A 55,578-nucleotide genomic window follows, 5' to 3' on the forward strand; every position below is an offset into this window, starting at 1 on the left:
CTTTCATAAAGAATCGAATCCACGGTATCTGAATATCTGCCACGATCGCCCATGCGGCGCACCACTTCAGCGTAAACACTTATGTTATCGGCGGGATTGTTCCGAGCGTAGCCAATGGGGTTGGTGAAGAAATCAACAAGAATCCCGGTGGCGTCCCGTGCTGTCGAGGGGCCATAAAGCGGCAGTTCTACATAGGCGCCTTCGCCGACACCCCAAACCGCAAGCGTTTTGCCAAAGTCGGTATCCACCTCGGCGAAGCCAAAATCAGAAGCGGGGTTGGCCAAGCCAAGGAAACCAATTGTGCTGTTCAATGCAAAGCGGGTCAGCGCCTGACCGGCGAGTTTGGGATTGCCCTGCAACAGGGCATTGACCATTTGCCCGGGCATCGACAGGTTCTCGGCAAAGGACGAAAAGCTGGTGACCATGGGTTCCGGAACAATCGAGACATAGCCTTTGGATGCGGGGCGAAAGGCGTAGCGGTCTACCGTCAGATTAAAGCTGTGAACACCGCGATTGGTGTTTTCATAGGGGTCAAAGACCTCGCCCGCAGCTTTGGCTTCTGGGCTTTGTGTGGCGCAGCCTGCCAGTGATAAAGCCAACGCAAATGCAGCAAAAACAAATCGAGACCTGGAGATAATTCGCATTCGAGTTGTGACCCATTTAATTCGCTGTTTAAGAAACACGAGCACCCTAGTTAGGGGCAATCCGGCGGATTCCCACTTTCTACTGCAATTTGTTTGCACGTTTGTGGCAGATTCGGAACAGGTTTCCCAAGAGTTGTCGTTGGCGCAGGGTCTAATATGTCGCGACCCGTTTGAACAGGTAGAGCATAGTCAATATGACAAATAAATCATTTAAGCCCGGCTATGAAGAGCTGACCGCCTGTCGTCGCAAAAGCCGTAGCCTCTATTGGGCCGTTGGAATCTTTAGTGTTTTTGTGAACCTGCTGATGCTCACAGGCCCGCTTTACATGATGCAGGTCTATGATCGGGTGCTTGGCAGCGGCTCTGAGGCCACCCTAGTGGCGCTTTCGCTGCTGGTGCTGTTTCTCTATGGCATGATGGGCATATTGGACTATGTGCGGGGCCGTGTGCTGGCGCGAATCGGAGCCCGGTTTCAGGCGCAATTGGACAAGCGGGTGTTTGACGCCATGGTGCGCCGCTCGGCAGTGACGCAGGATCCCGTTGCTCAGACTGGAACCAGTGATCTGGAGGCCATTCAGCGCTTGATGTCCTCTCCGGTTTTGGGGGCCGCTTTTGACCTGCCCTGGACTCCCCTCTTCCTGGCCGGGATTGCTCTGTTCCACCCTTGGCTGGGGCTGTTGGCCCTGGGCGGTGGCGCGGTTCTTGTGGTGGTTGCACTACTTAACCAGGTGTTCAGCCGTGTGCCGTTGCAAAAAGCCGCGGCTTCCTCGCATCGGGCCAATCTCTCCTCCGAGGAAATTCGCGGCGAGGCGGAGATGATCCAGGCCATGGGAATGCGCGGGGCCGCGTTCCAGCGTTGGCAGAAAACTCGCAGAGCCTCCCTGAAGGACACGCTGACCGCCAATGATACCGGCGGCGGCTTTACCACTCTGACCAAGACGCTGCGGCTGTTTTTGCAATCTGCAATGCTGGGGCTGGGCGCCTATCTGGCGCTTAAGGGCGAAGTCTCACCCGGGGCAATGATTGCGGGCTCTGTACTGATGGGGCGGGCCTTGGCCCCGATCGAGCTGGGGCTGGGGCAATGGGCTATGGTGCAACGGGCCATCAAAGGCTGGCACGCCCTCGCCGAACTGCTCACCAAAGTACCACCCGAGGCGGAGCGCATGGCGCTGCCCCAGCCCAAAGCGCGACTGGAGGTGCAGGCGCTGGCCGTGGTGCCACCGGGGGATAGCCGGGCGCAGCTGCGCGGGGTCAGTTTTAGGGTGGAACCTGGTCAGGCAATTGGGGTGATCGGTCCTTCAGGTTCAGGCAAGTCCACCCTGGCCAAGGCGCTGACCGGGGCCTGGCGTCCAGCCGCCGGAACTGTGCGTCTGGATGGGGCTGCCCTGGATCAATACGATCCGGACGTATTGGGGAGGCATTTTGGCTATCTGCCGCAGCGGGTGCAGTTGTTTGACGGCACTATTGCGCAGAACATCGCCCGCCTGGCGGAAGAACCCGATGCTGAAAAGGTGGTGGAGGCGGCCAAGAAGGCCGCCGCCCATGAGATGATCGTCAACCTGCCGGATGGCTATGACACCCGTGTTTCTGCCGGGGGGGGACGTTTGTCTGGCGGGCAGATGCAACGGGTGGCTCTGGCCCGCGCGCTTTATGATGCGCCGGTGATTGTGATCCTGGATGAGCCCAACTCGAACCTCGATAACGAAGGCTCAGTGGCCCTCAATCAGGCGATCAAATCGCTCAAGGCGGCTGGTCAGTCTGTCCTCATTATGGCCCATCGCCCGGCGGCGATTCAGGAATGCGAGATGCTCCTGGTGATTGATCAGGGGGTGCAAACGGCCTTTGGTCCCAAGGAAAAGGTGCTACAGGAAATGGTGGCCAACCATCAATCCATCCGCAAGACCACTGGAACAGGAGGGGTGCAATGAGCCAAGATACTGAATGGTCTGCCCGCCGCCCGCTGCTGATCGGCACTTTGAGCCTGCTGATCCTCCTTGGTGGCTTTGGAACCTGGGCGGTCATGTCCTCGATTGCAGGGGCGATTGTCGCTTCTGGCCGGATCGAAGTGGATCGCAACCGCCAGGTGGTACAGCATCTGGATGGCGGCATTGTTGCAGAAATTCTGGTGGATGACGGGGATAGCGTCGCGCGCGGCGAGATGCTGCTGCGTCTGGACGCCAAGGAGCTGCGCTCGCAATTGGCCATCACCGAGGGGCAACTGTTTGAAATGATGGCGCGTCGCGCGCGGCTGGAGGCAGAGCGCGACAGTGCCACAGAGGTGACTTTTGATGGGGATCTGCTTGCTCTCGCTGCGGATCGCTCGGCAGTGATGGATTTGGTTGAGGGGCAACGCCGCCTCTTTGGTGCTCGTGAGGAGTCTATCTCACGCGAAATAGAACAGCTGAATAAGCGAAGCTCTCAAACACGAGATCAGATCACCGGGATCAAAGCGCAGCAGGACTCCTTGGCGCTGCAGTTGGAACTGATCGCCGAAGAGCTGAGAAACCAGACGATCCTGCTGGAGCGCGGCTTGGCGCAGGCGGGCACTGTTCTCAACCTGCGCCGCACCGAGGCCGATCTGAGCGGTCGCTTGGGCGAGCTGGTCGCAACCGAAGCCCAGGCCCTGGGGCGGATCACCGAGACCGAGATCGAGATCCTGAAACTGGGATCGACCCGGCGCGAAGAGGCGATCACGCAGCTGCGCGATCTGCGCTATCAGGAGCTGGAACTCGGAGAGAACCGCCGCACGCTGCTGGAACGGTTGGACCGGCTGGACATAACCGCGCCTGTTTCAGGCATAGTCTATGACATGCAGGTACATACGCCGCGCTCGGTTATTCGGTCGGCGGATCCGGTGCTGTTCCTGGTGCCGCAGGATCGCCCACTGGTGATCGCAGCACAGGTTTCCCCCACAGATATCGAACAAATCTTTGTAGGCCAGGATGTGACACTGAAGTTCTCGTCTTTGGATCAACGCAATACGCCGGATCTTTTTGGCAAGGTCACGCTGGTCTCGGCGGATGCTTTTGAGGATCAAAATACCGGGGCGTCCTATTACCGGGCTGAGATCGAGCTCAACGCAGATGAGGCGCAGCGCCTGCCCGAAGGGACGGTGTTGATCCCAGGTATGCCGGTCGAGAGCTACATCCGTACTCAGGACCGTTCACCGCTGGCCTATCTGGTGAAGCCGTTGGCAGATTACTTCGTCAAAGCCTTCCGCGAGGATTGATGGCAAGATCGGGGTGAAGGTTGTCGCTTTTTGCCCTTTCCGAGGCGGGTCATCAGCGCTAGCGTCGCCGCGAAACATCGGCGTTGAAGGAGCGAGTCAATGAGCATCGAAGCCAAACTGAAAGATCTGGGTGTCACCCTGCCAGAGGCGCCCGCGCCGGCGGCAAACTATGTGCCTTTTGTCGTGGCAGGTGACATGGTCTATGTCTCCGGGCAGATCTCTTCGGATGAAAACGGTCTGATCACCGGGACCCTGGGCGCGGATATGGATGTGGATGCCGGTCAGGCCGCCGCCAAACGCTGCGCCATTGCCTTGCTGGCACAGCTCAAAGCCGCCTGTGATGGCGATCTGGAGCGCCTGGTGCGGGTTGTGAAGCTGGGCGCCTTTGTCAATTCCACCGCTGATTTCACCCAACAGCCGCAGGTAGTGAACGGCGCCTCTGACTTCCTGGTTGAAGCCCTGGGCGATGCGGGCCGTCATGCGCGTTCGGCCGTTAGCGCGCCCTCGTTGCCCCTGGGTGTCGCCGTTGAAATCGACGCGGTGTTCCAGATCAAATGATCCCAAAACTACCTGCCGAGTTTCTGTCGCAGCCGGTGGCGCATCGGGCGCTGCATGATGTGACAGATGGGCGACCCGAAAACAGCCGCGCGGCCATCCGCGCGGCAATTGCTGCGGGCTATGCGATCGAAATTGATCTGCAGCGCTCCAGCGATGGCTGCCCGATGGTGTTTCACGACTACATGCTGGATCGCCTTGCGGAGGCGCGCGGCGGGATCATGGCACGCAGTCAGGCGGAGCTTACCCAGATCCCGCTAAAAGGCGGAGATGGTGAATGCATACCCACCCTGGCCGAAGTATTGGATCTGGTTGCCGGGCAGGTACCATTGCTGATTGAGATCAAGGATCAGGACGGCAATCTGGGTCCCAATGTCGGCGCCCTGGAAGAAGCCACCGCCAAAGAACTGCAGGGCTATACCGGGACGGTCGCCCTGATGTCGTTCAATCCGCATGCAACAGCGGCGCTGGCGCGTTATGCACCTGATATTGCGCGGGGGTTGGTGACCAGCTCTTATGACCCCGAGGACTGGGTTCCGGTCCCAGCTGAGACCTGCAATCGCCTGCGGGATATTCCCGATTTTGACAGCAGCCAGTCGAGCTTTATCAGCCATGAGGTTGGCGATCTGGATCGTTCTCGGGTGCAGGACCTGCGGGCCGCCGGGGTGCCGATACTCTGCTGGACGGTGACCTCCCACGCGGCCGAGGCCGAGGCGCGCAAATGGGTCGATAATGTCACCTTCGAGCAGTATCTTTCGCCACTCCCGGCTTGATCACAGCGCAAGGCTGCTCAAATAGTGTCAGGGGCAGGGAGAGCTGATGGATCAGAAACCAGTTGAAATACGCGTGCTTGGCAGCCTGTCGCAGATTGCGGCTGAGGAATGGGATGGCTGTGCCTGCCCCGAGGCCTCTGATGGGGGGCGGCCAAGGGACCCCTTTACCACCTATCGCTTTCTCAGCGCATTGGAGCAAAGCGGATCGGTGGGGCCGGGTACAGGCTGGCAGCCGCAGTATCTGACGGCCTATCTTGAGGATAGGCTGATCGCCTGCGCGCCGCTCTATGCCAAATCCCACAGCCAGGGTGAATACATCTTTGACCACAATTGGGCCCATGCCTATGAGCAGGCCGGCGGGCGCTATTATCCTAAATTGCAGGTCGCAGTGCCCTTTACCCCCGCCACCGGGCGGCGCCTTTTGGTACGTCCTGGCTATGAAGGCATCGGCCAATCGGCACTGGTGCAGGGGGCGGTGCAGCTTGCCGCTGACAATCAGGTCTCCTCGTTGCATCTGACCTTTTGTACGCCTGAGGAAGCCGAGATCGGCACTGAAATGGGGCTGATGCCGCGGGTCAGTCAGCAGTTTCACTGGCTGAACGACGACTATGCCGATTTTGACGGGTTTCTGGCCGCCCTGTCGTCACGCAAGCGTAAGAACATCCGCAAGGAACGCACCCAGGCGCAGGGCTTTGGCGGTACGGTCCAGAGTTACACCGGAGATCAGATCCGCCCTGAACACTGGGACGCCTTTTGGGCTTTTTATCAGGATACCGGATCGCGCAAATGGGGCAGGCCCTATCTCACGCGTGAATTCTTTTCGATCATCCATGAGACCATGGCGGATGATCTGCATCTCATTCTGGCTGAGCGGGAAGGCACTCCGGTTGCGGGTGCCCTAAATTTCATCGGTCGCGATACGCTCTATGGGCGGTATTGGGGTTGCCTGGAACATCACCCCTGTTTGCATTTTGAAATGTGCTACTATCAGGCGATTGATTTTGCCATAGCCAACCATTTGGGCCGGGTCGAGGCCGGGGCGCAGGGGGAACACAAACTGGCGCGGGGCTACCTGCCGGTGGAAACCCACAGCCTGCACTGGTTGGGCGACGCGGGCTTCGCCGAGGCCGTTGGCCGTTACCTCGAGGCCGAGCGTGCCGCAGTGGCAGAGGAGGTCGAGGTGTTGACCAGCTATGGGCCGTTTCGCAACGCAGATGTGGAGGAACAGGAATGACCGAGAGATTATCCGAGGCCACACGCGGGCCGCTACTGGATCCGCTGTTTGCAAGCGGCTGGGAGATGGTCGAGGGGCGTGATGCCTTGACCAAGACCTTCAAATTTGGCGGTTTTGTCGAGGCCTTTGGCTGGATGACCCGCGCGGCCATCTGGGCCGAAAAATGGAACCATCACCCGGAGTGGAGCAATATCTACAACCGGGTAACCGTTGTTCTGACCACCCATGATGTCGAAGGGCTCTCGGCGCTGGATGCGAAACTGGCACGCAAATTGGACAGCCTGATCTAGCGAGGTGGGAGAACGGATTGGGCCGCGCCATGATCTGTGGCGCAGCCCAATTGGCTTAACCCATGGAATCGAGCAGGCCTTCGCCAGCGGAGAGTTCGCACTGGCCGGGGTTTTCTTCGCGGTTCAGAATGGTGACAACGCCATCCTCCACCAACATCGCATAGCGCAGCGAACGGCCGATCAAGCCCGCGGGAGGGGCGTCAAAACGCATGCCGATAGCATCGGTAAAGGCGCTTTCGGCATCGGCCAGCATGGTGATCCCGGCGGTATTGGCCCCGGTGGCTTCACCCCAGGCATGCATCACAAAGGGATCATTGGCCGAGACGCAGATGATCTCATCGACGCCTTTTGCAAAAAATTGATCCTTGGTGCGGATAAAGCTGGGGACATGGGCGGAATGGCAAGTCGGGGTAAAGGCGCCTGGGACGGCAAAAATGGCGACTTTGCGCCCTGCGACCTTGTCGGCCATCTGCACCTGTTCCGGCCCTTCAGCACCCATCTGGGTCATGGTGGCGTCAGGCAGTTTATCTCCTGTTGAAATCATTGCGCGTTTCCTTTGTCTGGGTGATTGCGTTTTAGCTCTTGGCCCCTATAGGGTCACCGCAACAGGAGACCAGAAATAGCGTGGGAGGCAAGGGTCCAAATGAGTCATATCATCGTGATTGGTGCAGGGCAGGCGGGTTCGTCCTTGGTGGCAAAACTGCGCAAAGATGGGTTTGATGGCGAAATCACCCTGATTGGGGCCGAAAAACACCTGCCATACCAGCGCCCACCGCTTTCCAAGGCCTATTTACTGGGCGAGATGGAGCTGGAGCGTTTGTTCCTGCGCCCGGAAAGCTTTTATGCGGACAATAAAATTACCCTGCGTCTTGGCACGGTGGTGACGGCGATTGATGCTGCAGCCAAGACGGTGAGTCTGGGCGAAGAGGTGCTTTCCTATGACCAGCTGGCCCTGACGACCGGGTCAGACCCACGCCACCTGCCTGCCGCTATCGGCGGTGATTTGGAGGGTGTTTTTGTGGTGCGGGGCCTCGGTGATGTGGATGCCATGGCGCCGCATGTGGTGACTGGCAAGCGCGCCCTGATTGTTGGTGGCGGCTATATCGGGCTGGAGGCCGCAGCGGTCTGCGCCAAGCGCGGGGTCGATGTCACTCTGGTCGAGATGGGGGAGCGCATCCTGCAGCGGGTCGCCGCCCCCGAAACATCTGATTATTTCCGTACCCTACACGGCGAACACGGGGTCACGATCCTGGAAGGCACCGGATTGCAGCGCTTGGAGGGCGAGGCAGGGCAGGTGGCCCGTGCCGTTCTGAGCGATGGTTCCAGTGTTGAGGTTGATTTTGTGGTGGTTGGAGTTGGCATCACCCCGGGCACCCAACTGGCCGAACTGGTGGGGCTGGAGCTGGAGAACGGTATCAAGACCGATGCTGAGGGGCGCACATCTGACCCTTCGATCTGGTCAGCGGGCGACTGCGCCTCCTTCCCCTACAAGGGCGGGCGCATTCGGTTGGAAAGCGTGCCCAACGCCATTGATCAGGCCGAAGTGGTGGCGCAGAACATGATGGGCGCGGGCAAGAGCTATGTGGCAACGCCCTGGTTCTGGTCGGATCAGTATGATGTGAAACTGCAAATCGCGGGGCTAAACACCGGGTTTGACAATGTGGTCACCCGCGCCGGAGAGGGGCGCACGACCTCCTTTTGGTACTACAAAGGGGAGCAACTGGTTGCGGTCGACGCAATGAATGATCCGCGCGCCTATATGGTGGGCAAACGCCTGATCGACATGGGTAAGACGGCGGATAAGTCGGTGGTTGCAGACCCTGCCGCAGACCTGAAGCCCCTGCTAAAAGCGTGAGGATCATCGCCGGAGATTTTCGGGGCCGCGCCTTGGCGGCCCTGGGCAAGGGGGATACAGGCGCGCATCTGCGTCCCACCACCGACCGGGTGCGCGAAAGTCTGTTCAACGTGCTGGCCCATCAGGTTGATTTTGACGGTATGCGGGTGCTGGATCTCTTTGCGGGAACCGGCGCATTGGGCCTTGAGGCCCTGTCGCGCGGCGCCGAGATCGTGACCTTTGTTGACGATGGTCGGGTCTCGCAGGGACTGATTGCCAAGAATATCGGTATTTGCCGAGCGGGCGATCGCGCCAACCTGATCCGACGTAATGCGTTGAAGCTCGGGGAAAACCCGCATCCCCCCTTTGATGTGGTGTTTCTTGATCCGCCCTATGGCAAGTCTTTGGGGGAAAAGGCATTGCAGGCGGCTGAGGCAGGCGGTTGGATCGCAGAGGATGCCTTGATCATCTGGGAAGAAAACGCAGCTATGTCCCCGCCTGAGGGCTATGAAGTCAGCGATGCGCGCAAATATGGCGATAGCCATATCACCCTGATGTTGCGCGGTGCTTCAGCCTGAAACAGGCGCCTCCCCAGACGCGCGGCTTTGTGCCGGTGCGGGATTTGCTTCCCTAAACCGACCGGGGCAGAGTGGCATTGAACTTTGCTGATTTGCACGGGGTTTTTGACATGCCTACGACCTTTCCAACGCCACGGCTGGTCATCTTTGATTGCGACGGGGTGCTGGTCGACAGCGAACCTGTCTCAAACCGGGTGATGGTCGAAAACCTGGCGCGAAACGGTTTGCCGATGACTGTTGAGCGCTCGATGGAGTTGTTTGTTGGCAGCACGATGTCGGGCGCTATGGCCAAGGCGATTGAGCTCGGCGCTGATTTGCATGAGGGCTGGGTGGATGAGATCTATGCTGAGACCTATGAGGCTTTGAAGGCGGGCGTGGCTCTGATGCCGGGGGTGATGGACCTGCTGGCGTTGCTGGATGCAAAACAGATCCCCTGCTGCGTGGCCTCCAACGGTAGCGAAGACAAGATGCGCATCACGCTGGGGCAAAATGGCCTGTGGCAGCGGTTCCACCCGACGGCGATGTTTTCAGCGCAGTCGCTGGGCGTTGCCAAACCGGATCCCGGCTTGTTTCTGGCCGCAGCCAGCCATTTTGGCGTACAGGCCCGCGATTGCCTGGTGTTCGAGGACAGCGCCACTGGGGTGCTGGCAGCAACGCGAGCCGGGATGCGTTGCCTTGGCTTTGCGCCGGGTGGTACTGGTGAGACCCTGACCGCGCAGGGAGCCGAGGTATTCAGCGATATGTCAGAGGTTCCTGCGCTAATCGGGTTGTGATCAAACACCTTGCTAAGACACCAAAGCCCCAACCAATGGTCGGGGCTTTGCGTCTATCACATCGTGGCGATTGGCCGGTTTAGCCGTAGGTTGGATGGAACTTTCCACCCGGCGACAGGGTGAAGATCTCACAGCCATCCGCAGTCACGCCGATGGAATGCTCAAACTGGGCCGACAGGGATTTGTCGCGGGTCACCGCGGTCCACTCATCTGCCAGGATCTTGGTCTCAGGGCGGCCCAGATTGATCATAGGCTCGATGGTGAAGAACATGCCCTCTTCCAGCTTTGGACCGGTGCCGGGGCGACCATAGTGCAGCACATTGGGCGGCGCGTGGAACACCAGCCCCAGCCCGTGGCCGCAAAAATCGCGCACCACGCTCATCCGCTGGCTTTCGGCGTAGGATTGGATGGCATGGCCAATGTCACCAAAGGTATTGCCGGGCTTTACCGCCTCGATCCCCTTCATCAGGCTGTCATGGGTGACCTGGATCAGACGTTCGGCCTTGCGGGGCAGTTTGCCGGCCACAAACATCCGCGAGGTATCGCCAAACCAGCCGTCAACGATGACAGTCACATCGATATTGAGGATATCGCCGTCTTTCAGCTTTTTGTCGCCGGGGATGCCATGGCAGACCACATGGTTCACCGAGATGCAGCTGGCGTGCTGATAGCCCTTGTAGCCAATGGTGGCCGATTTGGCGCCGGCCTCGTCGACCATATTGGTGATCAGGCGATCGATCTCTCCGGTGGTTTGCCCGGGAAAGACATGCGGTGCGATGTCATCCAGAATCTGTGCGGCCAGTTTCCCTGCCACATACATGCCGGCAAAATCACTGTCCTGGTAAATGCGAATGCCGTCTTTGGTGGTGCGGCCGTCTTTCGATCTCATCAAGCTGGGCTCCGTAGGCTTGTGTCTTGCTGCCTATGTAAGCGGATTTGGTTAAAAGAACCAGAGCCGCCGCCGTAAAACCGATGGGGACATCAGGTTGCAGCAATCAGCCCGCAGAGAGGCTGCGGCCGATGGTGATCTCCTGCGGGGAGATGCGGGTGTCATAGATCAGGCGTTCAACACCGCAATTCTGGGCCTTTTCAAAGGCTGAAGCATAGGCCGGGTCGATATCGGCGGCGAGGGCAAAGCGATCACAATCAGTGCGCTGAACCAGATAGAGCATCACGGCGCGATGCCCCTGAGCCGTCATGTTTGCCAGCTCGTTCAGATGTTTGGTGCCCCGGGCGGTGACACTGTCCGGGAACTCAGCCAGGCCCACTTGACGCGATAGGGTGACGCTTTTGACCTCAACATAACAATCCGGCAGCCCCTTTTGGGTGAGCAGGAAATCAATGCGGCTTTTTTCGCCGTATTTCACCTCCGCGCGGACGGATTTATAGGCGGCCAGCTCGGGGATTTGCCCTGCGATCAGGGCCGCCTTGAGCGCACGGTTTGGCACCGAGGTATCAACGCCGGTAAAATGACCATTGTCATGGGCGATCAACCGCCAGCCAAATTTCAGCTTTTTCTTTGGATCATCATTGGGTTCCAGCCAGACTGTCAGGCCGGGAGTTGCCAGCCCCATCATTGAGCCTGGATTGGCGCAATGGGCGGTGATCTCTCGACCATCCTCCAGGCGGCAATCGGCGAGGAAGCGTTTGTAACGGCGCAAAAGCGTGGCGCGGATCAGGGGCGTGGTGAATTGCATGGGGATTGGGTATCGCACTCAAGAGAGAAGTCAATCGGCAAGACTGAAAACCCCTATCAGGGGAGGTGTTTGCGCCGGATAACGCCAGAAACCTCGCGTGAGAGCGGACCTGAGACGGGATGCCCGCTTGCTCTCCATGCTGGAGCGGCTATCTTGCAGCAAAGAGCGCGTCGCCCGCCGCAACAGGAGAGAAAAGATGCCCAACCCCAGTGCCGCAATGTTGGTCATCGGTGATGAAATCCTGTCCGGGCGCACCCGCGATACCAACACGCATTTTCTGGCTGGCGAATTGACCAAACAGGGCATCGACCTGAAAGAAGTGCGGGTGGTCAGTGATGATGCGCCAGAGATTATAGCCGCCGTCAAGGCACTGAGTGCAGAGTTTGACCATGTCTTTACCAGTGGCGGCATCGGCCCCACCCATGATGATATTACCGCCGACTGCATTGCGCAGGCCTTTGATGCCCATCTGGATGTGCGCGCCGATGCCCGCGCAATCCTGGCAGCGCATTACGCCAATTCTGGACAAGAGCTGAACGCGGCCCGCCTGCGCATGGCGCGGATCCCTGAGGGTGCCAGCTTGATCGACAACCCGGTCTCATCAGCGCCGGGGTTTACCCTGGGCAATGTGCATGTAATGGCCGGGGTGCCGATGGTGTTTCAGGCCATGGTGGCGAGTGTGTTGCCGGGTTTGACGGGGGGGGAGCCTTTGCTGTCACAAAGCCTGCGCCTGATGCGCGGAGAGGGCGATATCGCGGCTTTTCTGTCGGATCTGGCCGCACGCCACAGTGATTTGTCGATCGGTTGCTATCCGTTTCAGCACAATGGCACCTATGGAGCCAATGTGGTGATCCGCGGCCATGATGGTGCAGGGGTAGATGCGGCAATGCGCGAGTTGGCACAGGAGATGGGGCTATGAACACGGGGGCCCCTCTGACAGATCCAAAATACTATGCGGTGGTCGAAGCCACCTGGCCAACAGCCGCCACACGCAGCCTGGGCCCGGTCACGCTACGCGAAGGCCAGGGCGGCGGCAGCCGGGTATCTGCCGCCAGTGTCGAAGGTGTGGCCTCTGAAGCTGAAATCGACGCTGCAGAACAGGCGATGCGGGCCCTGGGGCAGGATTGTCTTTTTATGATCCATGACGGGCAGGACGGGCTGGACGTACAGCTTGCCGCGCGGGGCTATGTGGTGAAGGACCCGGTCAATCTCTGGCTTTGCCCGATAGAAAAGCTGACAGATATCGAGATCCCCCGCGTCACGACTTTTGCCCTGTGGTCGCCACTGGAAATTCAACGTGAAATCTGGATTGCAGGCGGCATAGGCCCCGAACGTCAGGCCGTCATGGACCGGGTCACAGGCCCAAAGGCGGCTCTGCTGGGGCGCTATGACGACAAACCGGCAGGGGCTGGTTTTGTCGCGGTTCATGATGGCGTTGCCATGGTGCATGCACTGGAAATCCTGCCGCACCAGCGCCGCCACGGCATGGGGGCCTGGATGATGCGGCAGGCGGCCATTTGGGCGGCAGAAAATGGCGCCCATGAGATGGCGGTGCTCTGCACCAAAGAAAACGCTGGCGCAAACGGGTTATATGCCTCCTTGGGCATGACCAATAGCGGCCAATACCATTATCGATATTTGTCTTCAGGAGCTTAATTCATCATGACGGATCAAACACCACCAACCGCATTGGACCTGCCGCCACTGGACCCGCTGCCCGCCGGCATGCAGAAGTATTTTGACATCTGCCAGGAGAAGCTGGGCATGGTGCCCAATGTTTTGCGCGCCCATGCTTTTGATGAAAACAAGCTCAATACCTTTAGCGCGCTTTATAATGAGCTGATGCTGGGCGATAGCGCACTTAGCAAGCTGGAACGCGAGATGATCGCGGTGGTGGTTTCGGCTGTGAACAGCTGTTTTTACTGCCTGGCCTCCCACGGCGCTGCGGTGCGCCAGCTGTCGGGCGATCCAAAACTGGGGGAAATGCTGGTAATGAACTACCGGGCTGCGCCTCTGGATGCCCGTCAGCGCGCCATGCTGGATTTTGCTGTCAAAGTGACCAAGGCCAGCACCGAAGTCGAAGAGGGTGATCGCGAAGCCCTGCGCCAAGTTGGCTTTAGTGACCGTGATATCTGGGACATTGCCAATGTCACCGGGTTTTACAACATGTCCAATCGCGTGGCCTCGGCCACGGGCATGGTTCCCAACGACGAATACCACGCGCAGTTCAGATGAGGTTTGGCCCTGCCGTTTTGGCCCTTGGCGGCTGTTTGTCGCTGCTATTCTCCGTTGTTTCAGCCCAGGCTCAGACGGCGGAGGTCGCAGGGTTGCAGCTGCCAGAAGGGGCGGTATCGCGTTCTCAGCGTGAAACGGCACTGGGCACCTATGCGCTTCCGATTGGCGCCTTTAGCGAGACTGGAATTCCCCTCCGCCTGCAGGAGGGGCATATTCTGCGACGCACCTGGAGCCTTCAAGGCGATGCAACTGTTTTGCAGGTCCTGGATGTGCTGCGACGCCAGCTGGTGGAGCAGGGGTATGAGATCCTGTTTCAGTGCGAATCTCGCCAATGTGGTGGTTTTGATTTCCGCTTCGGCATCGAGGTGGTCCCGGCGCCTGACATGGTTGTCAGCCTGCCTGACTATCATTTCCTGGCGGCACAAAAACCTGCGCTCTCTGCAGCAGAGACAACCGCTCAGCAGGCGGTTTCCCTGCTGGTGTCGCGCAGCGGTGCAGCGACCTATATTCAACTGATCGAGGTCACCCCCGACAAACAGGCGCCGCTGCCTCTTTCCACTGTTGAGGCGCATGAACCTGAACCCGAGCCTCTGACCGGGGCTGAAAACCCCGCGTTGGGGTTGGAAACCCTGTTGGAAAAACAGGGCCATGTGGTGCTTGACGGGGTGGAGTTTCGCACTGGCGCAGAGACACTCGGGCAGCAGGCGGTTGCCAGTTTGCAGGAGCTTGCAGATTTTTTGGACAAGACGCCCAAGGCTCAGCTGTTGATTGTTGGCCATACCGATAGCGTTGGCAGTCTTGAGGATAACACCTCCCTGTCGCTCCGGCGGGCTCAGGTGGTCAAAGAGACTCTGGTTTCGACCTATGGTGTCGCTGAGGGACGCATCGCAGTTGCCGGCGCCGGGTTTATGGCGCCGATTGCCAGCAATCTCAACGCTGCCGGGAGAGAGAGAAACCGCCGGGTTGAGGCGGTCATTCTGTCCAGATGACTGAGGGTGTTACCTGAAACGGTGTAATCGACACCGCGAAGGACAAAAACTGCCCCGCCTAAGCGAGAGCAGTTCTGAAAAGCTTTTGTCCGGGGCGTGAAAATGCCGGTCAGGCGATCTTGAGCCAGTCGTCGCTGTCTTTGCCGGCAAAGGAATGCGCCAGAAAATCGATAAAGGCCCGAACCTTGGGCTGGGTGAACTTGCCCGGAGGATAGACCGCATAGATACCCTGGGTTTCCATCGGCAGGTTGGGCATGACGTCTTCGACCAGCCCCTCCTCCATCGCTTCGGAATAAAGGTAGCTGGGCAGATAGGCGATGCCGAGACCCGAGATCGCGGCGTTGAGCAGCGATTGCCCATCGTTCACCGACAGCCAGCCTGTAGTGCGCACCTGACGTTTCTCGCCAGAGGGGGCAGTGATCTTCCAGACATTGCCGCTGGACTGGTTGGAGTAATGCAGCAGCTTATGGGTGTTCAAATCGTCGATCTTTTGCGGGCGACCATATTGTTCCAGATAACCGGGCGAGGCGATCATTCGTTTAGTGGTCTCGGTGAGTTTACGTGCCTTGAGCGAGCTGTCTTCCAGCTCACCAATGCGCAGGGCCATGTCGAAACCTTCTGAAATCAGTTCAACGTAGCGGTTGTTTAAGACCATGTTGACGGTGATATCCGGAAAGTCGCGGAGGAAATCCGACAGCACCGGCGACAGGTGGTTGACGCCAAAATCGGTTGCCACCGAAATCCTGAGCAGCCCGGAAGGCGCGGATTGCATCGAGGAAACCAGCGCGTCAGCCTCGCCTGCATCGTTCAGCACGCGGCGGGCGCGGTCATAATAGGCCAGGCCAATTTCTGTAGGCGACACGCGCCGGGTGGTGCGGTTCAGCAGCCGGGCGCCCAGGCGGGTTTCCAGGCTGGAGACATGTTTTGATACGGCGGATTTTGAAATCCCCATCTTCTTTGCCGCGTCGGTGAACCCGCCTTGGTCCACGACATTGGCAAAGGCCTCCATTTCGGTCAGTCGATCCATCAACAGGGTCCTCTCGTTGCCTTTTCTGGACCTGTGTTTGGCGTTGAATTCGGGCAAGAACGGGGCAGTGGTGGGATAATTGCAGGGTTTTCCTGAAATCGTCTCTCGGGTGGAAACGGTTGCACAATGCGTCTGATTTTGGGGTTTAGTTCAGGAAAACCAGCTTGGTAGCCAAGATCCACAGAGGCAGCGTAACTGCGGCCAAGAGAGTCGATTGTGCAATCAAGGTTGCCACCAGCCTGCGATCCGCACCAAAGCCCGAGGCCAGCACATGCGCGGCTGAGGCTGTAGGCAGGGCTGCAAACAGAATAAAGACAGCGCTACGCTGCCCGCTTTGCGGCAAAGCCAGGCACAGGATAAAAACAACTGCCGGAACCAGCACAAGCCGCACCAGACAAAGCGTGCCGTTGAAGTGATCCAACCGCGTCAGTGCACGCCAGTTCATCGTGGCGCCGATGGAGAGCAGGGCAATAGGAATGGCAGCTTTTGCCAACATCTCGGCTGGGGCAAGCAGGGGCGCCGGGATCTTGTAGCCGGAGATTCCAACAGCAACCCCGGCGACTGAGGCGATCAGAAACGGATTGCCGAGTACCTTTTTGAGGGTGGCCACAAAGGAGAGGCTGCCGCCGCGCGACAGGGCGGTGACGGCCAGAATATTGGCCACGGGGACGGCCATGCCCACGGCAATGGCCATTTGTCCCAACAGGGTCGGATCGAGGATTGGGATCGCCACAAAGGCAACCGCGGTGTTGAAGCGCCAGCTGGTTTGCCAGGCGCCGGCAAAATCAAGAAAACGATCAGGCCCGAAGCGGCGGGTCAGATATCCCAGCCCCAAGGCAAGCAGCATGATTGCCCAGACAACCGGGCCAATCCGCAAGAGTTCGATCGGCGCAATGGGTCGCCCGCAGGCCGCAAAGAACAACAGTGCCGGAAACAGAACTTCAAAGTTGAGCCTATCCAACCCCTGCCAGGCCTCGGGGCTGAGCCGGTTGCGAACCAGCCCGCCGATGGCAACCATCAGAAAGCTTGGCGTGAGACCCAATAGTATTGTGGCAAAGATCATCTGGACCTCAAAGAGCGCTGGTTCTCCTGCACCCTGATCTGTGTCTCGTGTTTGGGCAAGCAGATTTCGGCACCCGTTTTAGGTGGAAATTGAGGGTCGAGACAGGGTCAAAGCCTTCCAAGTAATCGTGAACGATCTGCCCTATGTTTTTGGAGCCAATCGGCTAAGCTGTTTGAGTGTATTTTGTTTGGGAGGAATGAGTATGAAATATTTTAGAACATTGGGTGCCGCAGTCTGCACCACGATCTGTCTGGCTGTGCCTCTCTGGGCGGGGGGCGAGACTACCTCTAACCCAGAGGCCAAGGTCTATATTGTCAATCTTGCAGATGGGGCAGAGGTTAGCTCGCCGGTTATGGTGGTCTTTGGCCTGTCGGGCATGGGGGTTGCGCCCGCCGGGACCGAGAAGGAAAACACTGGGCATCATCATCTGCTGATCGACCGCCCGCCATTGGGGCAGGGTGAGGACGGTGCAGATGAGCTATCCTATGGTATTCCGGCGGATGAGAACCACCTGCATTTTGGCGGTGGCCAGACCGAAGCCACTGTGGAGCTGGCGCCAGGCACACACACCCTGCAGCTGGTGATGGGGGATATGGGACATGTCCCGCATAGCACCCCGATCGTTTCGGATGTGATCACCATCACGGTGACCGAATAGTTGATAGCCTGTCTCCGCAGCCAGCTCCAAGCGCTGGCTGCGGAGAGATGGGACGACTCACGGAAACAGGGACGTTTCGACCCGGAGCGAAGTATCTTGTCCCTTGGCAGGGCTATGAACGGGGTCTCAAAAGGAAGGACCCCCATGATGCTTACCTGTATAATCCGCTACCAGATTGACCCGACAAAAACCGATGCCTTTCGCCAGTATGCGCAAACCTGGGGGCAGGCCATTCCGCGCAATGGTGCCGACCTGATTGGCTATTTTGCGCCGCATGAAGGATCTGCAACCCAGGCCTACGGGATATACAATATCCCCGACCTTGCCAGTTACGAGGCCTATCGCGCGCGGCTGGCTTCCGATCCATTGGGACAGGAAAACTACGCTTTTGCACAAAAGGAACGGTTTATCTTGCGAGAGGAGCGCAGCTTCTTGAAACTGGCGTCTTCGCCCCATGATGCCGTTACAGGAGAACGCAAGTGATAGCCGTCATCTTTGAAGTTGAGGTCGCCGAGGGGCAAAAAGCCAGTTATCTCGAGATTGCCAGCGCGCTGAAACCTTTGCTGGAACAGATTGACGGCTTTATCTCGGTGGAACGGTTCCAAAGCCTGAGCCAGCCAAACAAACTGCTCTCGCTGTCCTTTTTCCGGGACGAGCAGGCTGTGCAGGACTGGCGAAAACTGACGCAACATCGCGCCGCGCAGCAAAAAGGGCGGGGCGGGGTTTTCTCTGACTACCGTCTCAAGGTGGCAGAGGTGCTGCGGGATTATGGCATGCAGGACCGTGAAGAGGCCCCTGCAGATAGTCGGGTCGCAAATGCTAAGGATTGAAGCCGCAAAGGGGGTTCTCCCGCCCGTCGTTGGCTTTTGACAAAGCCGCCTCCCGTTGGGGTAGCGCCGCGCACGAAGTGCGCGGCGCTACCCCCAAGGTCGCACGGAAGGTGGCCTGGCCTTTGGCCAGGACATCTGCGGGCGCGGGAGGGCTTGCTTTGAGAGGCGCTTTGGCAGCCTAAAGAGTGGCAGCCAGTCGGGTCCCTTGGTTGATGGCGCGCTTTGCATCCAGTTCAGCGGCGACATCTGCGCCACCGATGACATGGCAGGACACGCCCTTGGCCTCTAGCGCGTCGGCCAGACTGCGGTCAGAGACCTGCCCGGCGCAGAGCACAAAGTTGTCCGCTGCAATGACGGTTGGCGTCTCACGTGCCTCTCCAAAGCTGACATGCAGTCCTTCGTCGTCGATGCGTTCATAGTTCACGCCGCCAACAAAATTCACGCCCTTCATCTTTAGCGTTGCCCGGTGAATCCAGCCAGTTGTCTTGCCCAGCCCCTTGCCATGAGCCTGTTTCTTGCGCTGCAGCAGTGTGACTTCACGCGCCGGGGCTTCGGGCTGTGGCCCTTCTGGCGCTAGGCCCGAGCGATGCTCTGCCGGGTCGGTGACCCCCCATTCCTTCATCCAGAGCGGCAGATCCTCGGTTGGGCTTTTGCCTTCATGCAGCAGGTATTCGCTGACATCAAAGCCGATGCCTCCGGCACCAATCACCGCAACACTTTTGCCGACAGGCTTTTTGTGGCGCAGCACGTCAATATAGCTGAGCACCTCGGGGCGGTCCTGCCCTGGGATTTCCGGATCACGCGGTGTGACGCCGGTTGCAATGATCACCTCGTCATAACCGGTCAGATCATCAGAGGAGACTTCGCGCCCCAGTTCCAGCGTGATGCCCGCCTCGACCACCATGGTGCGATACCAATCGACAAAGCCCCAGAATTCCTCTTTGCCAGGCACCTGCTTGGCCATGTTGAGCTGGCCACCGATCTCATCCGCCTTGTCAAAGACGGTGACCCGGTGCCCACGTTCAGCTGCCGCCAGTGCAGTCGACAGACCTGCGGGACCCGCACCAACAATGGCCACCGATTTCACCACATCTGCCTTACCCAGCACCAGCTCGGTCTCGTGGCAGGCCATTGGATTGACCAGGCAGGAGGTGAGCTTGCCGCCAAAGGTATGGTCCAGACAGGCCTGGTTGCAGCCGATACAGGGGGCGATCTGCGCGCCCTTGCCGGCCTTGGCCTTGGCCACAAAATGCGCATCCGCCAGCATCGGCCGCGCCATCGAGACCATATCGGCGCAGCCCGTGGCCAACACCTCTTCGCCCACCTCGGGCGTGTTGATCCGGTTGGAGGTGATCACCGGGATTGAGACCTTGCCCATCAGTTTCTTGGTCACCCAGGCAAAGGCCGCGCGGGGTACAGATGTGGCGATGGTTGGAATGCGGGCTTCGTGCCAGCCGATCCCGGTGTTGATGATTGTGGCGCCTGCCTTCTCGATCTCCTGCGCCAGCTGCACCACCTCTTCATGGGTAGAGCCATTAGGCACCAGATCAATCATCGACAGGCGGTAGATGATGATGAAATCCGTGCCGACGGCCTCGCGGGTGCGGCGCACCACTTCGATCGGCAGGCGCATGCGGTTCTCGTAGGAGCCGCCCCAGCGGTCGGTCCGCTTGTTGGTATGGGTGACCAAGAACTGGTTGAGGAAATAGCCCTCTGAGCCCATAATCTCGACCCCGTCATAGCCCGCTTGCTGCGCCAGAGCAGCGGCATTGACGATATCGGCGATTTGCTTCTCGATACCCTCTTCGTCCAGCTCGTTTGGCGGGAAGGGGGAGATCGGGGATTTCACCGGGCTGGGGGCGACGCATTTTGGCCCGTAGGAATAGCGACCCGCATGCAGGATCTGCATGGCGATCTTGCCGCTGGCTTCATGCACACGGTCAGTGACAATGCGATGGCTGGCGACTTCTTCATCTGTTGTCATCATCGAGGCGCCGGGCAGGACTGAACCTTCGAGATTGGGACCAATACCACCAGTGACCATCAAGCCCACATCGCCGCGCGCCCGTTCGGCATAAAACTCGGCCACCCGGTTCCAGTCTTTGGTCTCTTCCAACCCGGTGTGCATCGAGCCCATCAGCACGCGGTTCTTCAATGTGGTAAATCCGAGATCCAGCGGGGCCAGCAGATTTGGGTACGCAGTCATGATACTCTCCCTTGACGTTAACGTCACAATGCCCTGCTTGGCGGAGGTTTGTCACCGTGAAACGCGGCGTCACCCCCTTGTCTGTCCTCACGGCACAGGGTCTAAGGGAGAGGACAGAGCAGGGCATCAAGGTGATGCCGTTCCTTGTCGCGCCAGCCCCCTTTGGCTGTGGTGCCAATGCCCCGAGGAGATCAAGATGACGCCTGAAGAAATTGCAAAGCTGCCCTATCGTCCCAATGTGGGCATCATGCTAGTGAATGCGGCCAACCATGTCTTTGTGGCGCAGCGCAAGGATCGGTTTCAGGATGCCTGGCAGATGCCGCAGGGCGGTATTGATCGCGGTGAAGACGCCCGGCTTGCTGCATTGCGAGAGCTGGAAGAAGAAACCGGGGTGACGCGGGACTTGGTTGAAATCATTGCCGAAAGCGATGGCTGGCTGCCCTATGATCTGCCGCATGACGTGGTGCCCAAATTCTGGGGCGGCAAGTATCGCGGTCAGGAACAGAAATGGTACTTGATGCGCTTCCTTGGTCGCGATGACCAGGTCAATATCGAGACTGAGCATCCCGAGTTCTCAGCCTGGTGCTGGCAGCCGGTGGATCAGCTGGTGGAAAAGATTGTCCCCTTCAAGCGTGAGGTCTATGCCCGCGTGGTGCAAGAGTTCGACGCCCACTTTTGAGAGTACAAGCAGCAGTACAGGCCTGGCGCCAGAGCACAGGCCTGTTTCAAACACTGTTACGCGGGAGATCTGCGTTTCAGGCTCAGGTTGGTTTGCCCTAACCAAAGACTGAACAAGGCAAGGCCGGCACCGACAAGTTGCGTGAGCGTCAGGTCTTCCGAGAGGATGCTCCAGCCCAAGATAACCGCAGTGAGGGGGCTTAATACGCCCAGCAATGACACCTTTGCTGGCTCAATTCGGGCAAGCCCGCGAAACCACAGGATATAGGTCAGGGCGCCGCCGATCAGGCTCATATAGGCGAGGCCGATGAGGTTGGCTCCTCTGAGCGCAGAGATGTCCCCCAGGCTTGGAGCGGCAAAGGGGATCAAGAGCAACCCGCCAGCGGTCAGTTGCCAGGCGGTAAAGGTGAGGGGCGGCACCGGGGGCTGCCATTTGCGGCTCAAAACAACCCCGGCCGCCATGGATGCGGCGCCTCCAATCCCGGCCAATACGCCCCAGAGGTCAAGCCTTGCTGCCGGGGTGAGCACCAACAGGGCGACGCCAAATATGCTGAGCGCTGCAGCCATCAGAGCTGAGGGGCGGATTGGCGTTTGCAGCGCATAGGCTGAGAAGAACACCACCAAGAGCGGCTGCGCCGCCCCAAGGGTCGCCGCCACCCCACCGGGCAGGCGGTAGGCCGAAACAAAGAGCAGGGTCCAGAACAAGGAGAAATTGAGCGTCGCCAGCACCAGCAGTTTTGGCACCCAGGTAAGCGGTGGCAGCTGGCGGGTCAGCAACAGCAGAATCAACCCGGCAGGCAGGGCGCGTAAAAGCGCTACCAATAACGGCGATTGGCCCGGGAGCAGGCTGGTTGTGACGATATAGCTGCTGCCCCAGATGGCAGGGGCAAGTGCTGTATAGAACAGGTCCAAACGTGTCATGTCCGAGTCTCCTAAAGTATCTCGACGTGAAGATAATTGTGTTTATCTTGACATCAAGATAAATTTCGCACAGGTCATGTGCATGGATCACGTAGACTTTATTACCGCGCAATGGGCCCGCGAGCGGCCTGACCTGGATGTCAGTGCCATGGGGGTCATTGGTCGTGTGGCCCGGCTCTATCTCTCTTATCAGGAGGGCATGCAGGCCACTTTCTCGCGTTTTGGATTGAATGCGGCCAAGTTTGATGTGCTGGCGACCCTGCGCCGCGCAGGAGCGCCCTATCGCTTGTCACCGGGGGCGCTGTTGCAGGCAACCATGGTGGCCTCTGGGACCATGACCAACCGGATTTCCCGCCTTGAGGCAGAGGGTTTGGTGCTGCGCCAGATCAATCCTGAGGATAGCCGAAGCTTTTTGATTGAACTCAGCGCCGAGGGGCTGGCTCTGATTGATCGGGTGGTGGAAGGCCATGTTGCGACGCAGGCGCAGCTGCTTGCCGCGATGCCAGACGCAGAACGCACAGCCTTCAAGACCCTGTTGTCACGGGCACAGGCCGCAGCGGATCAGGCTGTAGGCTAAGACGCAACAATGGAACAGGGTGCGGGCGCGCGGGGTGGCTTTGCCACCTCGCGCCGGGCCCAACGGGAGTTCTCTTGCCAGTGGCAAGAGCTGCGACGGGCGGGAGAACCCGCCTGCCACAATGCGTATCAAGCGTTGGCTTAGAGCAGGCCAGCCTCACGGAGCAGGTCTTGCATGTTTACCTCAGGGCGTGGACCAATATGGCTGATGACCTCAGCCGCGCAGATATTGCCGATCTTGGCGCAGGTCTCCAGATCACAACCCTTTGCCAGACCAAAAAGGAACCCGGCGGCAAATTGATCGCCCGCACCTGTTGCATCCACGGGCACCACCTTGGTGACCGGCACGTCGATCCGGGTGCCATTCCCAATCACGGTGACCCCATCGCCAGAGCGGGTGCAGACCACCAGCGGACAGATGGCGCTGGTCTTGGCCAGGCCCACTTCCAGATCATCAGTCTCAAACAGCGATTTGATTTCATCCTCATTGCCGATGACAAAATCCAGATCGTTTTCAATCAACGACAAGAAATCCGCCCGGTGCCTCTCGACACAGAAGGGGTCCGAGATGGCGATGCCGGATTTGCCACCACCTTTGCGGCAATCACGCGCCGCTTCCATAAAAGCGGATTTGCCCTTGTCCTTGTCAAACAGATAGCCTTCCAGGAACATGATCTGGGCGCTGCCGGCCACCTCATTTGGCACATCAGCGCTGCTCAGTTCGGAGGAAATACCAAGATAGGTGTTCATCGAGCGCTCACCGTCGGGCGAGACAAAGATCATTGACCGCGAGGTCGGCAACTCGCCGCCAGCGACCGGCGGATTGACAAAATCAACACCGTCTTCGTTCATAGCATCGGCATAGAAATGGCCAAGCGCATCATCATGCACCCGGCCGATAAAGGCCGCGTCCAGACCCAGCGCACCGGCGCCGGCGATGGTATTGGCGACCGAGCCACCGGGGGTTTGCACCCGGTTTTCCATAGCGCCATACAACACTTCGCCACGATCCCGCTCGATCAGTTGCATGATACCTTTCTCAATGCCCATATGGGCCAGAAAGCTGTCATCGCTCTGCGAGATCACGTCGACAACCGCATTGCCGATGCCAACGATTTGGTAGGTTTTCATAAGTTCTTGTCCTCATATTGACAGAGATCGCGGATCAGGCAGGTGCCACACAGCGGCTTGCGCGCCTTGCAGTGATAGCGGCCATGCAGGATCAGCCAATGATGTGCATGTTGCTGGAAATCCGCAGGAATATTGTCTTCAACGGCGCGTTCCACCGCATCGACATCCTTGCCCGGTGCAATACCGGACCGGTTGCCAACCCGAAAGATATGGGTGTCGACGGCCTGGGCGGGCTGATGCCACCACATGTTCAACACCACATTGGCCGTCTTGCGCCCGACACCAGGCAGGGATTGCAGGGCCGCGCGGGAGTTTGGCACTTCGCCATCATAGTCATCGACCAGAATCTGGCTGAGTTTGATGACATTCTTGGCCTTTTGCCGGAACAGGCCGATGGTTTTGATATGTTCGGTGACGCCCTCGATACCAAGGTCCAGCATCTTTTGCGGTGTATCGGCGATCTTGAACAGCGCCCGCGTTGCCTTGTTCACCCCGGCATCAGTGGCCTGCGCCGACAGGGCAACTGCCACCACCAGGGTGTAGACATTGACATGCTCCAGTTCGCCCTTGGGTTCTGGTTCTGCTGCCTGAAACCGCGAGAAGATCTCGCGGATGGTATGATAATCGAGTTGCTTTGCCATTGCCGGTCTTATTGCCGTTTTGTCCAAGGTGCTGCAACGACAAAGCGCCAGTGCGGTTTACAAGGGCTTTCCAGCTTGTTCTTTGGCCACAGCTGCGGCCACTTCGACCGCGGTAAATTCTGCTGGGGTCTCGTCGCCGCCCTGGACAAAGGCCGCAACGATTGGTTGGCCGGGCAGTTCTGGAAAGGCGGCCACCAGATTGGCGCTGATGGGGCCACAGCCGCTGTGGCCAATGATCCGTCCGGCATCTGGTGCGGCGCCAATCATGATACCCAGCCCATAGCCGATCTCGCTCCAGACCCGGCCAGGGATCGGCCCACCTCGCATGTCTTGCAACAGCATCGCCTTGCGGGCCTCTGTGGGCAGAAGGTCGCCATGCAGCAAGGCCTGCAAAAGGCGGGTGGCATCCTGCGCGGTGCCCATCAGGCAACCGTGATACACCCAACCGGGGTGGTAGCCCGCTGCGGGCCAATGCAGCAGTGCAAAATCCTCGGCGTCCTGCGCCAATCGCGCTGATAGCCCCAGCGGGGTGAGGATTTCGGCCTGCATGATCTGAGCCAGGCCCGCGCCGTGGAGGTGCTCCAGCTTTTGTCGCAGGATCAGATAGCCGCTGTTGGAGTAGTTCCAGCTCGCGCCCGGTGCAAAATCCAGCCGATCGGAATTCACTTCCCGCAAGAGGCGTGCTGGTGACCAAGGGGGCTCTGCAGCACGGACAGCGGATTTGTAACTGGCAAGCCCGCCGTATTCCGGGACGCCTGCACGGTGTTGCAGCAGATGCCGCAGCGAATAGGGCCGCCCATGCAGCGGCGCGTCCAGATCCCAGGCGCCGTTGGCGGCGGCTCGAAGAACCAGCGCTGCCAGCACCGGCTTGGTAAAGCTCCACCAGGGGAACAGGGCAGTGGGCAGATCATCCCGCAGCAGTTGGCCTGCTTGGTTCAACACAGCAATTGTCATCAGGGGGCGCTCCTCTCGTGGCCCAGTCATGCAGGGATGAAACGCATTTCGCAAGTTTCGGGTCGCTGCGCAGGCCTGGGCCGCGCTATGATCGACAGGTAAGACAGATACAGGTGCGATCATGACAATTCACCAAGAACCGAGTGAGCAAAACTATCATTACGGCGTGATGCGCCGCGCCATCGAGCTGATCGATGCAGGTGGCGATGATCTGTCCCTGGAGAAATTGGCTGGGCGCATGGACATGAGTCCGGCACATTTCCAACGCCTGTTTTCTGCCTGGGTTGGGGTGTCCCCCAAACGTTATCAACAGTATCTGCGGCTCGGCCATGCGAAGACTCTGCTGCGGGATCGGTTTTCCACCCTTGAAACCGCCCATGCGATTGGCCTGTCCGGGTCAGGACGGCTGCATGATCTCTTTGTGCGCTGGGAGGCGATGAGCCCCGGTGAATACGCCCGTAAGGGCGCGGGACTGGAAATTCTCTGGGGCTGGTTTGACAGCCCCTTTGGTTTGGCCCTGGTGATGGGCACGCAGAAAGGCATCTGTGGCCTGGGCTTTGCGGCTGAAACCGGCGCCGAGCCAACCATGGCGGATATGCGCAGCAGATGGCCTCAGGCGGAGTTCATCGAGGACCCAATGGCGCTGCGCCCTCTGGTCGATGCAGCCTTTGCCCAAAAGGGGGAAACCGCGCTGCATTTGATTGGTGCACCGCTGCAGATCAAGGTTTGGGAGGCGCTGCTCTCCATTCCCGATGGGCATGTGACCAGCTATTCGGAAATTGCCAGATCCATCGGCTCGCCCAAGGCGGTACGGGCCGTTGGCACGGCTGTTGGCCGCAATCCGGTCAGCTGGTTGATCCCCTGTCACCGGGCGCTGAAGAAATCCGGTGAACTGGGGGGGTATCACTGGGGGCAACCCGTTAAGCGGGCCATGCTCGCCTATGAGGCCGCCCGCTCTGAAGAACTGCAGCCCGAGCCGGACAGGCAATCCGCCTGAGCCTCAGATGCACAGGAGGATTGGCCGCTCCCATGGCTATCCCGGCCTGTAACGCGGTGAAACAGTTGCAGGATCACGCTGCGCCGACCTGTAAGAGGGGCTGTCTGGAGGCTGTGATCTTGCCGCGATGCAGCCATGGCGAGGTGGCGCTGCCGCGCCGCTTCAAGCTCGATCAGATACGCGGGTTTATGGGCGCCGGTCCTTGACACTGCCATCGGGTGGTCTTGCTGCCAACGGTCCAGACCCAGCGTGACCAAAGTGATCCAATCATAAGAGTACATCTGACGTTCCTTTTCTGGTTTCTGGTTGAAACTGACACCTCTCTGCTGACAGGCTGCTGTCAGCAGGGTGTGGTAATCTGTCAGCAGGAATGGGGAGGCAAAACGCATGGCGCGGTCGGACAGATTGTTTGAGATCATTCAGATCTTGCGGGCGGCTTCGGCGCCGGTTCGGGCCGAAGACCTGGCGGAGACCCTCGAAGTGTCAAAGCGGACCGTCTACCGTGATATTGCTGCCCTGCAGATGATGCGCACCCCGGTCGAGGGTGAGGCGGGTATCGGCTATGTTCTGCGCGGGGGCTATGATCTGCCGCCGCTGAACTTTGACACCGAGGAAATCGAGGCCCTGCATATCGGGTTGGCAATGCTGGTGCGCACCGGTGATACTGAGCTGCAGCAGGCGGCTCGGCGGGGCAGTCGCAAGATCAAGGATGTTCATGCCGCAGCGGACTGGTTGCAGGTGGCCCCCTGGGGGGCTCCGCCGGATGACCCGACCGAGGGCTGTGTCTCGGTGGCGCTGTTACGTCAGGCGGTGCGGGCATCGCGTAAGCTCAGGATTACCTATAGCAGCAACAGCCAGGTAGAAAGCCAGCGAGTCCTGCGTCCCCTGGGTCTGATCTATCACGTTGAAACCATCCTGCTGGTTGCCTGGTGCGAATTGCGCGGCGGGTTTCGTCATTTTCGTACCGGCCAGATCCTTGCCGCAGAACTGCTGGAAGACAGTTTTAATGCGGAAGCGCAGGTGCTGCGCAATCTCTGGCTGCAACAGGAGGGGTCCACTTATGTGTACTGCGCGTGAACGCGCTGATCTGGGTCTTCCTGAGCGGTTGTTTTGTCGGCTACGTTGCCAGGTGCTTTGCGCAGCATTCCGCCGAGACCACTCCCCGCAAGCTTGAGCCGGGTGCAACAAAGGCAGATATATAGGGCAACCGGTGCGATAAAAGCATCTGCAGAGCAGAAAAAGGTGTCGATATGACCATTTTGAAAATCTCCAGCGTGGGCCTTTTGGCCGCTACCCTAGGGCTGACCGCCTGTACTGACACAGATGCTCTGCGTCAGCCGGGAGAAAAAGAACGCAATGGCCTGATTGCGGGCGCAATTGTCGGGGCCGGGCTGGCGGGTCTGTCGAACTCCAGCAACAAAGGTACCGCTGTTGTTGCCGGTGCTGCTGCCGGCGCCCTGCTGGGCGGGGTCATTGGCAACCAGTTGGATAAACAAGAGGCCGAACTGCGTCAGAGCCTGTCCAACAATGGTATCACCATCGTCAACACCGGAGATCGACTGATTGTGTCCCTGCCCAATGATCTGACCTTTGCCAGTGGCAGTGCTGCGATTTCGCCATCGGTGGAGGCCGATCTGCGCCAGGTATCGCAAAGCATCGTGCGCTATCCCAACAGCTCGGTTCAGGTAATTGGCCATACCGATAGTGACGGCGATGCTAGCTACAACCAGACCCTGTCAGAACAGCGGGCAAATACAGTTGCCGATCAGGTGCAGGCGGGGGGCGTGCCCTATAACCGGCTGCAGACCTTTGGGCGTGGCGAATCCCAGCCTGTGGCAAGCAACCTGACCAGTGAGGGCAAGGCGCAGAACCGCCGGGTTGAAATCGTGATTGTTCCCACCGCCTGATGGGTTTGTGAGGGAGATCAACCAATACTGATGAGGGGCCACATTGCGATGTGGCCCTTTTTGTGTTTGGCGCTGCGTTTAGACAGTTGTGCTGGCGGTTGCAGGCCCTAGAGTTGCGCCATGACACAAAGCATCGATACCGCGTCGCCCAAAGACACCAAAGTGTTTCGCAGCACCGATATGATGGACCCGGCACGATCTGCGGCCCTGCAGGTGGCGCTTGGATTGCAGCCGAGCATGACTGCCGGGGCTGAACTGCCGCCGTTTTTCCATCAGCTCTATTTCTGGACACCTATGCCGCCGGACCAGCTGGGCCGTGACGGTCATCCGGGGTTGAGCAAAAGCGGCCTGATCCCGGACCTTGGCCTGCCCCGGCGTATGTGGGCGGGGGGCCGGTTGCAGTTTGAACATCCGCTGCAGGCGGGAGTGGAGGCGGAAAAACGCTCGGCTGTGGAACGCAGTGAGAGAAAATTGGGCCGCACCGGGCCTTTGGGGTTTGTCACCCTGCGCCATGACATTCACCAGCAGGGACGGTGCTGTTTGAGCGAATGGCACGATCTGGTCTACCGAGAGGACCCCGCGCCTGGGGCACCCAAGCCGGTGCCGCCCCGGGCCCGGGAGGATGAAGAGGTGGCGCGGCAGGTCAGTTTTAGTTCAACGCTGTTGTTTCGCTATTCAGCTCTGACCTTTAATGGCCATCGCATCCATTACGATCTGGACTATGCCCGCGAGGTAGAGGGCTATACCGGGTTGGTGGTGCATGGGCCACTTTTGGCGCAGCAGTTGATGCTTTTGGCCGAAGAACTGATGGGGCCACTGGCGGAATTCTCTTTCCGGGCTACCGCGCCCTTGATGCATTTTGAAGCGGCAAGCCTCTGTTGCAAGGGGCGCGACCTTTGGGTGCGCGCACCGGATGGACGCCAGTGCATGCAGGCGCAAGCTGTCCCTAGGGCCTGACTGATCTTCTGCGCAAGGCCCCACTAAGGAGCAGCTCCCGCGCCTTTTTGAGGACCAGCAGAGCTGGCCCTCAGAATAAGCCTTGGGCCCGGCGCCGCTGCGCGGCGCAACAGGTCTGCTTGGGAAGCGCTTGAGCGGCAGGTCTGCCTCTCAAGACGCCTGCTCAAGTTTCAGAGAGCCACTTGCCGCGTAAAGGGTAAACCGCGCCTGCGCGCGGCGGCTGGCGCCGCCCTTGACCCGTCAAGAGGCAAGACAGAGAGGGTGGTCAGGGAGCGGGCGTCAGAGTTTTGGGCTCAGAGGTTATCTTCAACCCGGAACCCGGCAGGGATTTGGTCAATTTCATCGAGCAAGAGGTCCGCCATGACCTGGGAGACTTTGGGACCCATGCCAAAGCCGATTTTGAAGCCGCCATTGGCGATGAAATGCCCAGGGCGATCAGGCCAGGCGCCCAGCATTGGAGCGCGGCTTTTGGCACGGGGGCGGACACCGGCCCAGCGGGTGATCACCTCGGCCTCGCGCAGGGCTGGAACCGCTGAGGCTGCGCGCGTGATCACATCTTCCAACTGGCTGTCGGTCTGGTTTGGGTGCTCAAAGCTGCGTTCGCTGGTCGAGCCAATGGCAACAGTGCCATCGGCATGCGGAATGATATGCAGCCCATCGGCATAGAGTTGCGGCACCTCTCCGGCATCAAAGCGCAGAAGTGCGGCCTGCCCCTTGACGCCATTGCCCACAGATTTGGCAAGCCTGTCATTCAACTCCAGTAGCCCGGCATAGCCCTTGGCGTGCAGCACCCGACCTGAGTCGGGGGCATCCTCTGAGAGGGTCACACCCCTGCTGGCGAGGGCGGCGGTGAGAGCGGCGCAGGCCCGGCGAGGATGCATACGGCCGCTCAAGGTGTCGTGCACCACCAGCCCGGTGGCGCTGGGCGGGCACCAGGCGCCGAGCTCCGAGGCGGGGCGGACTTGCCACTGTGCATGGCCTTGCCAAAGGGCGCGGGCGGTGCCCTCGCGCTGATAGGCAAGCTCGACCGCGCGTGCATCCTGCAGGGGTTGCAGGCGCCCGGTGCGGCCATATCCGGCAGAGATACCTCCGGCGGCCTCTACCTCTGCCCAGAAGTGTGAGGCCATCAGCAGGCTTTCGAGTTGGAACTGCTTTTTCGGGTTCCAGTTTTCCGGCACATGCGGCGCCAGGGCACCAACCAGGCCGCCACTGGAGCCAGATCCGGCGCCGTAGGGATCCACCACCTGCACCCTGGCGCCGCGTTGGGCACAGGCCCAGGCGATGGAAAGACCAAAGATGCCCGCGCCACGTACGGTGATATCTGCCATTGTCATTTGCCAAGCCTTTCGCCAGTGTCGCGCCAGTTTTCCAAGCTTCATGTAGGGGATATTGCCATGGCAGACCAGCAGGCACAGCTCAGCTGGCGCGAAGATCGCATTCCGGTCTCGGATCAGTTTGATGATCCCTATTTCTCGATCCAGGACGGTTTGGCGGAAACTGCCCATGTTTTTCTCAACGGCAATGATCTGCCAACCCGGTTTGCGCCAGTGTTTCAGGTGGCAGAGCTGGGGTTTGGCACCGGGCTTAATATGTTGGCCACCTGGCGGGCCTGGGAAGAAAGCGGCCAGCAAACGGCGCTGCGCTTTACCAGTTTTGAGGCCTACCCAATGGCCCCTGCGGATATGGCAAAGGCCCTGGCGGCATTCCCTGAGATCCAGCCCTGGGCGGATCGGTTTCTTGCACAGTGGCAGGGCAGCGGTCTGTGCGATTTGGGGACACTGCAGCTGGAGGTGGTCACAGGCGACGCACGCCTGTCGCTGCCGGAGTGGACAGGCATGGCAGATGCCTGGTTTCTGGACGGGTTCTCTCCGGCGAAGAACCCCGAGCTGTGGCAGCAGGATCTGCTGCAGGCGGTTGCTGATCATACTGGCCCATGCGGGACAGCTGCCACCTATACGGCGGCGGGTTTTGTGCGGCGAGGGCTAGAGGATGCCGGGTTCACCGTGACGCGGGTTCCGGGATTTGGACGCAAAAGACATATGACCAGAGCGGTCAGGGCAGAGGTGACTTTGGAATGAACAAGGCAGTGGCAGGCGATACACCCCAGAGCAACAATGTGCCGATGGGCATTTTGCTGATGATCGGGGCGACGATTGTCTTTGCCCTGCAGGACGGGATTTCGCGTCATCTGGCCGGCACTTACAACACCTATATGGTGGTGATGGTGCGCTACTGGTTTTTTGCGGCTTTTGTGGTGTTCCTGGCGCTGCGTGCGCCGGGTGGCATCAAAGGGGTGGCCCGCACCAGTCAGCTGGGATTGCAGATCTTTCGAGGTGTCCTGCTGGTCGCCGAGATCTGCGTTGCTGTCTATGGCTTTACCCTGTTGGGACTGGTCGAAAGCCAAGCCGTGTTTATCTGTTACCCGCTACTGGTTGCGGCACTCAGCGGTCCGGTGCTGGGAGAAAGCGTTGGCTGGCGGCGCTGGGCGGCCATTGGCGTCGGTCTCATCGGGGTGTTGATCATTCTACAACCCGGTGCGGGCGTGTTTAATTCGGCTGCCCTGATCCCCTTTGCCTCGGCGTTGATGTTTGCCGTCTATGGCCTGGTCACCCGCTATGCGGCGCGGCGCGACAGCACTGCCACCAGCTTTTTCTGGACCGGTATCGCGGGCATGGTGTTTATGACCTCGATTGGCATCTGGTTCTGGGAACCCATGAGCCAGGGCGATTGGCTCTGGATGGCGCTGCTCTGTGTCTCTGGCGTCACCGGCCATTGGCTGCTGATCAAATGCTACGAGATGGCCGAGGCCAGCGCGGTGCAACCCTTTGCCTATTTCCACCTGATCTGGGCGGCCATTCTGGGCGTCAGCATTTTTGGCGAAGTGATCCGCCTGAATGTGGCCAGCGGTGCGGCCATCATCATTGCAGCCGGGCTCTTCACCCTATGGCGCGAAAGCCGCAAGGCTCGCGCCGGATAGCTCTTTTGAGAAGGGCACCGGAAGAGGTGCCTTGCCCAGCCGAGCGCGATAGGCTGGCAGGCTTTCGGTGACCCGCATCACATAGTTGCGGGTCTCGTTAAAGGGGATATGTTCGATCCAGTCGACGATATCCGGGCTGCCGCTGCGGGGATCGCCATATCGCTTCATCCAGGCTTCTGGCCGCCGCGGGCCAGCATTGTAGCCCGCCGCCATCATCACCACATTGCCGTTGAATTCTGCCGCCAGCCCAGCCAGATACTGGCTGCCCAGTTCTGCGTTATAGTCCCATTCTGCGGTCAGGCGGCCGGTGTTATGCTTGGCCAGAATGTCCAGCTCTTTGGCCACCAGTTTGGCGGTGCCAGGCATCAGTTGCATCAAGCCTCGTGCCCCGGCGTGGCTGACCACCACCGGGTCAAACTCGCTTTCGCGCCGGGCAATCGCCAGCGTCATCTCAGCGGCCATCGGCAGCTTTTGTTGGGCCACAGGGTGCAGCGGATAATAGGCGCCATGCAGTTCAACCCCGGCCTGGGCAGCACGTTTGGCAATCATTACCGCCAGATGCGGCTCTTTCATTTCAACAGCCATCTGGCCTATCTGCTGCGCTTCAATTGGCGACAGGCTCTCGACCTGATGGGTAAAGAACCGTTCCGCCAGCGTGAGGTCTCCTGCCTGTAACAAAAGCAAAGCGGCCTCAATCACCGAGGAGTCGAGAAAGCCAGCACTGCGCCAGGGCGGCAGCTGTGGCGGCGTGGCGAGAGCAGGGTCAAATTCCCGCCCCAGCGCCTCTGCTGCCAAAAGCCCATAAAAGGACGTCTGGAATTCCGCTGCCTTGGCATAGGCCGCATGCGCCTTGTCCACGTCGCCACGGGCCGCGTGGGCACGGCCCAGCCAGTAGCCGCCGCGCCCTACGGAAATGGGGGTCTCAATCGAGGCCAGAAACCGCTCAAAGTGATGCACAGCCAGCTCTGCATCGTTCAGTTTGCGCAGGGCGATATAGCCCGCCAGCCATTCACAATCGGAATAGCCATAGCCAACCTCTGTGGCAGAAAAATGATGCGCTGCCAGTTGATAGGCACGCTCATGCTTGCCGTCGCGCATCAACTGACGTGCCAGATCCCGGCGGCGGCGTAGCCATTTTTCTGGCTGTCCCAGCGCTTGCGCACTGGTGCTGCGATCCAACATCAGGGCGATGGCATCGTCCTGGCGTCTTTTGCCATCACGCCAGGCAAAGCGATCATAGGCCAGTCCGGGATCATCCTGCAGCTCTGCCGGAACCGCCTCAATCTTTGCGTCGACGCCCTTTGACTGTTTTTGCAGCGCAATACGGGCCTCCGCCAGCGCGCGTTCTCCCGCATCAACCAGAGGCAGCATTCGGGTCGCGCTGACATCATGGGACTCCCAGAGCAATTGGCTCAGGCGGGCGGCGTGATGCGGTTTCAGCAGCTGGGCGTGATCTGCCAGATAGGCCGCTTGGGTCTCTTCGCTCATTGGCATGTTTTGCCAGGCCCGGATCAGTTCTGCCGTGCCCAAGGCCTGCTCCCCCTTGGCAAAATAGGCACGCGCCAGGCTGGCCGCGCCCTCTGGGGTTTGCGGTGCTTGATTGGCAAAGAATGCGCGCACCCGTTTGTGGGATTTCTCAATGATCAGCTCTTCGGTGCGGCGCCGCAGATAGGGCAGGCCTGGCCAATCCGGACGCCGTGCCAAAAAGCCTTCAACATCCTCAGCCGTGCCTTCCTTGGCCCGCAACCGGTGCCACTCAATAATGTCCCGCGCGACTGATCCCGGCGCCCCGGCGGTTTGCAGAGCCTGCGACCAGTTCTCAGCGCGCACCTGCTCCAGGGCACGTTCCAGTGGGCGGGTTTGGGCCATTGCGACGGATCCAAGCATCAGGATCAGCGATAAGAAGAGCAGAATGCGTGTCATGGCTTGCTTTTATAGTGGATCCGGGGATAGAGGCATTGACGATAATTCGAGAATGGCTGGTATCAACACAAATTCCGGTCATGTCCACCATGAAGGCGGTCCTCCGCCTGTCAAGACCATCAGCTAAGGGAGCGCACCCATGTTTACAGGCTCTATGCCAGCCCTCGTCACCCCGTTTCAAAACGGCGCGTTGGATCTGGATGCGCTTAAACGCTTGGTCGAATGGCATATTGCCGAAGGTTCCAGCGCGCTGGTACCCGTTGGCACCACAGGTGAAAGCCCGACGCTTACCCATGATGAACACGAAGCAGTGATTGCCGAGGTGGTCAAAGCCGCTGCCGGTCGTGTGCCGGTGATTGCCGGGGCGGGGTCCAACAACACGGTCGAGACGATTCGGTTTGTAGAATTTGCCCAGAAGGTTGGTGCCGATGCCGCCTTGGTGGTGACCCCCTATTACAACAAACCAACACAACGTGGTTTGCTGGCACATTTCCAGGCGGCGCATGACTGCGCTGAGGTGCCAATCATCATCTATAACATCCCTGGTCGGTCGGTTGTCGATATGACGCCTGCAACCATGGGAGAATTGGCCAAATTGCCCCGTATCATTGGCGTCAAGGATGCTACCGGAGACATCGCCCGTGTCAGCCAACAGCGTGCCGCCTGTGGGGCCGATTTTGTCCAACTTTCCGGCGAAGACGCCACTGCACTGGGGTTCAATGCCCATGGCGGCGTGGGCTGCATCTCGGTCACCGCCAATGTGGCCCCAAGGCTCTGCGCTGAATTCCAGGTGGCAACCCTTGCCGGTGACTACGTCAAAGCGCTGGACTATCAGGATAAGCTGATGCCACTGCACGAGGCGATCTTTATCGAGCCAGGCCTGGTGGGCGCCAAATACGGCCTCAGCAAACTGGGTCTGTGCTCCGAAGAGATCCGCTCGCCCCTGACAGGCCTAGAAGACAGCACCAAAGCCGCCATCGACGCAGCGATGCAGCACGCGGGCCTTCTGTAAGATAGCAGCCGGCGTCAAAACGTGACTTCAAAGCCCCGCACCCGCTGCGGGGCTTTTTCTTTCCACTATCATCTTTCCCTAAATATTCCGGGGTGAATGCGCCAAAGGCGCAGAGGGGCTGGCCCCTCCTTTTTAAAGGGCCAGCCGTCAGTGCCCCTATCGCGTGCCGCTGACACAGACCTGAGATCAAATAGGCACCCCAAGGGGATGCCTTTGCTGTCTTGGTCGAGAGGTCAACGCTTGCCGTAATAGAGCCCGACAACATGTTCGGCCTGGGCAAAGAACAGCCAGCGCGAGACGGCGATCCCGGCCATATGGCTGAGCACCGCAAAGGCAGCCATCAGATGTTTGATCAGGCTGGATTCCACCGGTAGCACCAAGAAAACCACGGGCAGGGCAAAGCCCAGTAACAGCGCAATGGCGCGTAGTTTTTGCGCGTGTTTGCGACCCACTATATGCACAAATTCGCGCAGCAGATAATTGCTGCCGGTATGGGGCGGCTCAAAGGCCCGTACTGAACCCTCACCACCCAGGCCCGTTGCGGTCTGCATGGTGGTGCCCGAGGCCGCGAAGGCGCCGTCGCCTTTGGCCCAATAGGTCAGTTGTATCCCTCCTGCCGCCAGCAATAGCCAGATCGCCAGGCTCTCCTGCCCGGCTAGTAGGGCGCCCCCGGCAAGAGAGAAACTGAGGAACATCACTGGGGTAAGACCCATATTCCACCGCGGAATGGTTTTGAGCTGGGTGTAGATCATCGAGGTGGTAAAGACCGTGGCAAGGCTCAAACCCGCGCCCAAAAGCCCCAAAAGGCGCCAGTCCTGCTCCAGGAAAATGGCGCCGATGGCAAAAAGCCCCATCACCAGCAAAGCCGCCACAGCGCAGAGACCCTCACGGCTGAGCCAGCTGGTTCTCCATTGGCTGAAGGCCTTGATCGCCCGTTCGGGATGCCCGAGGTGAAAGGTCGAGGCCAGCAATCCGCCGACGGCCAGCGCATAGGCGATGGCGTAAAACACAAAGGCAACCCAGCCTGTGACGTCGGGATAACCTAGGCCAAGGAAGGCCAAGAGGCCAAAGCCAAGACCAGAAAGGGTAGTGAAGAGTATGACGGATGGTGCCGGATGCATCAGGCGCTCCCCCCAGAAGATTGACCGGAAGACGGGTCAGAAGAGTGACCAGGAAGTTTGTCGAGGGCCTTGTCGAGCCAGCCCAAGAAACCGCCAGGCGTCTCGGTGACCGGGGCCAGTAGCGGGGCCAGCACGTCGATCTCTTCTTCCAGCTTATCCTTGGGGCGGGGCGGCAGGTATTTGTTCACCGGCCTGGTGCCCATTTCGGGCATCAGATCCATACCGCCACGGTCCGCAACCAATTGGCTGACATCGCTGCTGGGATCGCCGAGATCGCCAAAGTGACGGGCGCCCGCAGGGCAGGTACGCACGCAGGAGGGCACACGGTCCACTTCGGGCAGGTTTTCATTGTAGATCCGATCTACGCAGAGCGTGCATTTTTTCATCACCCCTTCGGCCAGGTCCAGTTCCCGCGCGCCGTAGGGGCAGGACCAGGCGCAGAGGCCGCAACCGATACAGTCACTTTCATTGACCAGCACAATGCCATCCTCAACCCGTTTGTAGCTGGCGCCAGTGGGGCAGACGGTGACGCAGGGGGCATCTTCGCAGTGCAGGCAGGATTTGGGGAAATGGATCAATTGCGCTGCTGGATCGGGCTGGGTGGGTGTTGCAGCCGGCTGCACCTCAAAACTATGGACCCGGTTGAGGAAGGTGCCAGAAGGGTCGGCGCCATAGGCATCCTGATCTGAAAGCGGCGCGCCGTAGTTTTCGGTGTTCCAGCCTTTGCAGGAAATCACGCAGGCATGGCAGCCAACGCAGGTGTCCAGGTCGATGACCAGACCCATTTTCTTGGCGGTATTGGTGGGGAGTTCAGTCATCAGAACATACCTCCGCTCATTTTGACGTGCAGGACCGGGGCGCTGCCCCGGACCCCGGAATATTTTGGGAAAAGTGAAAGGAGGATCCTGATCATTTGCCCACCTTCCATGTCAAATCTTTGGGGCCGGTGCCAACGGGAGATTTGATGGGCTCCAGGATGGGTTGGCTTTCGGTGAAATCTTCCGGAGCACCTGCCTTTTCGATTTTAACTTTCAGATCAAACCAGGCGGCCTGACCGGTGATAGGATCGGAGTTGGCCCAGCGAAGCCCGTCGCCTTTGGGGGGCATCAACTCGTGGATCAGATGGTTGAGCAGAAAGCCTTTGGTGGCCTCGGGGGCGTCTTCCTGCAGGCCCCAGGTGCCTTTACGTTTGCCGATGGCGTTCCAGGTCCAGACGGTGTTGCCGTTGAGGGCTGCCATCTCCATCACCGGGACGGTGATTTCGCCGTGCGGTGAGGACACCCGGGCCCAGTCGCCATCCGCTAGGTTATGCTGGCGCATCAGTTTTGTGGGCAAGTAGAGCGGGTTGCGTCCGTGCAGCTGGCGCAGCCAGGCGTTTTGTGTCCCCCAGGAGTGATACATCGCCATGGGCCGCTGGGTCAGGGCGTTGACGGTGAAGCCCGCGTTGCCCTGCTGGTCGGTTTCATACCAGATCGGCAAGGGATCCATGGTGTCCTTGATGCGCTGGCGCAGATGGTCTGGGGGCTGGCGGTCGCCGTGGCCCTCGGCGGCCAGTTGGAATTTGCGCATCGGCTCGACATAGAGCTGGAACAGATAGGGCTGGGGGCTGTCGTAGAGGCCGAGGTCGACCGCCCAGTCCTGATAGGCGCGGTTCCAGGGTTTGAAGTAGCTGGCCTCTGCCGGGATATGTTCGACAAAGAAACCGCCGTTTTTGATGTATTTGTCCAGCTGCTCTGGGTTTGGCTCACCGCGCCCGGATTTGTCGCCATCAGGACCGCGGAAACCGGCGAGCGGGCCGATGCCGGGTTTGCGTTCATGGTTGACGATATAGTCGGCGTAGTCCTGCCATTTGGCACTGCCGTCCTCTGCGGTGAAACCCGGCAGTTTCATCTTGTTGGCCAGCTGCACCAAGACGGTTTGGAAACCGCGCACATCCCGGTCGGGTTCTATCACCGGCCAGCGGATGGCATCAGCGGCGCCATCGGCCTCGCAGATGGGGCGATCCAGCATCGAGATGCAATCGTGGCGCTCGAGATAGGTGGTGTCGGGCAGGATCAGATCCGCATAGGCGACCATTTCGGAGGAATAGGCATCGGAATAGATGATGCGCGGGATCTTGTAGTCGCCGCTTTCATCCTTGTCGGTCAGCATCTCGATGACACCACCGGTGTTCATCGAGGAGTTCCAGGACATATTGGCCATATACATGAACAATGTGTCGATCTTGTAGGGGTCGCCCGCATGGGCGTTGGAGATCACCATATGCATCAGCCCGTGGCTGGACATTGGGTTTTCCCAGGTAAAGGCCTTGTCGATGCGGGCCGGGCTCCCATCACTTTTTAGTGCCAGGTGTTCGGGGCCATGCACAAAGCCCAGGTGTGGTCCATCCAGGGGTTTGTTTGGCGTGACCCGGCAATGGGGCGCTGGGTGAGCCTCAACCGGTTTAGGGTAGGGGGGTTTGAAGCGGAAACCACCGGGGGCCTCCACCGTGCCGAGCAGGATCTGCAACACATGCAGGGCGCGGCAGGTCTGGAAGCCATTGGCATGGGCCGAGACGCCGCGCATGGCATGCATGGCAACGGGGCGACCGATCATTTTATCGTGTTTCTCGCCGCGGAAATCGGTCCATTCCTGGTCCAGTTCAAAGGCCTCATCAAAGGCAACGCGGGCCAGTTCTGCGGCGATCGCACGGATGCGTTTGGCGGGGATGCCACAGCGTTCTGCTACGGCTTCGGGGGCGTACTCGTCTTTAAGGTAGCGCTCGGCCATCAGCTGGAACACCGAGACATGGGTGACATCGCCCATCTTGAAGCTGCCACCAAGGTCGGGGCGTACGCCTTTCATATCAAAGGGGGCGAGCTTGCCGGTCTTGCGGTTGATCACCAGCGGGGTGCCGTGGTCATCGCGCAGGAACAGGCCCTTGTCTTGGGAATTGGGGTCCTGGTTCACCAATACCGGCGCATTGGTATAGCGGCTGAGGTAATCCAGATCGATCTTGCCAGCCTTCATCAGCTCATGCACCAGGGCGAGGATGAACAGCCCATCGGTGCCGGGGGTGATGCCAACCCAGTCATCGGCCACGGCGTTATAGCCGGAGCGGATTGGGTTGACACCAATCACCCGCGCGCCACGCGCCTTGATCTTGCCCAGGCCCATCTTGATCGGGTTGCTGTCGTGGTCTTCGGCGACGCCAAAGAGCATGAACAGCTTGGTGTGGTCCCAATCGGGCTGGCCGAACTCCCAGAAGGCACCGCCCATGGTATAGATGCCAGCCGTGGCCATATTGACCGAGCAAAAGCCACCATGCGCCGCATAGTTGCAAGTGCCAAAATTTTGCGCCCAAAAGCCGGTGAAGCTCTGGGATTGATCACGGCCAGTGAAAAACGCCAGTTTGGAAGGATCGTCCTTGCGAATAGGTTCCAGCCACCCGGCGGCAATCTCCAGCGCCTCGTCCCAGGAGATTTCCTCAAACTCGCCAGAGCCGCGCGGGCCGACTCGTTTTAGCGGCGCTTTCAGGCGCGAGGGTGCATTGACCTGCATAATCCCGGCAGAGCCTTTGGCGCAGAGCACACCCTTGTTGACGGGGTGGTCGCGGTTGCCTTCGATATAGGCGACCTCTTTTTTACCGTCCTCATTGGTCTTCATATGCACGTTGATGCCACAGCGGCATGCACACATGTAACAGGTGGTCTGACGGATCTCGTCGGATACCTTGGGGGATGTTTCCACCCGGGGTTGCTGGAACGTCATCTGGCCTCCCTTGTCTTTATCTGTCTGCTCTTATCGGATCTCAGGTCAGGACCGAGATTCCCGCCAGGATGAGCCCGGCAATGAACAGTGTTTCTACGATTATAAGGGCGATGGCCGCGCCTCCAACGGCCAGCACCTGTTTTAGATTGGTCTTCATGCCCACGGCGGCAATTGCCGTCAGCAGCAACCAGCGTGATGTCTGGCTGAGAAAATCGCTGATGAAGGCCGGAATCAACCCAAAGGAATTGAGCAGGGCCAATGCCAAAAAGGCGACCACAAAACCCGGCAGCAGCGGCGGGCGTGCGCCATCTTTCGGCAGCTCCGCAAAGGAGCGGATCATCAGCGAGGCGACCAGCACGATGGGCGCCAGCATGGCAACCCGCATCAGTTTTACCAGAGTGGCCGTATCACCGGTTTGTTCAGAGATGGAAAAGCCGGCGCCCACCACCTGGGCCACATCATGGATAGTACCGCCGAGGAAAACCCCCGCCTGGGTCGGGGTCAGCGCGAGGAACTTCACCAGAATGGGATAGGCAATCATGGCGATAGTCGATAGCACTGTGACGCCCATGACGGTAAAGATCAGCCGCTCTTCGGAGCGTTCATCGCGGGGCAGGATGGCGCTGATCGCCATGGCGGCTGATGCACCGCAGATTGCTACGGATCCGGCGGTGAGGAGGGCAAAACGCCACTTGTGACCAAAGAATCGCGCCACCAGCAAGCCAAAGCCAATGGTGGCAATAACGCCGCCCACCACCAAGGCAATGAGATCCCAGCCCAGCCCCATCATCAGCACCATTGAGACTCGCACGCCGAGGAAGGCGATCCCCAATCGCAGCAGGGACCGCGCCGAAAAGGCGATGCCGGGAACGGTCTTGCCCTCTTCACCAAGAAAGCTCACAGCGATGCCCAAAAGCAATGCCAGCAGCATCGCCGGTGTGGCGTAGTGCTCAGCCAGAAACTGGGCGGTGACCGCAACGATCACAGCGACCGCAATGCCGGGAAACAGCTCCTGCGATTTGGACTTTACCTTGGTCATCCAGGCGACCGGAGCCTCAGGCTTGGTCTGTGGCTGTGAAAGGGTCATGGTATTCCTTGTTCGTCGCGCCCGCACAAGCTAGGTCGGATACCGGGCTGTTGGCGAGAATTTTCTGGTTATGACGGCAATACCGGAATGATATTTCGATAATTGCGTCGTCTTGAACTGTCTCGGGCGTCTGTGGTCAGTCGATCCCTCGTCATGCACGGCCTCCTGCGATCAAGGTATTGGCATCCTTGGCGATCTGGCGCTCTTCCTCTGCCGGAACGATCCAGGCGGTTGTTTCTGCATTTGGCGATGTCAGGCAGGGGGCGTTTTCGAGGTTGCTATCAGGGTTGATGGTGCAGCCAAGCCAGGCAAAACCCTCCAGGATACGAGCGCGAATGCTGCGGGCGTTTTCGCCAATACCACCGGTAAAGACGATGGCATCGCAGCCGCCCAGGGCACCAATCATGCTATGCCCGTGGCGGATGGCCCAATAGCAGAAATGATCGATCGCAAACTGCGCTTCAGCTGTGCCTGCCTCTTCCAGGGCCCGCATATCCGATAGCCCACCAGACAGGCCCGCGAGGCCGGAGTGATGGTTCAAGAGCGCCTTGGTTTCAGTCAGGCCGAATTCTTCCACAAGCCGGAGGGTGGCATTGGGGTCCAGGGTGCCAACACGGGTGCCCATGGTCAGCCCCTCCAGTGGCGAATAGCCCATGGTTGTTGCCACCGACTGACCGTCCTTGATGGCGCAGATGGAGGCTCCGTTGCCGAGATGAAAAGCCAGCAGTCGCGATGGCAGCGGTGCGTCTGAAATCTCTGGTAGGCGATGGCAGAGCGAGGCGTAGGACAGCCCGTGAAACCCATAGCGACGTAGGCCCAGGGCTTCGGCCTGGGGCGGCAGGGCGTAACGGTTGGCGACCTCTGGGGCGGTGGCGTGAAATGCGGTGTCAAAACTGGCGTATTGCGGCAGATCCGGTGCCAGCTGCTCCAGGGCATCAATTGCCAACAGTGCATGAGGGTTGTGCAGCGGCGCCAGGGGCACACAGGCCTGGATCTCGGCCCGCACATCTGGCGTGATGCGCGCCGGCATTGTGAGGCCTGTGCCACCATGAACCACCCGATGCGCCAGCGCGCGCAGGTTATCCGGCCCGGCGCCTTTTTGGGTGAGCCGATCCAGCACAGCCGACAGCGCCTCTCCGTGGTCGGGCAGGTCCAGCGCTTCTTTTTGCGCGCCGATCCGCAGATGACCATGGCCACCTATGCCTTCGGCAACGCCGCTTATCCGCTCTTGCAGCTGGGCGTCAAAGACCGCAAATTTCACGGAAGAAGAACCGGTATTCAGCACCAGGATATCGGCAGGAGCGCTCATAGGGCCACCTTCAGGATGTTGAGAACGGAAAACAGGGTCAGCAGGACAACGATCACCCGGCGGAACTGTGCCTGAGAGGCCGCGGAAAACCGTAGACCTCCGGCCCAGATACCAAGCCCCAGAATGGGAAAGGCCAGCAAGACCCCGATCAGGGTCTCGCCTCCGGTCAGACCATTGGCATGCATCACCGGCAGGGCCATCAGATCAATGCCGGTCAAAAAGACTATCATGGTGGCGCGAAACACCGCGGGTGCAAGGGGCTGCGCGGTCAGAAAGGCCGCTGCAGGCAGACCGCCAACACCGGCGCTATTGACCATGCCAGAGAGGATGCCAACCGAGAGATTGCCTTTGAACCCAATGGGGCGGCGTAGCTGCCAGCCGCTGAGCAGCACGAGGCTGAGCAGCAGAATAACCGCAGAGATTGCCAGGCGGGCCTGATCTTCGCCAAGCCGGGCCATGAGGGTCACCGAGGGAATTGTAGCAATGGCCGCGCCAATCAGCAGGGGCCGGATGCGGGACCAGTCGATATGGGCGCGAATACCACGGGCCTGAAACAGGGTCATGGCGATTTCGCAGGAGAATATCACCGGGATCAGCGGCAGCGGATTGGTGGTCAGCGCTGCCAGGATAATAAAAATCGCGGAGAATCCAAAGCCGGAGTAGCCGCGTATATAGGCCGCCGCAAACAATGCGGCGGCCAGATATGCCCCTTGGCCTGCTGTCAGATCAAAGGGCAGATCCATCAGGCTCAGACCTGCTGTTCGCGCATGTCTGCGACGTCGATACCGGCGACCTCAACAGGCTTCTTCATCGCATCGCGACGGAAGGGCTCACCCAGTTCCTGGTTGATCATCGCCTCAATCAAGGTGGTGATACCGTTCTTCTGGTCCTCAACGGATTGCGCCAGTGCAGCTGTCAGCTCTTCCATGGTGCGGGCGACAACGCCTTTCAACCCACAGGCATTGGCGATGCCAGCATAGGAGACCTGCTGGTCCAGCTCGGTGCCAACAAAGTTGTCGTCAAACCACAGGGTGGAGTTACGCTTTTCCGCGCCCCACTGGTAGTTACGGAAAACGACCTGGGTCACTGCTGGCCACTCTTCGCGACCAATTGCGGTCAGCTCGGTCACCGCGATGCCAAAGGCGCCATCGCCGGAGAAGCCGACAACCGGCACATCTGGGCAACCGATCTTGGCGCCAACCACGGCTGGCAGGCCGTAGCCGCAGGGGCCAAAGAGGCCGGGAGCCAGATATTTGCGACTCTCATCAAAGGAGGGATAGGCATTGCCGATAGCGCAGTTGTTGCCGATGTCGGAGGAGATGATCGCATCCTTGGGCAGCGCCGACTGAATCGCACGCCAGGCCATACGGGGGCTCATCCACTCAGGTTTGTCGTCGCGGGCGCGTTCATTCCAGTTGGTGCCTGGATCGTCATCCTCGTGGTCCATCGACGACAGCTGCTGTGCCCAGGTGGATTTGGCGGTAGAGATCAGCGTCATGCGTTCGTCGCGGCCCTCGTCACCAGCGGAAGCCGAGAGCTTTTCGAGGATCGAGGCTGCAACCTTTTTGGCGTCGCCAACGATACCCACGGTGACCTTTTTGGTCAGACCAATGCGATCGGGGTTGATGTCGACCTGAATGATCTTGGCATCCATCGGCCAGTAATCAATGCCATAGCCGGGCAGGGTCGAGAAGGGGTTCAGACGCGAGCCAAGCGCCAGAACGACATCCGCCTTGGCGATCAGCTCCATTCCGGCCTTGGAACCGTTATAGCCCAAGGGACCTGCAAACAGCGGGTGCGAGCCGGGGAAGGCGTCATTGTGCTGATAGCCAACACAAACCGGAGCACCCAGGCGTTCAGCCAGCTCTTTGGAGGCCTCGATGCCGCCAGCCAGAACAACACCGGCACCGTTCAGGATGACGGGGAATTTGGCAGAGGAGAGCAGGTCTGCTGCTTCCTGCAGGGACGATTCTCCGCCGCCGGGGCGTTCAAATTCAACAATCTGGGGCAGCTCTATGTCGACAATCTGGGTAAACATGTCGCGCGGAATGTTCAGCTGCGCCGGAGCAGAGCAACGCTTGGCCTGCATGATCACCCGGCTCAGCACTTCGGCCACACGCGATGGATCGCGGACCTCTTCCTGATAGCAAACGCAGTCAGCAAACATGCGCATCTGCTCCATCTCCTGGAAGCCACCCTGACCAATGGTCTTGTTGGCGGCCTGCGGCGTAACCAGCAGCAGCGGCGTGTGGTTCCAATAGGCGGTTTTGACGGCGGTAACAAAGTTGGTGATGCCAGGGCCGTTCTGGGCAATCATCATCGACATTTTGCCGGTGGCACGGGTGTAGCCGTCTGCCATCATGCCGCCTGATCCCTCATGGGCGCAGTCCCAAAAGGTGATACCTGCTTTGGGGAAGATGTCAGAGATCGGCATCATCGCCGAGCCAATAATCCCAAAGGCATGCTGGATGCCATGCATTTGCAGAGTTTTTACAAAGGCTTCCTCGGTGGTCATTTTCATGGCGGGTGCTCCTGAGTGAGATGCATAGAGCCCCGGCCAGATACCGGGGATTAATACCGGTTTAGGCAGACAAAGCGCTGTCAGTTAGGGCCAGTTCCAAACGCGAATAGGGCCAAAAAGCAGAGGGCTCAGAGGAAAGTGAAATCTCCCCCTTATTCAAAGGGCCCCCACGGTTTCTGTCGTAACTCTGGTGGTCGTTGCTGAGATTGGAGCAGCTCAAAGGCAACTAGTTGGGTCACCCCTGCTTCAGAGCCTTTGCCAAGAACTCCATCCCCGGGGCGATGCGATTGGCAGAGATCGAGGAATAGCCCAGCCGGAAGTAGTTGTGTTGGCGATTCTGAGCCGAAAAGAACGGAGCGCCAGGTTCGACAATGACACTGTCGGGTTTGAGCCGTTCCGCAACCTGCGCCATGTCGACGCCTTCGGGCGCATGCATCCACAGGGATGATCCGCCATAGACGCCCCCCCCTGACACGGTGAGCCCATGTTCATTGATGGCCTCTTCGATGACATGGCGACGATCCTGCAGGACCTTGGCGGTGCGTCGGATCTGGGCATCGTAGTGGCCCAGCGACAGGAAATAGGCGACGGTGCGTTGCACATGGCCGGGGGGGTGGCGCAGCACATTGGCACGCAGGGCGCGGGCCTGGCGGATAAAGGCTTCGGAGCCGACAATGTAGCCCAGTCTCAATCCCGGAAACAGCGATTTGGAAAAGCTGCCAATATAAATCACACGGCCATCCGCATCGAGTGACTTTAGCGCCGGTGAAGGGGCGGTCATGAAAGACATCTCAAACTCGTAGTCATCTTCGACAATGACCGCATCGATGTCATGGGCGCGTTGCAGCAGTTCGCGGCGACGCGCCATCGGCATGGTTGCCGTGGTGGGGCTTTGATGGCTTGGGGTGCAGAAGATCACATCCGTGTCGTCAGAGATTTCCTGTGGCGGCAACCCGTCTTGATCCACCGGGATGCAATCGACCTGGCATCTGACATGGTGCAACTGATCCCGCAGGGTGTAATAGGTTGGGTCTTCAATGGTGGCTTTGCGGCCCCGGTTCAACAGCAGCTGACCGGCCAGCCAAAGTGCATTCTGGGCGCCAAGGGTAATCAGGATCTGTTCGGGGCGCGCAATGACCCCGCGCCGGGGCAGGGTATGGCGGGCGATATATTCGATCAGCAGTGGATCATCCTGGTCGAAATAGTCATCCGTCAGCGCGGCAAAATCCTTTTGTCCCAGGGCCCTCAATGAGCAGAGCCGCCAGTTTGCGTGATCAAACAGGGAGGGGTCGGCCTGTCCGTAGATAAAGGGGTAGCGATAGCTGCGCCAATCGCGGGCTTTGCGTGGCGTGTCGCCGCCGGTGAAGCTGCGCACCAGCATATGGTTCCAGTCCACCGCTTCCGTTGATTGAACTGGGGGGGTGTAGCTGGGCGGTACCGGAGCATTCTCTGACACATAATATCCTGAACGACCGCGCGAGGTCAGATAGTCATTCGCCAGCAGCTCGGTATAGGCCAGGGTCACGGTAATGCGGCTAATGCTGAGGTGCAGCGCCAGTTTTCGCGATGAGGGCAGTTTTTCCCCGACGCGAAACCGCCCCGAGAGAATGCCTTCGGCAATCATTTCCTGGATCTGAGCCTGCAGAGTGCCCTGGGCGTCCGGGTTCAGGAAGAATGTATCAACAGATATAGCCATGACAGGCACCTTAGGGTGGACATAAACCGGGTGCAATCTGGACTTACGACACCGTGAGGTGTTTTGGCGCCATATTTCGGGGCTTGCATAGAAATTAAAAAAACCATAAAACTAGTTTTATCGAATCAATTGGAGTTGCACAATGCAGTGGGAAGAAGCGGCACAGGGCTTTACGGCCATGGGATCAGAGGCACGTCTGCAAGTGCTGCGCTGCCTGATCCGGGCGGGCCACGAGGGGCTCACGGTCAGTGAGATCCAGGAACGCACGGGCATCGCGCCCTCGACCCTGGCGCATCATCTCAAGTTCCTCACGGGGGCCGAGGTCATTGAACAAGAGCGCGCGGGGCGCAGCATTGTGAACCGCGCCAATTTTGATCAGCTGGAAAATCTGGCTGGTTTCATTCTCAGCGAATGTTGTGCTGACGTTACAAAAAAGGCGGCAAATGATGGCTGATCTTTCACAAAACACCTCAGGCCCGGCGCCCAAGGCGAATGGCCTGTCGCTTGGCCGGCTAAAAACGCCCTGGACGGTGAGCGTTCTGATCTTGATTGCGGTGGCCATACTGGACCCCGGCAACTTTCAGGCGGTGATAACATTTGCAGGCGCGGCCCTGGCCCATACCGGGCAGTATATCCTCTTTGCGGTGCTGCTGCTCTCCTATCTCAAGGCCACTGGCGCAGAAACCATGGTGGCGCGGGCCTTTGTCGGGCGCGAAACCCGGATGATTTTCCTCGCCGCACTCTTTGGTGGGCTTGCACCGTTTTGTTCCTGCGAGGTGATCCCCTTTATTGCCGGGCTGCTGGCGCTTGGTGCACCACTGTCGGCTGTAATGGCCTTTTGGCTGGCCTCACCGCTGATTGATCCGCCGACCCTGTTGATCACGGCTGGTGCGCTGGGCTGGGATTTTGCCATCGGCAAGGCGATTATTGCGGTGGCACTGGGGCTGACTGGCGGCTTCTTTATCAAGACCCTGATGGGGCATGGTGCCTTTGCCAATCCGCTGAAACAGGCGCAGAGCTGTTCCAGCTGCTGTAGCTCGGGTCCAAAGCTGGATGATAAACCACATTGGAAATTCTGGCAGGAACCCGCGCGCCGGGCGAAGTTCCGCGAAGAGTTTGTCAGCAACGGGTTGTTCCTGCTGAAGTGGCTGGCACTGGCCTATGTGTTGGAAGCCATTCTGGTGAACTACGTTCCTGCTGATCTGATCGCCCAGGCGGTTGGCGGCGAAGGAGTGCTGCCGATTGCCATAGCGGCGCTGGTGGGGATGCCTGCCTACCTCAACTCCTATGTGGCACCGCCTTTGCTGGCGGGTCTGATGGAGCAGGGGATGACAGCGGGTGCGGCCATGGCCTTCATGGTGGCAGGTGCTGTGAGCTCGATCCCGGCAATGGCGGCGGTCTGGTCACTGGTCAAACCGCAGGTCTTTGCCACCTATCTGGGGCTGGGGGTCAGCGGGGCGATCGTATCAGGGATCTTGTTTCAGCTGATCTGAGTGTCCCACATCGCCACAGAACAAAGGAGCAGGGCCCAAGGGCCCTGTTCTTGTTTTTGGCAAGGCTATTGCGACTTGGCACGGCGTCCCATGCGTTTGGAAATCTGCTTCTTCTCCCAGTCGTCGCCAAAGATATTGATGACTTCAAAGACACTGAGCCCATGCGCGGCCACGCCTATGCCCCAGCCCATGGCAGGCCAGATGACCCAAAAGTATTCTGGACTGGTCAGCAGATTGAGCACCAAGAGCCCAACCATCACCACCCCATATTGCAGGGCATGGCTGTAAAAGGATTTGATGTCGCGTACATATTCGATGGCTTCCCGTTCGCAGGGCGCGAGTTCGGGCAAAGTGGCGGTTGTGTTGGTATCCATGTCAGCTCCTGGTTTAAGATCTGCAAAATCAATCTCCAGAACAGCGGCGATGCATTTCAGAGTTTCCGGGCTGGCGTTGGCGCCACGCTCGATTCGCTGCAGAGTGCGGGTGCTGATCCCGGCCATCTCTGCCAGTTGTTCTTGCGAGAAGCCCTTTTCCATGCGGAGTTTCCTGACGATCACCGGTCGATTCCTTTCTGTTCCTGCCCAGCAAGCTAGGGTCAGCTTAGGGCAAGAACCACGACATGGACACGACAATGAGCTGTCAGCGGCCCGACACAGGGGCGTTTTAACGGCCTGGCGCGGGTGAGACGCAAAGACGGTTAGATTACCGTGTCATCAGATGTTGCAGATGTGCCCTCACCGTGGGCCATTCTGCAGCGATGATCGAATAGACGGCAGTGTCGCGGATGGTGCCATTTGCCATCCGCATATGAGCGCGCAGGATACCGTCCAACCGGGCCCCCAGCCGTTCAATTGCGCGGCGGCTTTGATGATTGATCACATGGGTGCGGAACTCGACCGAGATGGCATCAAGATCTTCAAAGGCATGGCGCAGCATCAGCAGCTTGCATTCGGTATTCAAGCCCGAGCGCTGTACGGATTTGCGATACCAGGTGGACCCAATTTCCAACCGCTGATTTATGTGGTCGATATTCATATAGGTGGTCATGCCAACGGCACGGCCAGCGGCATCCAGAATGGCAAAGGGAACCATGCTGCCGGCCTCTTGAAGGGCGAGACGCCGGTCAATCTCGGCAGGCACCTCCGCTGGGGCCGGGATCATGGTGTACCAAAGCGATGAGAGATCACCATCAGCGCTGGCCTCGGCCAGATCACCAGCATGGTTTTGCGAAAGAGGTTCAAGCGTGACCTGCTGGCCGGAGAGAGTGACGGGTTTGGCCCACATGGTTGAAGTCCTTGGTCGACATAAGTTTTGGGTCAGATTGCAGGGGGTGCGGACAGTTTGAAAGAGCCACTTTTGGGCAATCCGAGCAGTCCAAAACGAGGGTGAGAGACTGTCAGTGCGCGCAAACCTAGGCAACAAACAAAAACGCCCCGAAGAGAACTCCGGGGCGTTTAGATAGTCTTGCGAGAGCTTAGGGTTTAACCAAAGACCTTGGTCAGCGCCTTGTCGACTGCATCTGTGATGGCATCGATGTCATCGGCGGTGGCGATCAGCGCAGGGCTAAAGCAGAGCGTGTTGTTCTTGCCGGGAACCGAGCGGTTGGTGACACCGATGATAACGCCCTGGGCACCACAATCGGCCACAACCTGCTGGGCGAGTTTCTCGTCCACCGGTTCTTTGGTGTCACGATCCGAAACCAACTCGGCACCGAGGAACAGGCCTTTGCCGCGCACATCGCCAATCACGGCGTGCTTTTCTTTCAGCGCTTCAAGGTTGCTCAGCATCCGCTCGCCCATGGCGGTGCAGTTGTCCAACAGGCCTTCTTCTTCGATGATGCGCATGTTTTCCAGCGCCGCAGCCGGGCCGGCGGTACAGCCACCAAAGGTGGAGATATCGCGGAAATAGTTCATCGGATCAGAGGCATCGTCCTTGAACATGTTGAAGACTTCTTCGGTGGTGACCAGCACGGCGATGGCCGCATAGCCGGAGGCAACGCCCTTGGCCATGGTCACAAAATCGGGCTTGATGCCGTAGTGCTGGTAGCCAAACCAGGTGCCGGTACGGCCAACGCCACAAACAACCTCGTCGATGTGCAGCAGGATGTCATACTGGGTGCAGATCTCTTGCACGCGCTCCCAATAGCCTTCGGGGGCCTCGATAACACCACCGCCAGCGGTCACCGGCTCCAGGCACAGTGCGCCAACAGTTTCGGGGCCTTCGCGCAGGATTACTTCTTCAATAGCATTGGCCGCTGCGATGCCGAATTCACGGCCTGACAGATGCTCAAGACCCAGCTCGTGCTTGCGGTATTCCATGCAATGGGGCACGCGGATGAAATCAGGCGCAAAGGGACCATACTGCGCGTTACGCTCATCCTGGCCACCCGCGGACATCGCCGCCAGGGTAGACCCGTGATAGTCGCGGTCGCGGTACAGGATCTTGGTTTTCTTGCCACCGTATTTTTTATGCGCGATCTGGCGCACCATCTTAAAGGCTTTCTCGTTCGCCTCGGAGCCGGAGTTGTTGTAGTAGACGCGGCTCATACCGGGCATCTTTTCGATCAGTTTCTCAGCGAATAAAGCGCCGGGGATCGAACCTGCAGACTGGGCAAAGTAGCACAGCTTCATCATCTGGTTATAGACGGCCTTGCAGATGTCTTCGCGGCCATAGCCGACGTTGACGGTCCAGACACCGCCGGAAACAGCATCGAGGAATTCCTTGCCGTTCTGGTCCCAGACACGCATGCCTTTGCCTTCGACGATGATGCGCGGATCATTTTCTTCAAAGGGTTTGTGCTGAATCAGGTGGTGCCAGACATGGGCCTTGTCAGCCGCAACTACCCGGCTGAGATCGTTTTCGTTGAACGTGCCGTCCATGACATGTCCTTCCATAAAAGTAAGAGTGGGGTGTCTGCCAGCTGCCTGTCAGCCGGAGTCGTTCTACTCTGACGAAACGCCAAATTCACTGAATTCTCTAGGGCCAGTTGGTGGGGTGTTTTGCATCCAGTTTTATCATCTGGCAGCGGCAGTGGAGAGGTAATTTTTTAACCAATTGGTAAAAAAGAGATTTTCCAATTGGCAAAGCTGAATTCTGAGGAGGAGCTGTGGAGCCTTTGAAGACAGTTTGATGGATCGCCCCAGCAGGCCTGAACAAATTGGTGTGATATCGAGATGAAAGAACAGATGTTCTGAATTCATCATCTTGAGATCAAGCAGTACTGAACCCAGTGTTCTGGAGAAGGCAGAACATGAGGTCAGATGTGACACACTATCAGGTGACTGTGGCTCCCAATGGGGCGCGACGGCAAAAATCAGATCATCCAGAGCTGCCAGTCACCCCGCAAGAGCTGGCTATAACTGCGGGGCTCTGTCAGGCAGCGGGGGCCAGTGCCCTGCACCTGCATGTGCGCGATGATGCGGGGGGGCATTCCTTGGATGCCGGGCGCTACCGCGTGGCTATGGCTGCGGTGCGTGAGGGGGCTCCCGGCATGGGTATTCAGATCACCACTGAAAGTGCCGGAAACTATGAACCAGAAGCACAACTGGCCTGCCTGGAAGCCCTGCGCCCCGAAGCGGCGTCGGTTGCGGTGCGTGAAATGGCCAGGGCACCAGAAATCGCGGCACGGGCCTATGCGCTGAGCGCTGAGGCCGGGACGCAGGTTCAGCATATCCTGTACTCCCCCAGCTGCATTGCTCAGCTCAACGCGTGGTATGCTGCGGGCATTGTCCCTGAACACATGCGTGATGTGATTTTTGTGCTTGGCAAATATGAACCTGCGACCCCGGCTGATCCCGGTGGACTTGCCCCCTTTGTGGCAGCGGCGCGGAAGTTGGATCTGAACTGGAGTCTCTGTGCCTTTGGTCGGGCTGAGCGCGCCTGTCTTCTGGCGGCGATCGAGGCCGGCGGCAACGTTCGCATTGGGTTTGAAAATAATCTGGAGACCCCAGAGGGCGCGCTGCTGAAGGACAATGCCGCTTCGGTGGCAGGTCTGGTCAAGGCTGCCTTTCAGGCGGGCCATGTTTTGAAAAGGAATTGAGTGATGAGCCATGTTTTTCCACGTCATACCAAGGCCAATCTGCCCACAGCGGTTGCTGGCGACGGCTGCTATCTGATCGATTCAGAGGGTAAACGCTATTTTGACGGCTCCGGCGGCGCGGCGGTGTCCTGCCTTGGCCACTCGAACGCGGCGGTGATTGCAGCCGTACAGGAACAGGTCGGCAAACTGGCCTTTGCCCATACCGGTTTTATGACCTCCGAACCGGCAGAGGCGCTGGCGGATCTGCTGATTGAACAGGCCCCAGAAGGGCTGGACCGGGTCTATTTTGTCTCTGGCGGATCAGAGGCAACCGAGGCGGCCATCAAGCTGACGCGGCAATATCATCTGGAGCGCGGAGAGCCCAAACGTCGCCATCTGATCGCGCGGCGGCAAAGCTATCACGGCAATACACTGGGCGCGCTGGCCGCTGGGGGCAATGCATGGCGTCGGCAGCAGTTTGACCCGTTGTTGATAGATGTGTCCCATATCGCGCCCTGCTATGAATACGCCGATTGTGGGAGGGGCGAGAGCGCCTTTGATTACGGTCAGCGTGTCGCCAATGAGCTGGAGACTGAGATCCTGCGTTTGGGGCCAGAGACGGTCATGGGGTTTATCGCCGAGCCAGTTGTCGGGGCCACCTCTGGTGCGGTGCCTGCGGTGCCGGGATATTTCAAACGCATCCGTGAGATCTGCGACAAATACGGTGTCTTGCTGATACTGGATGAGGTCATGTGTGGCATGGGCCGCACCGGGCATCTGTTTGCCTGCGATGCGGAAGGGGTGGCACCTGATATCCTGTGCATGGCCAAGGGGTTGGGCGCAGGGTATCAGCCTATCGGTGCGATGTTGTGCAGCGCTGATATCTATGGGGCGGTTGCCGGGGGAAGCGGCTTTTTCCAGCATGGCCACACCTATATTGGCCACCCTGTTGCCACCGCAGCCGGGCTTGCGGTTGTCACAGAGATGCGCAACCGGGATCTGATTTCCAAGTGTCGCGAGAGGGGCGATCAGCTGCAATCGGCGCTGACCGACCGTTTTGCTGATCACCCTCATGTTGGGGATATTCGCGGGCGCGGCCTGTTCCGCGGCGTTGAACTGGTGGCAGATCGTGAGGGCAAAACCCCCTTTGACCCCACCAAAGGGCTGGCGGCCAAGGTCAAGCGTGCAGCCTTTGAGGCTGGGTTGATCTGCTATCCGATGTCGGGAACACGTGATGGGCGCCTGGGAGATCACATCCTGTTGGCGCCACCCTTTATTATCTCGACAGACCAGATTGGCGAGGTTGTCGACAAGCTGGACTTGGCGATCTCAGCAGCTTTGCAGGCTGAATAGACCCTTTTCATACATTTCCAAAGATCGAAAAGAGGCCGCGCAGTTTCTGCGCGGCCTTGATTGTTAGAGGTAGAATTGAATGAGCCTAGGCTGCCCAGGTGCCGTCATCAAACATGTCGTCGTCCTGGAACGGATTGTCCAATTCGGAAGTAGCCTCAGCTTTCGACAACTCCGAAGGGAGCTCGAAATTGGAAACGATCTGAACCAGATTGCTGGCCTCGTCCCGCAGCATCTGCCCTGACGCGGCGGTTTCTTCCAACATGGCCGCGTTTTGCTGCGCATCACTGTCCATCGCATCGACGCGGCCGTTGACTTGGTTGATGCTTTGGGACTGTTCAACAGTGGTTTCGGCGATCTCATTCACTTTATCGACCACCTCTTCGACCATCGTCAGGATCTCTTCCAGTGAGGTTCCGGTCTGACCAACCAGTTTGACCCCTTCTGCGACTTCTTTTTCGCTGGTGGTGATGAGGTCGTTGATCTCCTGTGCGGCCTCGGCAGAGCGATGCGCAAGCGAACGCACCTCGGAGGCAACAACCGCAAACCCACGCCCGGCTTCGCCCGCCCGCGCTGCCTCCACCCCGGCGTTCAGCGCCAGAAGGCTGGTTTGGAAGGCGACATCTTCAATCATGCTGATGATTTTGGCGATGGCGCCTGAGGAGGCCTCGATGCGCTGCATGGCCTGGTTGGTCTGCTGAGCAATTTCCTGGGTTGCCCGGGCGCGATCTTGGGCATTGGAGACGATCGTTCGCGCCTGCTGCGAGCTCTCGGCTGTGCCGGTGACGGTTTTGCCCAAATTCTGCAAGGCGTCGGCGGTTTCGACAATGGAGGCCGAGGTGCGTTCGCTGCGCTGAGAGGCATCATCTGCAGCAGCGGCAATCTCGCTAGAGGTATTCTTCAAAAGATCACTGCTGTTGGTCAGCTGTCCAACCAGACCGCCAAAACTGTTGTTGAGGTTCTCGGTTGCATCGGAAATCTCTTTGAAGATGCCCTTTTGACCCTCAGGCATACGCTTGGTTAGATCCCCCTCGCTCAAGGCCGCAAGCGCCGACAACACATCCCCAAGCCCCTGCTGCGCAGCTTCGCCAATGGAGTTTACCCCTTTGCCGAGCTCGGCAAAGGTGCCGGCACTGTCGTCTGTAGCAATACGGCGGGAGAAATCGCCTTCAGCGCAGGCTGAGATCACCTCAGAGATGTCTTGAGTAAGCTGGTCTTTCTTCATTTCTCCCTGACGGAAGATCTCCACAGCACCGCTGATCGACGCGATCTCGCTCAGGCGAGACTTTGGCGGCTCAGCCGTGAAGTCTTGCTGCATGATGCCCTTCAGGACATGATCCAGTTTACCCAAGGGGCGAGAAATGCTGCGTGCGAGCAAAACTGTCAGGCACAGGAGCAATGCGGTGCCGGCGGCACTGGCGAGCAGCGAATAGAATTTTGCATCAGCACTGGTAACATGGGCCGTCTCGACAATCGTTTCGAGTTCTTTTTGGGCCGCTTGGTGAATTTCAACAAGGAGCGGCTCGGCTTCTGCATAGCTGGCCGAGAGCTCTTTGCGCAGCGCTTGCTCTTGCATGCTGACTTCAACATAAGACGAAAACGAGCTCTGATAGGCCTTCAGAAGGGCTTCGATCTCGCTCCGTTGTGCGGCATCAGCATAATACTCTGCGGGGAAAGCCAGGAACTCTTCGACACGGGCATTCAGCCGATCCAGGTATTTGGTGTTTTTGCGCATGATGAAGTCTTTTTCATGCCGACGCATCATCAGCATTTTGACGGTCATTTCAGGGCGCCCAATCTCGGACAGACCTTTTTCGATGTTGTGAACAGCCCCGCGCAACGCGCCCTGAAGCCCGGATTTCTCATCGAGACCCAGTGTATTGTGACTGGCGACCAGGGTGGCAAAACTTTGGTCATAGGACTTTGCTGCCGCCATAAGTGCTT

The 55,578-nt window shown here is 59.1% G+C and carries 55 protein-coding genes (2 of these 55 running past the window's edge); 29 read left to right on the top strand and 26 right to left on the bottom strand.

The window, feature by feature from the left end:
- Positions 1–644: the 5' portion of a VacJ family lipoprotein gene (locus ED661_RS17965; protein WP_122075679.1), read on the bottom strand. It extends 118 nt beyond the left edge of the window; 644 of the gene's 762 nt are visible here — the first part of the coding sequence; it begins with the start codon at positions 642–644; the stop codon falls past the left edge of the window.
- 194 nt (positions 645–838) lie between these two features.
- Between ED661_RS17965 and ED661_RS17970 the strand changes: the two genes are divergently transcribed.
- The 6 genes from ED661_RS17970 to ED661_RS17995 all read left to right on the top strand — a co-directional run bounded on the left by ED661_RS17970 (position 839) and on the right by ED661_RS17995 (position 6,725).
- Complete coding sequence (locus ED661_RS17970; protein WP_122075681.1) at positions 839–2,572, top strand: type I secretion system permease/ATPase; 1,734 nt, start codon at positions 839–841, stop codon at positions 2,570–2,572.
- Positions 2,569–3,873: an HlyD family type I secretion periplasmic adaptor subunit gene (locus tag ED661_RS17975; protein WP_122075683.1), complete on the top strand. Its 1,305-nt coding sequence runs from the start codon at positions 2,569–2,571 to the stop codon at positions 3,871–3,873. Before ED661_RS17970 ends, ED661_RS17975 begins: the two co-directional genes overlap by 4 nt.
- Positions 3,874–3,972: 99 nt before the next feature.
- Complete coding sequence (locus tag ED661_RS17980; RefSeq protein WP_122075685.1) at positions 3,973–4,431, top strand: RidA family protein; 459 nt, start codon at positions 3,973–3,975, stop codon at positions 4,429–4,431.
- Complete coding sequence (locus ED661_RS17985; protein ID WP_122075687.1) at positions 4,428–5,201, top strand: glycerophosphodiester phosphodiesterase family protein; 774 nt, start codon at positions 4,428–4,430, stop codon at positions 5,199–5,201. The genes ED661_RS17980 and ED661_RS17985 overlap by 4 nt, the downstream gene beginning before the upstream one ends.
- Positions 5,202–5,247: 46 nt before the next feature.
- Positions 5,248–6,435: a GNAT family N-acetyltransferase gene (locus tag ED661_RS17990; RefSeq protein WP_122075689.1), complete on the top strand. Its 1,188-nt coding sequence runs from the start codon at positions 5,248–5,250 to the stop codon at positions 6,433–6,435.
- On the top strand, positions 6,432–6,725 hold the full coding sequence (locus ED661_RS17995; protein WP_122075691.1) for a 4a-hydroxytetrahydrobiopterin dehydratase: 294 nt from the start codon (positions 6,432–6,434) through the stop codon (positions 6,723–6,725). Before ED661_RS17990 ends, ED661_RS17995 begins: the two co-directional genes overlap by 4 nt.
- 55 nt (positions 6,726–6,780) lie before the next feature.
- Here ED661_RS17995 and ED661_RS18000 read toward each other — a convergent pair whose 3' ends face one another.
- The gene (locus tag ED661_RS18000) at positions 6,781–7,269 is read right to left on the bottom strand and encodes a peroxiredoxin (RefSeq protein ID WP_122075693.1); all 489 of its coding nucleotides are present in this window, start codon (positions 7,267–7,269) and stop codon (positions 6,781–6,783) included.
- Between the two features lie 99 nt (positions 7,270–7,368).
- Here ED661_RS18000 and ED661_RS18005 point away from each other — a divergent pair, with 99 nt between their 5' ends.
- From ED661_RS18005 to ED661_RS18015, 3 genes are all read left to right on the top strand, one after another.
- Positions 7,369–8,580 carry an NAD(P)/FAD-dependent oxidoreductase gene (locus tag ED661_RS18005; RefSeq protein WP_122075695.1) on the top strand — a complete coding sequence of 404 codons (1,212 nt, stop codon included), beginning with the start codon at positions 7,369–7,371 and terminating at the stop codon, positions 8,578–8,580.
- Complete coding sequence (gene rsmD / locus ED661_RS18010; protein WP_122075697.1) at positions 8,577–9,137, top strand: 16S rRNA (guanine(966)-N(2))-methyltransferase RsmD; 561 nt, start codon at positions 8,577–8,579, stop codon at positions 9,135–9,137. The genes ED661_RS18005 and rsmD overlap by 4 nt, the downstream gene beginning before the upstream one ends.
- A 110-nt stretch (positions 9,138–9,247) precedes the next feature.
- Positions 9,248–9,910: an HAD family phosphatase gene (locus ED661_RS18015; RefSeq protein ID WP_122075909.1), complete on the top strand. Its 663-nt coding sequence runs from the start codon at positions 9,248–9,250 to the stop codon at positions 9,908–9,910.
- A gap of 79 nt (positions 9,911–9,989) precedes the next feature.
- Here ED661_RS18015 and map read toward each other — a convergent pair whose 3' ends face one another.
- Both map and sfsA read right to left on the bottom strand, forming a co-directional pair.
- Positions 9,990–10,799 carry a type I methionyl aminopeptidase gene (map, locus tag ED661_RS18020; RefSeq protein WP_122075699.1) on the bottom strand — a complete coding sequence of 270 codons (810 nt, stop codon included), beginning with the start codon at positions 10,797–10,799 and terminating at the stop codon, positions 9,990–9,992.
- Positions 10,800–10,905: 106 nt separating this feature from the next.
- Complete coding sequence (gene sfsA, locus ED661_RS18025; RefSeq protein WP_122075701.1) at positions 10,906–11,607, bottom strand: DNA/RNA nuclease SfsA; 702 nt, start codon at positions 11,605–11,607, stop codon at positions 10,906–10,908.
- A gap of 196 nt (positions 11,608–11,803) precedes the next feature.
- Here sfsA and ED661_RS18030 point away from each other — a divergent pair, with 196 nt between their 5' ends.
- Genes ED661_RS18030 through ED661_RS18045 form a run of 4 tightly spaced genes read left to right on the top strand, consistent with a single transcriptional unit; the run spans position 11,804 to position 14,831 of the window.
- Positions 11,804–12,526, top strand: coding sequence for a molybdopterin-binding protein (locus ED661_RS18030; RefSeq protein ID WP_122075703.1), 723 nt, complete (start codon positions 11,804–11,806; stop codon positions 12,524–12,526).
- Entirely contained in the window at positions 12,523–13,263 is a 741-nt protein-coding gene (locus tag ED661_RS18035; RefSeq protein ID WP_122075704.1) for a GNAT family N-acetyltransferase, read from the top strand. Before ED661_RS18030 ends, ED661_RS18035 begins: the two co-directional genes overlap by 4 nt.
- Positions 13,264–13,269: 6 nt before the next feature.
- Positions 13,270–13,842, top strand: a complete 573-nt coding sequence (locus ED661_RS18040; RefSeq protein ID WP_122075706.1) for a peroxidase-related enzyme — start codon at positions 13,270–13,272, stop codon at positions 13,840–13,842.
- Positions 13,839–14,831: an OmpA family protein gene (locus ED661_RS18045; protein ID WP_122075708.1), complete on the top strand. Its 993-nt coding sequence runs from the start codon at positions 13,839–13,841 to the stop codon at positions 14,829–14,831. Before ED661_RS18040 ends, ED661_RS18045 begins: the two co-directional genes overlap by 4 nt.
- 109 nt (positions 14,832–14,940) lie before the next feature.
- Here the strand turns inward: ED661_RS18045 and ED661_RS18050 are convergent, their stop codons facing one another.
- Positions 14,941–15,858 carry a LysR family transcriptional regulator gene (locus ED661_RS18050; protein WP_122075710.1) on the bottom strand — a complete coding sequence of 306 codons (918 nt, stop codon included), beginning with the start codon at positions 15,856–15,858 and terminating at the stop codon, positions 14,941–14,943.
- A 145-nt stretch (positions 15,859–16,003) separates the two neighbouring features.
- On the bottom strand, positions 16,004–16,921 hold the full coding sequence (locus ED661_RS18055) for an AEC family transporter (RefSeq protein ID WP_122075712.1): 918 nt from the start codon (positions 16,919–16,921) through the stop codon (positions 16,004–16,006).
- Between the two features lie 202 nt (positions 16,922–17,123).
- On the opposite strand from ED661_RS18055, the gene ED661_RS18060 reads away from it, so the two are divergent.
- From ED661_RS18060 to ED661_RS18070, 3 genes are all read left to right on the top strand, one after another.
- Positions 17,124–17,579, top strand: a complete 456-nt coding sequence (locus tag ED661_RS18060; RefSeq protein ID WP_122075714.1) for a DUF4399 domain-containing protein — start codon at positions 17,124–17,126, stop codon at positions 17,577–17,579.
- A 147-nt stretch (positions 17,580–17,726) separates the two neighbouring features.
- Complete coding sequence (locus tag ED661_RS18065) at positions 17,727–18,062, top strand: NIPSNAP family protein (protein ID WP_122075911.1); 336 nt, start codon at positions 17,727–17,729, stop codon at positions 18,060–18,062.
- Positions 18,059–18,409: an antibiotic biosynthesis monooxygenase gene (locus tag ED661_RS18070; protein ID WP_122075716.1), complete on the top strand. Its 351-nt coding sequence runs from the start codon at positions 18,059–18,061 to the stop codon at positions 18,407–18,409. The genes ED661_RS18065 and ED661_RS18070 overlap by 4 nt, the downstream gene beginning before the upstream one ends.
- 178 nt (positions 18,410–18,587) lie before the next feature.
- Here ED661_RS18070 and ED661_RS18075 read toward each other — a convergent pair whose 3' ends face one another.
- Positions 18,588–20,615, bottom strand: coding sequence for an NADPH-dependent 2,4-dienoyl-CoA reductase (locus ED661_RS18075; RefSeq protein WP_122075718.1), 2,028 nt, complete (start codon positions 20,613–20,615; stop codon positions 18,588–18,590).
- Positions 20,616–20,811: 196 nt separating this feature from the next.
- Here ED661_RS18075 and ED661_RS18080 point away from each other — a divergent pair, with 196 nt between their 5' ends.
- On the top strand, positions 20,812–21,294 hold the full coding sequence (locus tag ED661_RS18080; RefSeq protein WP_122075720.1) for an RNA pyrophosphohydrolase: 483 nt from the start codon (positions 20,812–20,814) through the stop codon (positions 21,292–21,294).
- Positions 21,295–21,350: 56 nt separating this feature from the next.
- Here ED661_RS18080 and ED661_RS18085 read toward each other — a convergent pair whose 3' ends face one another.
- A complete protein-coding gene (locus ED661_RS18085; protein WP_122075722.1) occupies positions 21,351–22,214 on the bottom strand; it encodes an EamA family transporter in 864 nt (287 codons plus the stop codon).
- An 82-nt stretch (positions 22,215–22,296) separates the two neighbouring features.
- Between ED661_RS18085 and ED661_RS18090 the strand changes: the two genes are divergently transcribed.
- Complete coding sequence (locus tag ED661_RS18090; RefSeq protein WP_122075724.1) at positions 22,297–22,791, top strand: MarR family winged helix-turn-helix transcriptional regulator; 495 nt, start codon at positions 22,297–22,299, stop codon at positions 22,789–22,791.
- Positions 22,792–22,931: 140 nt separating this feature from the next.
- Here the strand turns inward: ED661_RS18090 and ED661_RS18095 are convergent, their stop codons facing one another.
- Genes ED661_RS18095 through ED661_RS18105 form a run of 3 tightly spaced genes read right to left on the bottom strand, consistent with a single transcriptional unit; the run spans position 22,932 to position 25,516 of the window.
- Positions 22,932–23,921: an adenosine kinase gene (locus ED661_RS18095; RefSeq protein ID WP_122075726.1), complete on the bottom strand. Its 990-nt coding sequence runs from the start codon at positions 23,919–23,921 to the stop codon at positions 22,932–22,934.
- Positions 23,918–24,562 (bottom strand): endonuclease III, encoded by a 645-nt coding sequence (gene nth / locus ED661_RS18100; protein ID WP_122075727.1) that lies wholly within the window; start codon positions 24,560–24,562, stop codon positions 23,918–23,920. The genes ED661_RS18095 and nth overlap by 4 nt, the downstream gene beginning before the upstream one ends.
- A 57-nt stretch (positions 24,563–24,619) precedes the next feature.
- A complete protein-coding gene (locus ED661_RS18105) occupies positions 24,620–25,516 on the bottom strand; it encodes a serine hydrolase (RefSeq protein WP_162930177.1) in 897 nt (298 codons plus the stop codon).
- Between the two features lie 121 nt (positions 25,517–25,637).
- Between ED661_RS18105 and ED661_RS18110 the strand changes: the two genes are divergently transcribed.
- Positions 25,638–26,513 carry a bifunctional helix-turn-helix domain-containing protein/methylated-DNA--[protein]-cysteine S-methyltransferase gene (locus ED661_RS18110; protein WP_122075731.1) on the top strand — a complete coding sequence of 292 codons (876 nt, stop codon included), beginning with the start codon at positions 25,638–25,640 and terminating at the stop codon, positions 26,511–26,513.
- On the opposite strand, the gene ED661_RS22005 is transcribed toward ED661_RS18110, so the two are convergent.
- Positions 26,456–26,902, bottom strand: a complete 447-nt coding sequence (locus ED661_RS22005) for a hypothetical protein (protein ID WP_216822464.1) — start codon at positions 26,900–26,902, stop codon at positions 26,456–26,458. The genes ED661_RS18110 and ED661_RS22005 overlap by 58 nt on opposite strands.
- On the opposite strand from ED661_RS22005, the gene ED661_RS18115 reads away from it, so the two are divergent.
- From ED661_RS18115 to ED661_RS18125, 3 genes are all read left to right on the top strand, one after another.
- Positions 26,901–27,590 carry a YafY family protein gene (locus tag ED661_RS18115; protein ID WP_122075734.1) on the top strand — a complete coding sequence of 230 codons (690 nt, stop codon included), beginning with the start codon at positions 26,901–26,903 and terminating at the stop codon, positions 27,588–27,590. The two genes, ED661_RS22005 and ED661_RS18115, sit on opposite strands and share 2 nt — an antisense overlap.
- 173 nt (positions 27,591–27,763) lie before the next feature.
- Positions 27,764–28,420, top strand: coding sequence for an OmpA family protein (locus ED661_RS18120; protein ID WP_122075736.1), 657 nt, complete (start codon positions 27,764–27,766; stop codon positions 28,418–28,420).
- A 120-nt stretch (positions 28,421–28,540) separates the two neighbouring features.
- Positions 28,541–29,377: an acyl dehydratase gene (locus tag ED661_RS18125; protein WP_122075738.1), complete on the top strand. Its 837-nt coding sequence runs from the start codon at positions 28,541–28,543 to the stop codon at positions 29,375–29,377.
- A 293-nt stretch (positions 29,378–29,670) separates the two neighbouring features.
- Here ED661_RS18125 and ED661_RS18130 read toward each other — a convergent pair whose 3' ends face one another.
- A complete protein-coding gene (locus ED661_RS18130; protein ID WP_122075740.1) occupies positions 29,671–30,711 on the bottom strand; it encodes an FAD-binding oxidoreductase in 1,041 nt (346 codons plus the stop codon).
- Between the two features lie 60 nt (positions 30,712–30,771).
- On the opposite strand from ED661_RS18130, the gene mnmD reads away from it, so the two are divergent.
- Complete coding sequence (mnmD, locus tag ED661_RS18135) at positions 30,772–31,455, top strand: tRNA (5-methylaminomethyl-2-thiouridine)(34)-methyltransferase MnmD (RefSeq protein WP_122075913.1); 684 nt, start codon at positions 30,772–30,774, stop codon at positions 31,453–31,455.
- Positions 31,452–32,354: a DMT family transporter gene (locus ED661_RS18140; protein ID WP_122075742.1), complete on the top strand. Its 903-nt coding sequence runs from the start codon at positions 31,452–31,454 to the stop codon at positions 32,352–32,354. Before mnmD ends, ED661_RS18140 begins: the two co-directional genes overlap by 4 nt.
- On the opposite strand, the gene ED661_RS18145 is transcribed toward ED661_RS18140, so the two are convergent.
- Positions 32,319–34,277 carry a lytic transglycosylase domain-containing protein gene (locus ED661_RS18145; protein ID WP_122075744.1) on the bottom strand — a complete coding sequence of 653 codons (1,959 nt, stop codon included), beginning with the start codon at positions 34,275–34,277 and terminating at the stop codon, positions 32,319–32,321. The genes ED661_RS18140 and ED661_RS18145 overlap by 36 nt on opposite strands.
- A 139-nt stretch (positions 34,278–34,416) precedes the next feature.
- On the opposite strand from ED661_RS18145, the gene dapA reads away from it, so the two are divergent.
- Positions 34,417–35,289, top strand: coding sequence for a 4-hydroxy-tetrahydrodipicolinate synthase (gene dapA / locus ED661_RS18150; RefSeq protein ID WP_122075746.1), 873 nt, complete (start codon positions 34,417–34,419; stop codon positions 35,287–35,289).
- 233 nt (positions 35,290–35,522) lie between these two features.
- On the opposite strand, the gene ED661_RS18155 is transcribed toward dapA, so the two are convergent.
- From ED661_RS18155 to ED661_RS18190, 8 genes are all read right to left on the bottom strand, one after another.
- Positions 35,523–36,410, bottom strand: coding sequence for a DmsC/YnfH family molybdoenzyme membrane anchor subunit (locus tag ED661_RS18155; RefSeq protein WP_122075748.1), 888 nt, complete (start codon positions 36,408–36,410; stop codon positions 35,523–35,525).
- Positions 36,410–37,228, bottom strand: a complete 819-nt coding sequence (locus ED661_RS18160) for a 4Fe-4S dicluster domain-containing protein (protein ID WP_122075750.1) — start codon at positions 37,226–37,228, stop codon at positions 36,410–36,412. Before ED661_RS18160 ends, ED661_RS18155 begins: the two co-directional genes overlap by 1 nt.
- Positions 37,229–37,319: 91 nt before the next feature.
- Positions 37,320–40,160, bottom strand: a complete 2,841-nt coding sequence (locus tag ED661_RS18165; protein WP_122075752.1) for a molybdopterin oxidoreductase family protein — start codon at positions 40,158–40,160, stop codon at positions 37,320–37,322.
- 40 nt (positions 40,161–40,200) lie between these two features.
- A complete protein-coding gene (locus ED661_RS18170; RefSeq protein WP_122075915.1) occupies positions 40,201–41,199 on the bottom strand; it encodes a YeiH family protein in 999 nt (332 codons plus the stop codon).
- A 199-nt stretch (positions 41,200–41,398) separates the two neighbouring features.
- Entirely contained in the window at positions 41,399–42,556 is a 1,158-nt protein-coding gene (locus ED661_RS18175) for an acetate/propionate family kinase (RefSeq protein WP_122075754.1), read from the bottom strand.
- Positions 42,553–43,299, bottom strand: coding sequence for a TSUP family transporter (locus ED661_RS18180; protein WP_122075756.1), 747 nt, complete (start codon positions 43,297–43,299; stop codon positions 42,553–42,555). Before ED661_RS18180 ends, ED661_RS18175 begins: the two co-directional genes overlap by 4 nt.
- 5 nt (positions 43,300–43,304) lie before the next feature.
- Positions 43,305–45,077, bottom strand: coding sequence for a sulfoacetaldehyde acetyltransferase (xsc, locus tag ED661_RS18185; protein ID WP_122075758.1), 1,773 nt, complete (start codon positions 45,075–45,077; stop codon positions 43,305–43,307).
- Between the two features lie 235 nt (positions 45,078–45,312).
- Positions 45,313–46,773, bottom strand: a complete 1,461-nt coding sequence (locus ED661_RS18190) for a PLP-dependent aminotransferase family protein (protein WP_122075760.1) — start codon at positions 46,771–46,773, stop codon at positions 45,313–45,315.
- A 142-nt stretch (positions 46,774–46,915) separates the two neighbouring features.
- On the opposite strand from ED661_RS18190, the gene ED661_RS18195 reads away from it, so the two are divergent.
- Complete coding sequence (locus tag ED661_RS18195) at positions 46,916–47,227, top strand: helix-turn-helix transcriptional regulator (RefSeq protein ID WP_122075762.1); 312 nt, start codon at positions 46,916–46,918, stop codon at positions 47,225–47,227.
- Complete coding sequence (locus ED661_RS18200) at positions 47,220–48,266, top strand: permease (RefSeq protein WP_122075764.1); 1,047 nt, start codon at positions 47,220–47,222, stop codon at positions 48,264–48,266. Before ED661_RS18195 ends, ED661_RS18200 begins: the two co-directional genes overlap by 8 nt.
- Positions 48,267–48,331: 65 nt before the next feature.
- Here ED661_RS18200 and ED661_RS18205 read toward each other — a convergent pair whose 3' ends face one another.
- The 3 genes from ED661_RS18205 to ED661_RS18215 all read right to left on the bottom strand — a co-directional run bounded on the left by ED661_RS18205 (position 48,332) and on the right by ED661_RS18215 (position 51,145).
- The gene (locus ED661_RS18205) at positions 48,332–48,823 is read right to left on the bottom strand and encodes a helix-turn-helix domain-containing protein (protein ID WP_122075767.1); all 492 of its coding nucleotides are present in this window, start codon (positions 48,821–48,823) and stop codon (positions 48,332–48,334) included.
- A gap of 145 nt (positions 48,824–48,968) precedes the next feature.
- Positions 48,969–49,550, bottom strand: a complete 582-nt coding sequence (locus ED661_RS18210) for a GNAT family N-acetyltransferase (protein WP_122075769.1) — start codon at positions 49,548–49,550, stop codon at positions 48,969–48,971.
- A 197-nt stretch (positions 49,551–49,747) separates the two neighbouring features.
- Positions 49,748–51,145 (bottom strand): aspartate aminotransferase family protein, encoded by a 1,398-nt coding sequence (locus ED661_RS18215; RefSeq protein ID WP_122075917.1) that lies wholly within the window; start codon positions 51,143–51,145, stop codon positions 49,748–49,750.
- Between the two features lie 383 nt (positions 51,146–51,528).
- On the opposite strand from ED661_RS18215, the gene ED661_RS18220 reads away from it, so the two are divergent.
- Both ED661_RS18220 and ED661_RS18225 read left to right on the top strand, forming a co-directional pair.
- The gene (locus ED661_RS18220) at positions 51,529–52,305 is read left to right on the top strand and encodes a 3-keto-5-aminohexanoate cleavage protein (protein WP_162930179.1); all 777 of its coding nucleotides are present in this window, start codon (positions 51,529–51,531) and stop codon (positions 52,303–52,305) included.
- A gap of 3 nt (positions 52,306–52,308) precedes the next feature.
- Entirely contained in the window at positions 52,309–53,637 is a 1,329-nt protein-coding gene (locus ED661_RS18225) for an aspartate aminotransferase family protein (protein WP_122075773.1), read from the top strand.
- Between the two features lie 85 nt (positions 53,638–53,722).
- Here ED661_RS18225 and ED661_RS18230 read toward each other — a convergent pair whose 3' ends face one another.
- Positions 53,723–55,578 carry the 3' portion of a methyl-accepting chemotaxis protein gene (locus ED661_RS18230; RefSeq protein WP_122075775.1) on the bottom strand. Its footprint extends 334 nt past the window's final position, so only the last 1,856 of its 2,190 coding nucleotides appear in the window; the start codon falls outside the window, past its right edge; its stop codon occupies positions 53,723–53,725.

This window comes from Pseudophaeobacter sp. EL27 (assembly GCF_900313025.1).
Taxonomy (GTDB): domain Bacteria; phylum Pseudomonadota; class Alphaproteobacteria; order Rhodobacterales; family Rhodobacteraceae; genus Pseudophaeobacter.

What these genes read in the sequence shown, in the direction of transcription:
- ED661_RS17970 (WP_122075681.1), top strand. Translation starts at nt 839, where the DNA reads ATGACAAATAAATCATTTAAGCCCGGCTATGAAGAGCTGACCGCCTGT.
- ED661_RS17975 (WP_122075683.1), top strand. Translation starts at nt 2,569, where the DNA reads ATGAGCCAAGATACTGAATGGTCTGCCCGCCGCCCGCTGCTGATCGGC.
- ED661_RS17980 (WP_122075685.1), top strand. Translation starts at nt 3,973, where the DNA reads ATGAGCATCGAAGCCAAACTGAAAGATCTGGGTGTCACCCTGCCAGAG.
- ED661_RS17985 (WP_122075687.1), top strand. Translation starts at nt 4,428, where the DNA reads ATGATCCCAAAACTACCTGCCGAGTTTCTGTCGCAGCCGGTGGCGCAT.
- ED661_RS17990 (WP_122075689.1), top strand. Translation starts at nt 5,248, where the DNA reads ATGGATCAGAAACCAGTTGAAATACGCGTGCTTGGCAGCCTGTCGCAG.
- ED661_RS17995 (WP_122075691.1), top strand. Translation starts at nt 6,432, where the DNA reads ATGACCGAGAGATTATCCGAGGCCACACGCGGGCCGCTACTGGATCCG.
- ED661_RS18000 (WP_122075693.1), bottom strand. Translation starts at nt 7,269, where the DNA reads ATGATTTCAACAGGAGATAAACTGCCTGACGCCACCATGACCCAGATG.
- ED661_RS18005 (WP_122075695.1), top strand. Translation starts at nt 7,369, where the DNA reads ATGAGTCATATCATCGTGATTGGTGCAGGGCAGGCGGGTTCGTCCTTG.
- ED661_RS18015 (WP_122075909.1), top strand. Translation starts at nt 9,248, where the DNA reads ATGCCTACGACCTTTCCAACGCCACGGCTGGTCATCTTTGATTGCGAC.
- map (WP_122075699.1), bottom strand. Translation starts at nt 10,799, where the DNA reads ATGAGATCGAAAGACGGCCGCACCACCAAAGACGGCATTCGCATTTAC.
- sfsA (WP_122075701.1), bottom strand. Translation starts at nt 11,607, where the DNA reads ATGCAATTCACCACGCCCCTGATCCGCGCCACGCTTTTGCGCCGTTAC.
- ED661_RS18030 (WP_122075703.1), top strand. Translation starts at nt 11,804, where the DNA reads ATGCCCAACCCCAGTGCCGCAATGTTGGTCATCGGTGATGAAATCCTG.
- ED661_RS18035 (WP_122075704.1), top strand. Translation starts at nt 12,523, where the DNA reads ATGAACACGGGGGCCCCTCTGACAGATCCAAAATACTATGCGGTGGTC.
- ED661_RS18040 (WP_122075706.1), top strand. Translation starts at nt 13,270, where the DNA reads ATGACGGATCAAACACCACCAACCGCATTGGACCTGCCGCCACTGGAC.
- ED661_RS18045 (WP_122075708.1), top strand. Translation starts at nt 13,839, where the DNA reads ATGAGGTTTGGCCCTGCCGTTTTGGCCCTTGGCGGCTGTTTGTCGCTG.
- ED661_RS18050 (WP_122075710.1), bottom strand. Translation starts at nt 15,858, where the DNA reads ATGGATCGACTGACCGAAATGGAGGCCTTTGCCAATGTCGTGGACCAA.
- ED661_RS18055 (WP_122075712.1), bottom strand. Translation starts at nt 16,921, where the DNA reads ATGATCTTTGCCACAATACTATTGGGTCTCACGCCAAGCTTTCTGATG.
- ED661_RS18060 (WP_122075714.1), top strand. Translation starts at nt 17,124, where the DNA reads ATGAAATATTTTAGAACATTGGGTGCCGCAGTCTGCACCACGATCTGT.
- ED661_RS18065 (WP_122075911.1), top strand. Translation starts at nt 17,727, where the DNA reads ATGCTTACCTGTATAATCCGCTACCAGATTGACCCGACAAAAACCGAT.
- ED661_RS18075 (WP_122075718.1), bottom strand. Translation starts at nt 20,615, where the DNA reads ATGACTGCGTACCCAAATCTGCTGGCCCCGCTGGATCTCGGATTTACC.
- ED661_RS18080 (WP_122075720.1), top strand. Translation starts at nt 20,812, where the DNA reads ATGACGCCTGAAGAAATTGCAAAGCTGCCCTATCGTCCCAATGTGGGC.
- ED661_RS18085 (WP_122075722.1), bottom strand. Translation starts at nt 22,214, where the DNA reads ATGACACGTTTGGACCTGTTCTATACAGCACTTGCCCCTGCCATCTGG.
- ED661_RS18090 (WP_122075724.1), top strand. Translation starts at nt 22,297, where the DNA reads ATGGATCACGTAGACTTTATTACCGCGCAATGGGCCCGCGAGCGGCCT.
- ED661_RS18095 (WP_122075726.1), bottom strand. Translation starts at nt 23,921, where the DNA reads ATGAAAACCTACCAAATCGTTGGCATCGGCAATGCGGTTGTCGACGTG.
- nth (WP_122075727.1), bottom strand. Translation starts at nt 24,562, where the DNA reads ATGGCAAAGCAACTCGATTATCATACCATCCGCGAGATCTTCTCGCGG.
- ED661_RS18105 (WP_162930177.1), bottom strand. Translation starts at nt 25,516, where the DNA reads ATGACAATTGCTGTGTTGAACCAAGCAGGCCAACTGCTGCGGGATGAT.
- ED661_RS18110 (WP_122075731.1), top strand. Translation starts at nt 25,638, where the DNA reads ATGACAATTCACCAAGAACCGAGTGAGCAAAACTATCATTACGGCGTG.
- ED661_RS18115 (WP_122075734.1), top strand. Translation starts at nt 26,901, where the DNA reads ATGGCGCGGTCGGACAGATTGTTTGAGATCATTCAGATCTTGCGGGCG.
- ED661_RS22005 (WP_216822464.1), bottom strand. Translation starts at nt 26,902, where the DNA reads ATGCGTTTTGCCTCCCCATTCCTGCTGACAGATTACCACACCCTGCTG.
- ED661_RS18120 (WP_122075736.1), top strand. Translation starts at nt 27,764, where the DNA reads ATGACCATTTTGAAAATCTCCAGCGTGGGCCTTTTGGCCGCTACCCTA.
- ED661_RS18125 (WP_122075738.1), top strand. Translation starts at nt 28,541, where the DNA reads ATGACACAAAGCATCGATACCGCGTCGCCCAAAGACACCAAAGTGTTT.
- ED661_RS18130 (WP_122075740.1), bottom strand. Translation starts at nt 30,711, where the DNA reads ATGACAATGGCAGATATCACCGTACGTGGCGCGGGCATCTTTGGTCTT.
- mnmD (WP_122075913.1), top strand. Translation starts at nt 30,772, where the DNA reads ATGGCAGACCAGCAGGCACAGCTCAGCTGGCGCGAAGATCGCATTCCG.
- ED661_RS18140 (WP_122075742.1), top strand. Translation starts at nt 31,452, where the DNA reads ATGAACAAGGCAGTGGCAGGCGATACACCCCAGAGCAACAATGTGCCG.
- ED661_RS18145 (WP_122075744.1), bottom strand. Translation starts at nt 34,277, where the DNA reads ATGACACGCATTCTGCTCTTCTTATCGCTGATCCTGATGCTTGGATCC.
- dapA (WP_122075746.1), top strand. Translation starts at nt 34,417, where the DNA reads ATGTTTACAGGCTCTATGCCAGCCCTCGTCACCCCGTTTCAAAACGGC.
- ED661_RS18155 (WP_122075748.1), bottom strand. Translation starts at nt 36,410, where the DNA reads ATGCATCCGGCACCATCCGTCATACTCTTCACTACCCTTTCTGGTCTT.
- ED661_RS18160 (WP_122075750.1), bottom strand. Translation starts at nt 37,228, where the DNA reads ATGACTGAACTCCCCACCAATACCGCCAAGAAAATGGGTCTGGTCATC.
- ED661_RS18165 (WP_122075752.1), bottom strand. Translation starts at nt 40,160, where the DNA reads ATGACGTTCCAGCAACCCCGGGTGGAAACATCCCCCAAGGTATCCGAC.
- ED661_RS18170 (WP_122075915.1), bottom strand. Translation starts at nt 41,199, where the DNA reads ATGACCAAGGTAAAGTCCAAATCGCAGGAGCTGTTTCCCGGCATTGCG.
- ED661_RS18175 (WP_122075754.1), bottom strand. Translation starts at nt 42,556, where the DNA reads ATGAGCGCTCCTGCCGATATCCTGGTGCTGAATACCGGTTCTTCTTCC.
- ED661_RS18180 (WP_122075756.1), bottom strand. Translation starts at nt 43,299, where the DNA reads ATGGATCTGCCCTTTGATCTGACAGCAGGCCAAGGGGCATATCTGGCC.
- xsc (WP_122075758.1), bottom strand. Translation starts at nt 45,077, where the DNA reads ATGAAAATGACCACCGAGGAAGCCTTTGTAAAAACTCTGCAAATGCAT.
- ED661_RS18190 (WP_122075760.1), bottom strand. Translation starts at nt 46,773, where the DNA reads ATGGCTATATCTGTTGATACATTCTTCCTGAACCCGGACGCCCAGGGC.
- ED661_RS18195 (WP_122075762.1), top strand. Translation starts at nt 46,916, where the DNA reads ATGCAGTGGGAAGAAGCGGCACAGGGCTTTACGGCCATGGGATCAGAG.
- ED661_RS18200 (WP_122075764.1), top strand. Translation starts at nt 47,220, where the DNA reads ATGGCTGATCTTTCACAAAACACCTCAGGCCCGGCGCCCAAGGCGAAT.
- ED661_RS18210 (WP_122075769.1), bottom strand. Translation starts at nt 49,550, where the DNA reads ATGTGGGCCAAACCCGTCACTCTCTCCGGCCAGCAGGTCACGCTTGAA.
- ED661_RS18215 (WP_122075917.1), bottom strand. Translation starts at nt 51,145, where the DNA reads ATGGACGGCACGTTCAACGAAAACGATCTCAGCCGGGTAGTTGCGGCT.
- ED661_RS18225 (WP_122075773.1), top strand. Translation starts at nt 52,309, where the DNA reads ATGAGCCATGTTTTTCCACGTCATACCAAGGCCAATCTGCCCACAGCG.